Raw genomic sequence first — 56,902 nt, 5'->3', positions numbered from 1 at the left:
GAGCTTCTTCAGCACGTCGCGCACGCGCATGTCGAGCAGGCGCAGTTGCCGGGCAAGGTCGTTGCCGTCGCGTGCCTCGAAAGCCTCGCGAATGTAGCCGGCGAGGCGCTCGAGGTGGCGCAGGTAGGCTTCGATCTCCAGGCACAGGCCCAGGCGGTGCTCCTGGCGCAGGTAGGCGAGGAAGTCGTGGATCTGCGCGTTCAGCTCGAAGCGGTTGGGGCTCTTGGCCACCGGGACGAGGATGTCCAGGCGGACCCACTGGTCGAGCAGGGCGGTGATGTCCACCGGGGTACTGTCGGGCAACTGGCTGGTGAGCTGGATACGCAGCTCCACCAGGCTCAGAGTGCCGGCGTCGAAGCGCTCGCACAGCGGTTCGAGCAGCACCCAGTGTTCGGCGAGGGCGCGGAGTACGCGTCGTGGGTCGATCATCGGCTTGGTTGGGCCCGGAATGAACAAAGGGAGCGATTGTACTGCAAAGGTCCCCCCCTGGCCGACAGGGTGACGAAACGCGTCAGTTTGCGACCGCGACAGCGCCCAAGGTGTGCGCTGGTTCACGGAAAATCAGGGCTAACTCACTGAATTTTCTGGCAAGTTTTTTGCCATAGCCTGTTATCAGAGCCGGGATATCGAAAGGCTGATCGCTGCCATGACCTACGACGCCGCACTTGCCAAAGCCCGCTGGGCCGAACTGGAACGCCAGAACGACCTGGACTGGGACCTGGATGCGATCACCGATCGCAACGAAGCCATCGCATTCCTGCAGCGCTTCGAAAATCGCTTGTGCATCTATTCGTCGTACGTCGAGAAGCTCTACAGCAACTACAGCTTCGTGATCCCGGAGAGCCAGGAGGGCGGCATCACCATCCTCCCGGACGAGCAGGCCTGGTTCGATACCTTCCACGACATTCCGGCCGAGGCGGTGGAGCCCACCGGCATCCATATCCTGCCCGGCGAGACGATGGGTTACAGCGGCCTGTACCTGAAGATTCCGGGCGAGCACCGGCTGGTGGCCTCGCGGGAGTTGCCGTTCCAGGATGGCCTGAAGCTGCTGATCAACCGTTACCGCATGCGCGGGGACATCTTCCTGCCGGTGCTGGTGAAGGGTGACCTGCGCGAGTATGAGGCGCGCATGCCCTCGCTGCATCTGCACCGCTTGAACACCGCCAAGCTGCAGGCCCAGTCGCGGCTGAACCTGGATGCCATCAAGGGCGCCATCGCCGAGCATCTGATCGGTCTGTTCCGCCATCACTGAGCTTTCGGGCGCCCGAAGCTGTCACCCGGGTGTGACGATGGGTAACAACCTGGCCCGGACTTTCCTTTCCTCGTCTATCGTTCGAGGTGATTTACTCGACTATGGGTCGGCCCGCCGTGGCGGGTGAATTCCTATAGTGGCATCACGGCGCCGAGTCTCGACCTGTTTTCCGGCTCGCCTCGCCCGATGAATAACAACTAGGCGCTCACTCGACGTGCGCCAGGAAAGGAGAGTGCCATGCATCAGTCCTCCGGTCCGCTCATGCGTGCCCTTGCCTTGCTCTGCGGCGGCCTGCTGGCCTTTTCCGCTCAGGCGCGCATGCAGTCGATGGACGATGATGAGCTGTCCGCCATCTCCGGCCAGGGCGCGATGCTCACCGTCGACGCTTCCACCTACCAGAACTACCAGTACACCCGGCTCAACTTCGGCGCCGACATCAGCCTGCTGACCAACATCGATCAGTTGAGCCTGGGCAACTACAGCCGCACCGGCTCGACCACCGTCTCCGGCCAGCCGGCGGATATCCTGATCAACAACTTCGCCCTGGGCAGGGTCGACAACGCCAACTCTCCCGACGCCAAGGTGGTGCCGTTCCAGATCCAGGATCCGTACGTCGAGTTCGCCTTCCAGACCAACAACGGTGTGCGCCAACTGGTGGGCGCGCGCGTCGGTTTCGGCAAGGCGCAAGGCGATCTGTCCGGCGACATCCTGTCCCTTACCGGCAACCTGCAGGGGCAGATCTATGGGCCGGCGTCCATCGCCTACGACTACTACACCCGCAACGGCTGCCCGAATCTGATCAACTGCCTGGCGCTGGCCGTGGCCGGGGATACGCCGGTGTACGCCGACGTGGTGCTGCTCAAGGCCGGCACGGGCGAGGCCACCATCAACGGCCAACCGATCAACCGCGCCACGCAGATCGGGATCGCCAAGGGCGACTCGCTGCATTCGGACGCTGGCGGCCTGATCGCCGCGCTGATCCCGACCCTGTCGACCACCAACAATTGCCAGGCGCTGGGCCTGACTACCTGCTTCGACCTGACCAACTACAAGACGATCTATATCGGCAAGCCGGGCTCCACCGACATCAATACTGGCGCCCAGGGCATCTTCTTCTCCCTGCAGAACCAGAACGTGCCTTGGCAGGACCTGGCCAATGCCGGCAACTTCGTCAATACCCAGTCCGGCGCCTTCGCCAACTTCCCCAAAGTGGGCTCCGGCGCGGATTCGGTCTATCCGATCCTGATCAACCTCTACGATGCGTTGCGCGGCCTGCCCCGGCAGTCCACCTGCATGGGCGCGCAAGCGTCAGGTTGCTGAGATGAGGAGTGCTGAGATGAGCTGGCGCGCCGCGTTGTTCGCCTGCCTCGCCGGCTGCCTGGTCAGCCTCCCGGCGTTGGGCATGAAGGCCCTGGATGATGAGCAACTGGAAGAAGTCAGTGGCGCCGGCCTGGGCTTCTTCATCGACGGCTTCAGCTACGACCAGGCGACCGCCACCTCGAAGATAACCGGCGTCAAGAACAGCGCCAACCAGGACGTCCAGGTCGATATCACCGGCGCCTACATCAAGGGCGCCGGCAGCCAGCGCGGCACGCTGGACACCAAGGCCTACCTGGGCACGCCCATGCACCCCTTCACCCTCGGGCCGATCAAGTACAAGGCCGGGCTGAACATCCCGGCCAACCAGGAAGCGCTGCAACTGATGACGCCGACCTGGACCGACCCGATCAACGACACCCACAAGTTCGGCCTGTGGTCGTACTACCAGGGCTGCCTGTATGGCGACGCCGGTTGCACCAACCCGGCCCAGGCGACCAACAAAGTCAATGCCGAGCTGAGCGCGCTGAAGACCCAGCGCGACACGCTGCTCACCACGTATTCGAACAACATGGTAACGCTCAAGAGCGGCATCGACGCCGACATGGTGGTGGTCAACCAGCGGGAGACCCAGGTCGATGCGGCCCAGGCGGTGCAGAAGACCAACTACAACACCATGAACACTCGTTACACCTCGGCGCCTGCCCAGGTCTGCGGGCTCTGGTGCGTGGACCGCCCGGCGCTGGGGACGAAGTACGACTGCGGCATCCTCGCCGCCTGCAACAACAACACCGCGGTGAAGAACTACAACGCCTCGGTGGACACCTACAACACCAGCACCAGCGACCTCACGGCTGCCCAGCAGAACCTCAGCGCCGCCTGGAACGTCAGCCGCAACGGCGTAACCCTGAGCCAGCGCGCCAGCGACTACGACAAGTTCGTCCAGCTCTGCGGCGCCCAAGGCGGCAGCGCCACCACCTGCGTCAGCGGCACCATTACGCGCACCGAGAAGAACGTCTCCACGGTGCAACTGGTGGCCGGCGCCATGCAGAGCTCCTCCGGCACCCGCATCCAGGGACTGGATATCGGCATTGCCACCAAGTTCACCCTGCCCAGTACGGCCTACAACAGCAACGGATCGGCTGGCGCAACCACCTCGCGTACGGACTTCTTCTCCATCGCCCTGGAGAACTTCACTCTCAACGGCTCCTACCTCAACCTGTGGGGAGACGCCGCCGGGCTCAAGGCCTCCATGAGCCTGCAGATGTATGCTGACAAACTGATCATCGCCGGCTGCGAGAACTGCGCCGACAGCAACAAGGTGGTGGCCAAGAATGTCTACTTCGACCTCAACCTGGGCGACGCCAATTACCAGCCGGCAACGCTCTCCGTGGCCAGCAACGGTGACCTGGTGCTCAGTGCGCCGGGCGTTACCTGGGCCAACCACGAGGCCTTCTACCAGAACGTTCAGAAGAGCAATATCAGCATCGGAAACCTGAACATCAGCGGCACCGATGTCGGTTCCCAGGCCATTCGCGGCCTGCGTATCGACTACTTGAATGTCCGCACCGTGAACCTGCCGCGCTAGCGCAAGAGGAGACTCGCCGTGAACAGCGCACGACTTCCGCTTCTGGCAACGCTGCTGCTGGCCGCCACCACAGCCCACAGCGAGATGCGCGGCCTGGACGACAGCGAAATGGCCGATGTCAGCGGCCAGGACGGCGTCAGCCTGAGTGTCAACTTCAATCTTGCCGCCAACACCGCCGATACCCGCTGCACCGGTGGCTGCGGTGCGCGCCTGGCGATCCAGCCGCTCAACAGCACCGGCTATATCGTGCTGGACAACATCAAGGGCACCTTCAGTTTCGACGGCATGTCCATCGACATGGTGACCATCAACAATGGCTTCAACGGTGACGGCGCGCTGTTCAACCGCCAGGCCATGAAGATCGGCCTGACCAACGCCAGCGCCACCAACCTGCAGTTCACCCTGGGCGGCGCCAACCAGGGCAAGGTTTCCGGCAGTGGCCTGCAGCAGACCAACCTGCTCACCTACCAGGCTACCGGCGCGGTCAAGCTCACCGGCAACGTCTACGTCTTCGGCACTCCGTAAGCGAAACGCACGGGCTCTCCGCCCGCCGGCCTTTCCCCCCAGCGCGTTTCACGCGACAATCCCGCCTCGTCGTGTCGGCCTGCTCGCGCAGGCACCACCCACAGGTAAACGCCCCTTGATTGAAGAAGCCCGTCGCCGCGCCTACCTTGGCGCCATGCAGGTCGCCAGTTGGCTGCCGCGCGTGGTGCTGCCGTTCGCCGCTCCGTCGCGCCCGGAGTTGCTGGAAACGCCTGCGCCCGTCGTAGCCGAGCCGATTGCTCCTGCGTCCGTTGCGGTGGCTCGCGAGGCCGTCGCCCCGGTTGCCGCCCCCGCGCCTGCTGCACCGGCAATGCCTGCAGAACCCGGCTCGATCGCTGCGCGCCTGCTGCCCAAGGTCGGCGCTGCGGCCAAGCCGGCTGGCGCGGTCAAGGCCGAAGATCCGGCCGAGGCGGAAGCCGAACCGGCTGTCCGCGCGCCGATCGCGCCGCCGCCACGCTTCGCCCTGCAACTGCTGCGTGCCGGCGAATGCACCGTGCTGGTCGAACTGCCCACCGGCGAGCCGCTGGCCAGCCGCGACCCGGCCTACCTGCTGCTCAAGGACCTGCTGCGCGCCGCCGGCCTGCCGGACAGCCCGCAACTGATGGGCGAGCCGGTACGCTGGCCGCTGTTCTCACGCGGCAATATGGACCAGGGCCCGCAAGCCGCCCGCGAGTTCGTCCAGGGTTTCGTCGCCGCGCGGCTGGAGGAGGGCGCCCCGTGTTCCTGCCTGTGGCTGGTCGGCATGCCCGCCGTGCGCTTCGCCGGCGAGGGCGATGAAGAGTCCTTGCTGCGCGAGCTGCAGGTCGAAGGCCTGGGCGTAGCCTGGGCACTGCCGGGCCTGGAGCGCCTGGCCGAAGAACCCACTTTGAAAGCCGACCTCTGGCGCGCCATGCGCCGAGTGCGGCAACGCTGGATGAGTCAGGCACCTGCATGAGCGACGCTGTTTCTTTCCGCCCGATGACCGAGGCGGACCTCGATGCCGTACTCAAGATCGAATACGCCGCCTTCAGCCACCCCTGGACGCGCGGCACCTTCGCCGATGGGCTGAAAAGCTATGAATGCTGGGTGATGTTCGAAGGTTCCCAGCAGGTCGGCCACGGCGTGATCCAGCTGATCCTCGATGAAGCGCACCTGCTCAACATCACCGTCAAGCCGGAGAGCCAGGGCCGCGGCCTGGGGCTGGCGCTGCTGGAGCACCTGATGAAGCGCGCCCACGAGCGGGGCGGAGTGGAATGCTTTCTCGAAGTCCGCGCCTCCAATGGCCCTGCCTATCGCCTTTACGAGCGCTACGGCTTCAATGAAATCGGTCGTCGCCGCGATTACTACCCGGCAGTCGGCGGCCGTGAAGACGCGCTGGTGATGGCCTGCACGCTGGTCGACTGAGCGCCCACCACGCGGGCTTCTTTGCACTGACCAGGACGCAGGATGGGGGGCGCGAAGCGACACTTATCAATCGGTGCGCCTGTGGCATGGGTATCGCTCTGCGCCACCCATCCTACGAGAACTTCCCTGACTCCCCGCGACCCCGCACGCCGGAATCCAGGAGTGCCTGGGAGCGGACTCTGTCCGCGATCATCTCCCCGCCGCACTGTTCGTTCCGACCCGTCCAGATCACTTCCATTCCGGGATAGCCCAAGCTAGAGCCCTCGACATTTCATCCCCCGCAAAGCCTGGAAATTTCCCACGATTCGGGTTTCTCCGAGGGCGATTCCTGGCTTACGCTTAAGCCCAATAACAACAAGAACATAGGGTCGCAGACATGAATCGCAGCGATGTGATCGTGGTGGGCGCCGGTATTTCGGGGCTGACCGCAGCCTGGCGTCTGGCGCAAGCCGGGCAACGGGTCAAAGTGATCGAAGCGAACAAGCGCGTCGGTGGGCGCACCCTCAACCATCGCTTCGCCAGCGGCGAGGTGGTCGAGGTGGGCGGCCAGTGGGTCGGCCCTACCCAGGAACGCATCCTTTCCCTGCTGGCCGAACTCGGCCTGTCGACCTATCCGCAATGGAACCAGGGCGACAACCTCACTCTCTTCGGGAATCGCCTGCGGCCCTATCGCGGCGCTATTCCGAAGCTTCCTCCCCATGTTCTGCTCGATGTCCTTCAGGCTCATGTACGCCTGGACCGCATGGCACGGGAAATCCCCCTGAGCGACCCCAGCCTGCACCCCAAGGCCGAGCTCTGGGACAGCCTCACCTTCGCCGAATGGCTGCGGCGCAACGTGCGCACGGCCACCGGGCGCAAGGTCTTCGAGCTGATGAGCGGCGCCGTGCTTGCCGCCAGCCCCCATGACCTCTCGTTCCTCCATGTGCTGTTCTACATCCACAGCGGCACCAACCTGGATACCCTGCTGGGCGTCGAGGGCGGCGCCCAACAGGACCGCATCCACGGAGGCTCCCAGCGGATCAGCGAAACACTCGCCGAGCGTATCGCAGACGTCATCACCGGCGAGCCGGTGCGCACCGTGCGGCAGAACGGCAGCAGCGTCGAGCTGATCACCGACCGCGGTACGCACCAGGCCGCCCGTGTCATCTTCGCCGTGCCGCCCACCCAACTGCTGCGGATCACCCAGGAGCCGCTGCTGCCCAGCTGGCGCGACCAGTTGCTGCAACGCCTGCCGCAGGGCTCGGTGATCAAGTGCATGGCGCTCTATGACACCCCGTTCTGGCGCGACAAGGGCCTCTCCGGCCAGGCCACTAGCGAGATCGGCCCGGTCCGCCTGACCTTCGACAATAGCGTCCCCGACTCCGGACGCGGCGTGCTGCTGGGCTTTATCGAAGGCGACGAAGCGCGCCAGTGGAACGCCCGGCTTGCTGACGAGCGCCGCGGCCAGGTGCTGGAGTGCTTCGCCCGCTACTTCGGCGAGCAGGCGCTCCAGCCGAAGGATTACGTGGACAAATCCTGGGCCGAGGAACCCTTCGCCCGGGGCTGTTATGCCGCCCTGTTCCCGCCGGGACTGTGGAGCAGCGGCGCGGCGCGCCTGCGCGAACCCTACGGGCGTTTGCACTTCGCCGGCACAGAAACGGCGACGCGCTGGATGGGATATCTCGACGGAGCCGTAGAGGCCGGGGAGCGTGCGGCGCGGGAAGTGCTGGGCGCGCGGGAAGATCACGGGGAGGAAGACTATGTGCGACACCTTGGTATTGCGTAGCGGCGGGGCCACCTGGTTCGCCAAGAACAGCGACCGCGAGCCTGCCGAAACGCAACGCCTGGTCCGCCTGCCTGCTGTGAGCGGCGACAGCGCGGCCAAGGTGCGCACCACCTATCTGGATATCCCCCAGACCTCCCATCGCCATGGCGTCATCCTCAGCCAGCCGGCCTGGCTGTGGGGCGCCGAGATGGGCGTCAACGACAAGGGCGTGGCCATCGGCAACGAAGCCGTGTTCACCAGACTGACTCAGCGCGACGGCGAAGCCCTGCTCGGCATGGACCTGCTGCGCCTTGGGCTGGAGCGCGGCAGCAGCGCCCGCGAGGCGTTGTCGGTGATCACCGGACTGCTGGAGCGCCATGGGCAGGGAGGCCCTGCCGGCTATCGTAACAAGCGCATGCGCTACGACAACAGCTACCTGATCGCCGACCGCGACGAAGCCTGGGTGCTGGAAACCGCCGGGCGCCTGTGGGCGGCGAAGAAGGTCGAGCGCTGGGCGATCTCCAATGCCCTGAGCCTCGGCCACGAGTACGATCTCGCCAGCCCTGACCTGGAAACCCAGGCGCGCCGCTTCGGCTGCTGGAATGGCCGCGGCGATTTCCACTTCGCCCGCGCCTTTGATGGCCGCGTGCTGCCCTGGGTTGCCGGTGCCCACCAGCGCCGCCAGCTCAACGAAGACTTTCTCGCCCACTGCCCGGCGAAGGTCGACTGGCTGGCGCTGGTCGTCGCTCTGCGCAGCCACGGTCACCGCGGGCATCGCTTCGACCTGCACGACAACCGGCAGATCTGCCTGCACGCCGGCAGCTTCTGGCGCCCCTCGCAGACCACCGCCAGCCTCATCGCCCGGCTCGACGGTGAATCTCCGCGCCTGGCCGCCACCGGCACCTCTGCACCCTGCCTGTCCATGTTCCAGCCGCTGGGTTTCGAAGAGCGCGCCGGGGAAGGTCTGCTCAGTCTCGAAACCGACGCCGTGGAGGACTCGCTGTGGTGGCGCTTCGAGACTGTGCACCAGCGCGCCCTGGCCGATCCCGGTTTCGCCGATGCCTTGCGCGCCGGCCACGGCTGGCTGGAAACCGAGTTGCTCAGTGCCCTGGATCGGCGCACGCTGGACTGGCCGCGCCTCGCCGCCGAAGGTCAGGCCTGGCATGACGCCTGGTACCAGCTGGCGCTGCAGCAGGCGCCGCGTCCACCGCGCTGGTGGCGGCTCAACGCCGTGCACTGATGCCGCTTGTCAGTCACGCCCGCGCTGCGTAAGGTGCCGCCAGCCAATGATGAGGAGCCGGACATGAGCGATCTGCAGGAACTGTTCGACAACAACGCCCGCTGGGCCGAAGCCATCAAGGAGGAGGACCCCGAGTTCTTCGCCAAACTGGCCCGCCAGCAGACTCCCGAATACCTGTGGATCGGCTGCTCCGATGCACGCGTGCCGTCGAACCAGATCGTCGGCCTGCTGCCGGGCGACCTGTTCGTCCATCGCAACGTCGCCAACGTCGTGCTGCACACCGACCTCAACTGCCTGTCGGTCATCCAGTTCGCCGTCGACGTGCTCAAGGTCAAGCACATCCTGGTCACCGGTCACTATGGTTGCGGCGGCGTGCGCGCCGCGCTGCAGCACACCCAGCTCGGCCTGATCGACGGCTGGCTGCGCACCATCCGCGACCTCGCCTACGAATACCGCGACCACCTCGGCCAGTTCGAGAAGGAAGAAGAGCGCGTCGACCGTCTCTGCGAGCTCAACGTCATCCAGCAGGTGGCCAACGTCAGCCACACCAGCATCGTCCAGAACGCCTGGCACCGTGGCCAGAAGCTCTCCGTGCACGGCTGCATCTACGGGATCAAGGACGGCATCTGGAAGGACCTCAACGTCACCGTCAGCGGCCTCGACCAACTGCCGCCGCAATACCGCCTGCGCCCGCTCGGCCAGTCTTGAGCCGACGTCTTTGCGTCATCCCCGGTGACGGCATCGGCCGCGAGGTCGTGCCCGTCGCCATGGAAGTCCTGCACCGCCTGCTGCCCGATCTGCAGATAGAAGAGGCCGAAGCCGGCTGGGACTGCTTCCAGCGCCACGGCACTTCGGTGCCCGACACTACCTATGACCGCCTGCGCGCCTGCGGCGCCGGATTGTTCGGCGCCGTTTCCTCGCCCAGCCACAAGGTCGAAGGCTACCGCAGCGCCATCCTCAGCCTGCGCCAGACGCTGGCGCTGAACCTCAACCTGCGCCCCGTACGCTCGCGCCCAGTCGTCTCGCCGCGCGCAGGCATCGACTTGCTGGTCCTGCGGGAGAACAGCGAAGGCCTCTACAGCGGCCGTGAGCACTGGGAGGCGGAAGGCGTCGCCATCGCCGAACGAGTCATCAGCCGCACCGCCTGCGAACGCCTCGCCGCTGGCGCCGCGGAGCTTGCTCGCCTGCGCCACGCACGGCGCATCACCCTCGTGCACAAGGCCAACGTCCTGCCGCTCACCTGCGGCCTATTCCGCGATGCCTGCCGCGACCGGTTGGCCGAAGATGGCTGGAGCGACCTACTCGACGAACGCCTGGTCGATGTAGCCGCCCTGCAACTGGTCGAACGCCCGGAGTCTTTCGACCTCATCGTCACCACCAACCTCTTCGGCGACATCCTCTCCGACCTCGCCAGCCACTGGGGCGGCGGCCTGGGCCTTGCACCTTCGCTCAATCTTGGCGCCGGCATCGCCCTGGCCGAACCCGTCCACGGCAGCGCCCCGGACATCACCGGCACTGGCCGCGCCAACCCGCTCGCGGCCATCCTCAGTGTCGGCATGTTGCTGCGACATTACTGGCAGTTACCGGAACTGGCTGATCGCATCGATGACGCGGTGGATGCATTCCTGCGGGAGGAGGGGAGGGTGGACTTCGGGATCGAAACGACGCGGGTGATTGGGCAGGGTGTGTTGGAGCGGTTGGGCTGATTGAGCGATCTTGCCGGTCGCGGTGACCCTCGCTGACTATCGGCCCGAACTACGCTGAAAGCACCACTCTCCTGAGGTGCGCAGCATGTGCGGACGCTACGTCAGTCCTGAAGAGGCCGCCATCGAGCGCTACTGGCACATCGGTGCGCGCACACCGCCGCGCTGGTTGGAGGCCTGCTACAACGTCGCCCCGACCATGACCGTCCCCATCCTGCGCCACAACGAAAGCGGCCAACTCGAACTGCTGCCTGCCCGCTGGGGCCTGATCCCCAACTGGTGGAAGGACTCTACTCCACCACGCTTCTCCTTCAACGCCCGCAGCGAAGAAGCTGCAGGCAAACGCCTCTGGCGGCACGCCCTGCGCAGCACTCGCTGCCTGATGCCCGCGTTGGGCTGGTATGAGTGGAACGAGAAGGAAAATCTGCGCAACCCGGCGGGCCGGCAAGTCCACCAGCCTTACTTCATCCACAGCGACACCGACCCCATCATCGCCATCGCGGGCCTCTGGTCCCTGTGGATGAGCCCCAATGGCGAACCGGTCCTCTCCTGCGCCCTACTCACCAAATCCGCTGCGCCGAGCATCGAAAACATCCACCATCGCATGCCTGTGGTGCTGGCGCCGGAAAGCTTCGAGGAATGGCTGTCTACTGCCACCCGTATCGAGGCGGTGGACGACCTGATTCGTCACGCGCGGGAGGACTTTGCGGGACGCCGGGTTTCGTTGCGGGTAAATGACACGCGGAATGATGGGGATGGCTTGCTGGCCGAAGCTGAGTAGTCGGGGAAAGAATGACTTTTCGCAGACAAAGAAAAAGGGGTTTAGCTTTCGCTAAACCCCTTCTTTTATATGGTGGCTACACCGGGACTTGAACCTGGGACATCAGCATTATGAATGCTGCGCTCTAACCGACTGAGCTATGTAGCCGAGTGGCGCGCATTTTCCGCAGATCGAGAGGGGGTGTCAACCCCTTTTCTTGAATATTGTTCTGTTCTATCAATCGTTTAGCCGGTCGTGCGGGATTTTCGCGATGAGCGGCAGGGCGGGGCAGCCATAAGAAAAAGCCCCGGCTTATGGCCGGGGCTTTTTCGTGTTTGGCTGGCGCTTAGACGTTGAACAGCGATTGTGGCTGCAACTCATTGAATGAACAGTTCACCATGCTGCTCCATTAAAAAAACATACTCATTTTTGTACTCAAGAAACTCAGCATTGAGTATGTTCAACCGTGATCTGGCGCCGTTGCGGCGGCTCGGATTCAGCTTTCCAGACGCCAGCGACAGGCATCAATGGTGGATTTTATCTGTTGCGCCAACATCTGCCTAATCGGAGCACGCTCAAATCGCTCACCCAATGAGCTTGCCTGCAGCAACATCCGTTCGATGACCTCTTCCGCCCATTTCCTTGGGACGCCACCTTCCTCCGCCAGACGCAATAAATGCCGGCGTTCGATGGCAGCACCTTCGCCGCAAACGTCCAGGTGATGCTGGCCCATCGGGCCTTCGCTGAAGGTCAGGTCGAATGCCGGAGCCAGACGCCAGCGCCGGTCAGGCCCGAGACGCCACGCGAAATTCTTGGGATGGTCGTCACGGTTGTGGAAAAGCACATTGAAGACGGCTCGTGCGTAGGCTTTCTCCACTTCGCGCTCGTCGCGCGTCAGAAAACGGGTAGCCCGCAGGAAGGCGGTATAGTCGGTGGCACCGGGCAGGCGAAAATCCACTTGCAACAATCCAGCCAGACTGTGCACCGGGACGCGTTGCCCTCCCTCCCGGTCGAAGCGCGCGACGCCGAAGGCGGCCAGTTCGGGGCCAAGGTCGAACCAACGACTTTCGGGCACATCCAGTCCGCAATCCCGAGCCAACTCGGCATAGAGCTGCTCGATGACGCAGACCTCCTTGTGTTCGTTCTGCGCCGGGAACTTGACCAGCCAGGGGCTGCCGGGCGCATCCAGACGGGTGCTGACCTGCCCGGTCATTGCGTCGTACTGCACCAAGGCCTTGGGCCTGGCCCCTTGCGGTGAGCCGCCGGTGAGCGCGAGCTCGCGCAGGGCTGCCCCCGCCTCACCCGCGAGCGCGAGACGGCTTTGCTCGGCCAGCGCCAGCAAGGACCAGTCGGGCTCGTGGGCGCCGGCGTCGCTTGCCGGAACGAAGCGCAACGCGCCCATCGCGCGCTCACCAATGAAGGCCAGGCGGTCCAGTGGCCCGGGATGGCGCAAGCCGTGTTGACGGAACAGGCGATCCATCAGCAGCAAACCCCAGCCGTCAGGCAGACTGTCGGCTATTAGGCCCGGAAGGCGATGCAAATGGGTCGGAAAACCACCGTAGGCATCCGCACGCAGCTTGAGGTGCAAGGGCGACAGTTCCAAGCCCTGAGACAGAGCTTCGGGAGAATATTCGAAGAGCAGGGATTGACCGTCATCGGCCAGGCGTCCCAACGGCCAGTCTTCTCCCCAGCCGCAATAATGCACGGTAAGCAGCTTCATGATGTTCTCTTACGCGGCGCACGCTGGCGGCGGCTGACAAGGTCCACCTGCTCCATCTGGGCGATGGATTGCCGTTTGAGCACGAAGAGATCGTCCAGCGCCTCCAGCAAGCCAAGTGCCTGCGCGACACGGACCAGCGTTTCCAGCGAGCACTGACCGTCGCTTTCGAGTTTGCGCAACGCCCCCAAGGACAGTCCGGCCATTTGCGCCAGTTCACGCTGCGTAAGCGATTGGGCAAGCCGCTGCTCGCGCAGACGAACACCCAGCGCGTGCAGGATCTCAGCGGGAGTCGAGAGATGAAAAGTCACTTTTATGACCCTTAACGCGTAAAAAATTGCGTAAGTACCATTTTAGTGGACTTTACTTATTCTTGAAAGCAGATGGCTGCGATAGCTGCCGCGAGCGACTAGGCAGTGACCATCGTAACGTTACGATACCGTAGCGCTACGATGTTACGGTGCAGGCTCCTGTCCAGCCGCCGGCGCCTCCAGCAGTACTGAAGGCTCCACCCCCAGCGCCTCGGCCAGCTTGAAGATGTTGAGCAATGCGATGTTGCGCTGACCACGCTCAACACCCCCCAGATAGCTGCGTGCCAAGCCACTTTCCAGTGCTAGGCGTTCTTGCGACCACCCTCTGGTCTTTCTGATTTCTATCAGCTTCAGGCCGAAGCGTAGTCGGGGATCAAGGGCCATATTTCTCTCTTCTTTAAAGAGAAATGACTCTATGAGTACCCCCTCTATAGGGCTACGCCCGATAAGTACCCGCACTATAAGTGACAATTGAATGCAGTCCCCATAAAATGGCCTCTATGAGTAACAAAATGGGGGAAATGACGTATGGCAAGCGTCTGGAAGACTGCGGGGATGGGAGCGGCGGCGGCGCTGGCAGTTCCGGCGGCTGGGCTTTCAGGTCTTGCTGCCGCTGGTTTTACGCTGATTCTTGTACTGGCGATGGTCGGCGTGGGGCCTGCGCGCCTGTCACAGACATCGCTGTGGGGGCTGTTGACCAGTGAGCTGATGCTCTATCTGCTGATTTCGCTGGCGATCTTCATGCTGTCCTTCCGCTTTCTGGCGCGCTTGCAGGCCCGCTGTCAGGCACTTGTAGCCAAGCTCAACGCTCAGCAGGGGCTGTCATTCGATGCTGGACATCTCTTGGGCTACCCCGCGCCGGCCTTTCTAGTGTTTGACCGGCAGCATCGCAAACTGGCTGTCTGCTCAATCGTGGATGAAGCCTGGCGTATCCACGACTTCTCCTGGCTGCTTGGGTGGCGGATGACCTGGCGCGAGGTAGAGAGCATGGAGATGAACGGCGGTAGCCGTCAGGTCAACGCCAGCGGCATGAGCGTGCCGACCTTCGAGCGCACGGTGCGCGCCAAGGACTTCGCCATCGAGCTGCAAACCGCCGACCCGCAACGACCGCTGCTCAGTTTCCCCATGAGCCGTCGGGCGGCGGAAACCTGGTGTGCCCGGCTCAATGCCATCTTCAACGGATAAGCTCGCGAGGAACTGCGATGAAACACTACCGGAGCTTGCTGCTTCTGCCTTTTGTATTGACGGGCTGCGCCACAACCGACATGCAGGGGGCGTTGGATTCCCTGAACGGACTGGGACAATCCATTGGAACCAGTCTGGCGCAAGCGGCTACGCCCGCAAGCGCGGCAACCCGCAACAGCTTGCTGGGCACTCCACTGCATAACGCCTTGCGCCACAATCTTTCTACCGACGGTCGCGCCCCGGAGTGGCCCAAGGTGGTGATCAGCAATCTGCAAATTCCGGCTGATCAGATGACGCTGACCCGCAGCCTCACGCTCAAAGCCAGTGATTGCATTCGCTTTGACGCAGTGCTCTGGCACGACGCCAAGCGCTCAGAGCGCTTCAGCAATCTGTCGCTTTGCGCGCCGGAGCTGCCGAAACAGTCGAACAACTTCGTGTTGACCTGGAAGAGCTTTTCCATCTCCGGCAAAACCAGCGGCCAGGTTCGCGGTGACGGGCCAATCCCCCCGTACAGTAAGCTGCCAAGCGACCCGGCGATGGAGCGCTGGCTGATGAATCAGTTCGGCCTTTACTATGTCGGTTCGCTGCTGACCCTGGTCGGCTATGACCCCAACTTCACGGTCGATGATCGCCGCTTCTGGATCAGGAATATCAAGGGATGAACGCACTGCTACTGGCCGCCATGCCGGTGGTGCTGATGGATGGCAATACGACAGACATCGACCGCTGGTTGCGGATCGAGCCGGCCATTGTCGCCGCCGTGGAATGCCGCCAAGCCTTGCCGATGCGCGTGCTGGAGGGCATTGCGCCCAATGCTCCCGGCAGTTGGGCGCTGACGCCGGCACGCAGCTTCACAGTGTTCGGGTTGCCGGTGACGCGTATCGAGCTGTTCATCGACCCGGATGGTGAATTGGGTGCGAGCTATACCGCAGTGATCGAAAAGCGCAGCTTGGAACAGGTGCGCAAGCAACTGAAGCTTGCCAGCCAGCGCGGGCGCATCGGCCAGCTCTCGGCAGATCAGCACAGCGCAGAGGTTCAAGTGACTTGCACGGTCGCCGCAACGGAGCAAGGGTGAGCATTCAGCGCATCCTCTCCGGCGGCCAGACCGGCGTAGACCGGGCGGCGCTGGATTTCGCCATTGCCCGGCAGATTCCGCACGGCGGCTGGTGCCCGGCAGGCCGACGGGCCGCTGATGGCGTACTGGATGCTCGCTACCAGTTGCTGGAGACCGAATCCATCGGCTATCGCCAGCGCACCAAACGCAATGTGCTGGATGCGGATGCCACACTGATCCTTTACCGGGACAGGCTCGAAGGTGGCAGCTTGCTCACTCGCGATCTGGCGACGGGACACGGCAAGCCGCTGCTACTGTGCGATTTGCATGCCCCTACAGAAGAGCTGTTGGTGGCATGGCAAGACTGGTTGGTTAGCCATCCCATCGCTATTCTCAACATTGCTGGCCCGAGTGAAGCACGCAACCCCGGTATTTACCTGCAGGCGAGCGCGCTACTGGAGCTTTTCTGGAGTACGGAACATGAACCGATCTGATGCCCGTTGCGCGACACCTTATATTTACTCGGGTGAGTTGCAGATCCGTCCCGAAGTGGATGCCGCGCTGGCTGCGCTGAAAGACAAACCCTACACCGCCATCCCCAGCTGGAAAAACGACGGAACCTGGGAGCTGTGGACGGTGGAAGGCGACGGCGAAACCCAGCCCTGCATTATCAGCGGCCCATCGACAACCTATGCCAGTGAGGCCGATGCGCTGGCTGCCGGTGCGGCCTGGATCGCCAACCTCAATTCCATCCCTCGCTGACAAAGCCAACGCAACGGCGGCTGATCTCGACCAGCGGCCTGATGTCTTGCACCTGGACGACTCCTCGGTCATCACGAGCCGCTGCGCCCAAGGCCCGCTGCAGAACCAGACGCACACTGCGCGGCGGCAAGGCTTGTAGACGGGACAGGACATCATCATCCAGTCGCTCGGCAAAGGCAGTGCCCCAGCTCGCCTCGTCGCGCAGACGGTTGTAAATTGACTGCGCAATGCTTCTGACCTGCTCCGGCCTGGGCGGTTGAATGTGCAACACCGTCAGCCGTGAGCGCAGCGGCCCCGGAATGGCATCCAGCTCATTCGCGGTAGCCATCCAATTCACATGACTGGCGTCGATGGCAAAGTCGCGGATCGACAGGTCGATGAAATCCCGCGCACTGCGCGGTTCCAGCAAGGTATAGAGCGCCGCCAGCGGATCGTATTGCGGTCGCCCGTTGCTGGCCTTATCCAGCTCATCGAGCACCACCACCGGGTTGGCCAGTGGCTGGTAAGCCAGCAGCTCAAAGAGCTGGCCTGGCTCGGAATTGCTCCAGAACGATTCGGAACCTGCGAGCGGCGAACTTGATTGCGTACTTGCCATGTCGAAGACCCGGAACGGCAACACGAGCTGATCGGCCAACCAGCGTGCCGCCTCGGTTTTGCCGATGCCCGCCGGGCCGACCAGCAACACGGCAGGCCAGGACGCGCGGCCATCGCCCAGGCTGGAGAGGGCAAAGTGATCATGTAGCAGCTCGGCCAGTTCATGGAAGTTTGGAAAAGCCAGCGAGAACTCATCCAGCAGGGCTTTCCAGTTCGGGGGCAGAAGGCCCAGTTGGCGGCTACCATGGCCCGCCCGCTTGATCCGCTCCGCCATCGCCTGCGCGCGCTTGAACTTGTCATCGCCTTTCGGTCGGTGGCGATCCACGAACGCCTCCAGCCCGGCTTCATCGACAAAGACGATGCTCGGCAAGGTCGCTGATTTAGCGGTTTCTGTCGGCTGCTCCTGAACCTGCTCCGGTTTGGCTTCACTCGGGACGGGCTCATCCTCAACCGCCATGGTGGCGCGTACATCTTCGGTCGTCACCTTACCCAGATCGTGCACCACCTGCTGTACTCCCTGTTCGACGATGAGCAGGCGGCTGCGTCGCACCTCTTCGGCAAACAATCCTTGGATGCCGTCGTGTTGCGGACAGCGTTGCGGACGGATGCCGTCCCCGACAACCTGTACACCGCAAACGGCACATTTTTGCAGCGAAAGGTGCTTGGTCTGGGCAATCAGATCGAACACTGCTGCTGCACGTTCGCTGTGGCGTCGTGGCGGCTGGTAATGAATGACCAGGCGATCCCGGTTGCAGCTCACGGACAGCGAACCCTTGCGTGCGAGCACAGCGGGTGGCAGCAGGTATTCCACCTGGGCAAACAGATGTGCCACCACGGCCAGATGCCCTGGCGCGGGTTCGACGATCTGCCGGGCAAGCCAGGGATGCTGCGCCTTGAGTGCAGCAATGGCTGCTTCGTATTCCCGCAGGCGCAACGGACGGGCTTGCTTTGGCTTACGCATGATGGCCTCCCAAATAATCTAACTATAAATTACTATAACGGCGGCTTGCGCGAATCGCCAAACTCCGCACTCTCGTCTTGTCGGCCAATAAGTCTTATAGTGATTTACAGTGAATTCACAGAGCCCGACATGCCAACCCTTGCCAACGAACAATTGCCAGCCTTTGCCGCCGCCTTGATACGACTGCGCGGGGAAACGCTGGGGCGGATCGCTGAAGCCACCGGCATCCGCACCGCTAACCTCTCGGTCTGGCTACGTGGCAAGGAGCAGGTGATCTCCGCCAAACGACTCGTCGGCCTGTTGCACCACCTCGGTGTGGAAGGCGGGCGCCTGCGTACCGACGTGTTGCACCAGTGGCAGGATCGTGGGGCACTGGATGACAGCAAGCTCGTGCTAGGCAAGCTGCTGGCCGACAAGCAGTCGGTGTGGTTGTTTCAGGATGAGCAGCCGGGGCTTATCAAGACCCGCTTTCTGTTGGCTGGCGATGTGCTGATCCGCATGGAGATCGAGCCGGGCGTCGATCAGGCCCTTGATCTGGCGACAGTCGTCAGGGTGGATCGTGTCATCACTACGCCTACGGCATTGGCCGGGGTGCCAATCGACTCGTTGGCATCTGCGCGCAACGTCCTCTTGGCACTAGCGGAGCAGACCGCAGCGGACGTGGGTGACAAAGAACTGCTGGAAGGGCTGATGTTCCGTCTGACCGAAACATTAGGCAGTAATGTCACTTCAGCGCAGGGCTGGCAACAACTGGAGCAGGCGCTGAGGCGGTCCCTAGAGGCTGGCCTGGCCCCAGGTGACATTGCGAGCTTACTCAAAGGGCACCTACAGAACAGATAGCCAGACCGCTTCCTGTTCGAGCGCCCGTCCGGATTGGCGCATCTGTTCGGTTAACGGGCCTAGATAATCAGGTAACTGCGGAACAGCACTGGTGAACTCCCGAAGCGTATCCTGCCATAGCCGCTGGCTACCATAGCGTGCCAGTTTGCTTTGCCAGTCGGGCATCAGCCAGCATTCGCAAGTGTCGCCAAGCTGTGCAAAGAGTCGCGCGAAATTGGCCAGCCCCACGCCGTCATAGTCCGGGAACAGTACGACACGGCTTGCACGCGGGCGCTGCCCCAGCCAGGCGAGAAGCCGGCCATCAAGCTGTCCGCCGTAGTACAGCAGGGTGGCTTGCGTTCCTACTGGCAGCCAATCCGTGCGGTCAAACAGCGCCTGGTTCTCCACCAGCCAGAGCGGCTGCCCGCTTTGCCAGGTGTCGCCAGTTTCAATGCGCAGGCTGGTAGCCCCGAAGTGGTGCGTGAGCTGGCTGAGTGGCAGTTCGCTCCCGTGTTCGCCTTGCCGCCAGAGAACCTTTTCGCCAACGGCCTTGAGCAAGGGGTAGTAGCACTCATGCTGATGATTGCGCGCTTTGCTGTCGCGCGCGTGGGCGATGTGTTGCGCCCGCAGCGGCAGGTCGTCCGTGGCCAGCATCCCGACCTGGGGGGAGAGTGCGCTCAGATGAATATCGAATAGTCGCGGATCGCTGACACGGTAAACATCACCGCGCCCCTGACGCTGGCAGATTACCGCTCCTGTCTGCCGGGCAAAGCGATCCAGAGCGCTGCGCTGAGCGGCGGTGAAATGGCTGGCCGGCAGGGTTTGTTGGCCATGCAGCTTGAGCAAGGCTGCGCGCAGGGTTCGATCCATCCTTAGGTATCCAGCGGTTCAATGACCTGCCAGCTATGGCGGCTGATCTGGTTGCTGCCGTTGCGCGTGTGAATCGGCACGCAGTAGCGCACGGTCGTCAGCGGCGCGGGCGAGGCAAAAATCAACGAGAAGCCGAACTCCGCCGCCGTGTCGATCAGGCTGCGCTGATTGCGGGCGTCCAGGGCCAGTGCCTCGTCCAGATAGCAGATGCCCTGGATGGGGCGACGCTGATCCTGCATCAGATGCAGCATCGCCAGCCCCGTCACCAGTTTGGCCATCAGTACGGTGCCATTGGAAGCGGCACTGTCGAGGTCATCGAAGGCTTCCGGCTCGCGATCTGCCTTGCCGACCCAGAAGCGCAGGCGAAACAGGTCGGCCACGCGCAGGCCGTGGCGGGCATTGCCCTCTTCGATCAGCAGGGTCTTGGCGCGATTGATCTGCTCGTCGTCAAGGACGCTCTGCTGGTTGAACAGCTCGAAGGTTTCGCCGCTGTCCACGGTGGCAGCGGTATTGATCAGTAGCTCGATGGCCTCCACCAGCAGGGTTTCGTCCTCGGGTTCGATCTTGAACACGGCCAGGTCGGAGAGTTGTCGGCCGCTGATCTTGCGGTTGAACTCGCGCATCCGGCGCTTGAAGGCAAACAGGCCGTCACGCAGCTCGCGCAGGCAGGCGGCCACATTCACCACCGCCGAGCGTACCTTCTTTTCCAGTGCTTCGGCTTCCTGCGGCAGGTGATGGGCGAATTCAACGAGACGAACAATCTCGTTTTCCGGTTCGCCGACAAACTGATACTTGGTCAATCCGCCGCTATGGATTTCACCCAGCAGATGGCGGATCTGCTCATCCAGCTCCAGCAACTGGCGGCAGTCAGTCAGATAAGTCTGCAGCCGTTCGGCCAGTTGTTCCGGCGCAAACTCGGGCTGGGCCAGCCAGGAGTGGTGTGGCAACTCGGCCAGCCAGGTGAAGGGGCCTTCGTGGTCGATGCGCTGATGACGGCGTTGCTCGATCTGCCGGTGTTGCTGCTGGGGAGCCCGCAGAACTCGGAAAAAATCGTACGCTAAGGTTTTCCGAGCTGCCGCAGCGGCCTGAATTTCCCGTCTTCCAGCTTGCGGCTTTGCCGCCAAACGTAATCGCCGGTCAGGTTGATGTGCTCCCAGCCCAATGGCGAAAGGTATTGCAGTAACTCAGGATTAACTGGCTTGCCTGCCTCTTCTCGGGCCTGGGTCGCGCGCTCCAAGTACACGGTGTTCCACAACACGATGGCGGCCGTCACCAGGTTGAGGCCGCTGGCCCGGTAGCGCTGCTGCTCGAAACTCCGATCCCTGATCTCGCCGAGGCGGTTGAAGAACACCGCCCTGGCCAGGGAGTTACGCGCCTCGCCCTTGTTCAATCCGGCATGCACGCGGCGACGCAGTTCCACGCTTTGCAGCCAATCGAGGATGAACAGCGTGCGCTCGATCCGACCCAGCTCGCGCAGAGCCACGGCCAGGCCGTTCTGGCGCGGGTAGCTGCCAAGCTTGCGCAGCATCAGCGATGCGGTGACGGTGCCCTGCTTGATCGACGCGGCCAGCCGCAGAATCTCGTCCCAGTGAGCGCAGACGTGCTTGATGTTCAGGGTTCCGCCGAGCATTGGACGCAGCGTCGGGTAGTCTTGGACGCTATTGGGCACATACAACTTGGTTTCACCGAGGTCGCGGATGCGCGGCGCGAAGCGGAAGCCCAGCAGGTGCATCAGGGCGAAGACGTGATCGGTGAAGCCAGCGGTGTCGGTGTAGTGCTCCTCGATCCGCAGATCGGACTCGTGGTACAGCAGACCGTCGAGCACGTAGGTGGAATCACGCACGCCTACATTCACCACGCGGGTGCTGAACGGCGCGTACTGGTCAGAGATGTGGGTGTAGAACAGCCGTCCTGGCTCGCTACCGTACTTCGGGTTGACGTGGCCGGTGCTCTCGCCTTTACCGCCGGCACGGAAACGCTGGCCATCGGAGGATGAGGTGGTGCCGTCACCCCAGTTGGCGGCGAAGGCATGCCGGAACTGGCTGTTGACCAGCTCGGCCAGGGCCGTCGAGTAGGTTTCGTCACGGATGTGCCAGGCTTGCAACCAGGACAGCTTGGCGTAGGTCATGCCCGGACTCGACTCGGCCATTTTGGTCAGGCCGAGGTTGATGGCATCGCCCAGGATCGCCGTTAGCAGTAGCGTCCGGTCTTTCGCCTGTGCGCCATCCTTCAGGTGCGTGAAGTGGCGGGTGAAGCCCGTCCATTCATCCACATCCATCAGCAGCTCGGTGATCTTGATGCGCGGCAGTAGCTGGCTGGTCTGGTCGATCAGCGCCTGCGCGGTGTTGGGCACCGCGGAATCCAGCGGGGTGATTTTTAGCCCGGACTCGGTGAGGATGGCATCGGGTAGTTCGTTGTCCTTTGCCAGTCGGGTGACAGTGGCCAGCTGCTCGTCCAGCAGCTGCAAACGCTCTTCCAGGTACTGGTCGCTGTTCGGGTTGATCGCGAGTGGCAGCGCCTGTTCCCGCTTGAGTGCGGCGAATTTCTCGGGAGGCAGTAGGTAGTCATCGAAGTCGCGGAACTGCCGCGAGCCTTTGACCCAGATGTCGCCGGAGCGCAGCGCGTTCTTCAACTCGGACAAGGCGCAGATTTCGTAGAAGCGCCGGTCGATGCCTTCCGGGGTGATCACCAGCGGTTTCCAGCGCGGCTTGATGAAGGCGGTCGGTGCGTCGGAGGGCACCTTGCGCAGATTATCGGCATTCATCTCGCGTAGGGTCTGAACGGCATCCAGCACGGCTTGCGCTGCCGTCGCGGCTCGGAGCTGAAGCACCTCCAGAAAGGCTGGGGTGTAGCGGCGTAGCGTAGCGAAGTTCTCGCTGACCAGGTGCAGGTGGTCGAAGGCTTCCGGCCGGGCCAGCAGCTCGGCCTCAGTGACACTCTGGGTGAACTCGTCCCAGGGAATGACCGCCTCGATGGCGGCGAACGGATCGTCACCGGACTCTTTAGCGTCCAGCAGGGCCTGGCCGATCTTCGAGTACAGGCGCACCTTGTCATTGATCGCTTTGCCCTGCTTCTGGAACTGCTGCTGATGCTTGTGTTTCGCGCCACTGAACAGCTTGACCAGGATGCGGTCGTGCAGATCAACCAGTTCATCGATCACGGTCGCGGTGCTTTCCAGTACCACGGCGACCAGCGTGGCATAGCGCCTCTCCGGTTCGAACTTGCCGAGGTCTTGTGGCGTCATCTGCCCGCCCTCGCGGGCGAGCTTCAGCAATCGGTTCTGGTGGATGTGCCGGCCGAGGCTGTCGGGAAGGCCCACCAGTTGGAAAATCTTCAGCCGCTCGATGTGCTCGATCATGTGCCGCGAGTTCGGCTTCAGCGGTGATTGCCGCAACCAGGTCAACCAAGTGCTGTTGCTGCCGGCCTTAATGGTGAGCAGTTCGTCGAGCTTGGCGTGATGCGATGGGTTCAACGGCTCGATCAGGGCGCGATAGACCCGCCGATTGGCGCGTGCAATGGCCTCCGAACACGCCCGGTCAATAACGCTCAGCGTCGGCAGGATGCGCCGCTTCTGGCGCAAGCTCTCCAGCGCCTGCCCGGCCAGCAGCAAGCCCTTGTCGGTCTGCTGGGCCAGCTCGGTCAACTCGCGCACCAGGGCGCGGAAGTCCGACAGACCGAACGGGGCCAGTTGCAGGTAGGTGCGCAGTTCCAGAGCGTGCTCGCGGCGGGTCACGTCGCGCTCACCGTACTTCGCCCAACTCGCGGGGTCGGCTTGGACTTGCTTGGCCACCCACTGGATCACGGGCTCGGGTAGCGCCGTGTCGTTGCCCAGCGCATAACCAGGGTAGCGCAGCAGGCAGAGCTGCACGGCGAAGCCGAGGCGGTTGCTGTGTATTCCAGTGATGCTGACACCCAGTTCCAGCGATTGTGACCCGTCCATGCTGGAGATTCCGCCCCACCCATTCCAGTGGTTGTGATCCACTCCGCTGATGATTCTGACCCGCCCCTAAAGCCGGTAGGTACACCGCAAGCGCTTGCGGTCTCCTTTGCTCTGGATCAATATGTAGAGAGTCATTCATATCTGAATATATCTCTACCAAATGAAGCTGCTAGCACTGATCCTTTCCTTGCCCACCGAGAATGCCACTGCTCGGCAACGGGCTTGGCGCTCGCTGAAAGCCTCCGGGGCGGCAGTGCTGCGTGATGGTGTCTATCTGATGCCTGAGCGCGAGGACTGTCGCGCCACCCTGGATGGTTTGGCCTCAGATGTACGGGACGCTGGTGGGGCAGCCCATGTGCTGCGCGTCGAAGAGCCTGAGGGAGCGAACTTTACCGACCTGTTTGATCGCGGCGAAGACTATGCGGCCGTGCTGGGTGAAGTCGTACAAGTGCGGAATGTGCTGACTGCCGATACCGTGCAGGACACGCTCAAGCAGGTACGCAAGCTCCGCAAAGCTTTCGCCAGCCTGGTCGAAATCGACTTTTTCCCTGATGAGGCACAACAGCAAACGGATAAAGCCTTGCAGGAGCTGGAGCTAGCCTGCGCCCGGGCCCTGTCCCCGGATGAGCCGCACGCCATGGCCGGTGTCATCGCGCGGCTGCATTCATCCGACTACCAGGAGCGCACCTGGGCGACCCGCCAGCGGCCATGGGTGGATCGCTTGGCCAGTGCCTGGCTAATCCGCCGTTTTATCGACCCACAGGCCAGGATTCTGTGGCTGGCCAGTCCCGGGGATTGTCCGGCCGATGCGCTGGGTTTCGACTTCGACGGCGCGACCTTCAGTCATGTCGGCAGTCGCGTCACCTTCGAGGTGTTGGCGGCAAGCTTCGGCCTGGAGCAGCCCGCTATCGCACGGCTGGGTTTACTTGTGCATTACCTCGACGTGGGCGGCGTGCAGCCGCCCGAGGCCGCCGGTATCGAGAGCGTGCTAGCCGGACTGCGCGAAACCCTGACTCAAGACGATCAATTGCTGACCGCCGCTTCCGCCATTTTTGACGGATTGCTGGCCAGTTTCGACAAAGGAGTACCCTCGACGTGACGCAAACAGCCGCGCAGAACGCGGAAACACTGACGCAAGCACCGCAGCCGGTCAGCTTCTGGCAGGCCTTCGCTTTCTGGCTGAAGCTTGGCTTCATCAGTTTCGGTGGCCCGGCCGGGCAGATTTCGATCATGCACCAGGAGCTGGTAGAGCGCCGGCGCTGGATCTCCGAACGGCGTTTTCTGCATGCCCTGAACTACTGCATGCTGTTGCCCGGCCCGGAGGCACAGCAGTTGGCCACCTATATCGGCTGGCTGATGCACCGTACCTGGGGCGGGGTGATTGCCGGGGTAGTGTTCGTACTGCCCTCGCTATTCATCCTGATCGCGCTGTCGTGGGTCTATATCGCCTTCGGCGAAGTGCCGGTGGTGGCTGGGTTGTTCTACGGGATTAAACCCGCAGTGACCGCCATCGTGGTGCAGGCCGCCCACCGCATCGGCTCCCGTGCATTGAAGAACAACTGGTTGTGGGCGATTGCCGCCGCCTCCTTCGTCGCCATTTTCGCGTTGAACCTACCGTTCCCGCTGATCGTGTTGGGTGCCGCCGTGATCGGCTATTTCGGCGGGCGATTTGCCCCGCAGAAATTCAGTGTCGGTGGCGGCCACGGTGCGGCCAAGCAATCCTTCGGCTCTGCGCTGATCGATGACGACACCCCGACACCGGAACATGCGCGCTTTCGCTGGCCGCGCCTGCTCGTGCTGGCCGTCATTGGTGCGGCACTGTGGGCCTTGCCCATGGGCTTGTTGACCGCCCTGTTCGGTTGGGAAGGCACGTTGACCCAGATGGGCTGGTTCTTCACCAAGGCCGCGTTGCTGACCTTTGGCGGTGCCTATGCAGTGCTGCCCTATGTCTACCAAGGTGCAGTCGGCCACTACGGCTGGCTGAGCCCGACGCAGATGATCGATGGCTTGGCCTTGGGCGAGACCACGCCGGGGCCGCTGATCATGGTGGTGGCCTTTGTCGGTTTCGTCGGTGGGTATGTGCAACAGGTATTCGGTGCCGATCAGGCCTTCCTGGCTGGAGCCGTGGCGGCCAGCCTGGTCACTTGGTTCACCTTCTTACCGTCCTTCCTTTTCATTCTCGCAGGCGGCCCGTTGGTGGAGTCGACTCACAACGAACTTAAGTTCACCGCACCGCTGACGGCCATCACCGCCGCCGTGGTCGGGGTGATCCTCAACCTGGCACTGTTCTTCGGTTACCACGTGCTCTGGCCGCAAGGCTTCAACGGTCATTTCGATTGGCCATCGGCGCTGATCGCGTTGGCAGCGGCCATCGCTTTGTTCCGCTTCAAGCGCGGCGTCATCCAGGTGCTGGCGGCCTGTGCGCTGGTAGGTCTGGCTGTGCACCTGCTGCAAAACTGAGAGGTGGGAAATGAGCCGAATCTCGATATGCGAACTGGCGGAATGGCAGGCAGCAGATCGGATGTTCACTCTGTTGGATGTGCGTCGCACCAGCGTGCGACTTGCCGATGCCACAGAAATCCCCGGTGCACACTGGCGCGATCCCGAGGAAGTATTCACCTGGAAGGATCAGGTTCCACGGGACAGGCCAGTGATTCTCTATTGCGCCAAGGGGCATGAAATCAGCCAGGGCATCGCCGCCACACTGGAGGCCATGGGTCTGGATGCGCGCTACTTGATCGATGGTTTTTCTGGCTGGCACAGCGCTCGCCAGCCCACCCGGAGCCTATCCCGATAGGCAGGAGGTGCTGCATGAAGTGGATCACCCGCGAACGCCCGAAGATCGACCGGATCGCCTGCCCTTGGCTGATCGCCCGTTTTATCGATACAGCGCCGGAGTTTCTCTACGTGCCGAGTGGCGATGTGCTGCGCCGGGCGCGAGAGGAAGGCGCTACGCCTTATGACATCCCCGGTGTCGAACTCACTCATGAAGGCGAATTGTGCAGCTTCGATGCGTTCTTGAAGAAGTACCAACTGGACGAGCCGGCCTTGCAGCAACTGGCGCAGATAGTGCGTGGTGCCGATACCTCAAGGCTCAATCTCACGCCTCAGTCGGCGGGGCTGTATGCCATCTCGCTGGGATTGTCGAAGAACTTCAGCGACGACCATGAAATGCTACGTCATGGCCTCATCATGTACGACGCCCTGTATGCCTGGTGCAAGGACTGCCAGGGCGAATCGCATAACTGGCCGCCACAGATGTGAGGCGACTGCCAGTCACTGCCAAGCTCCACGATAACGTTGCAGGCTGTAGGGTGGCCGTGCATCTCCGTGATGGTGATGCACGGCACTTACTCAGAGGATATACGCAATGCTTTTACCGGGTGCAGAAGCGCTGGGAATGACGCAACGCCAATGCCTGGATTTGCTGGAAAGCGCCGAGGACACTCTCGACTTCCTGACGTCCAGCCTGACCTACCTGATTCATGCGGAGAGCCAGCAGGCGCAGCCAGATATGGCCCTGATCGCAGAGTGGGAAGCCTTGGATCAGGAAATATTCGACGTGCAGTATTCGCTGCCGGGCTCGGACGTGAAGGTCTATCAGCAGGTCATTGAGAATTATGGTCAGCGCAACCGCGAGCTACGCCCGGTTGTTGATCGGTACATGGCGAAGTAGCTGACGGCTGTACAGGACGCCCTGCACCAGGGCGTTTGCCTCCCCATTGTCCCCGCACGTCTTCTCGGCATCGGTGCCAGCCCTCGGCTCGTATGAGCATTGGCCAAATCAGCAGCGGATGCTCATGCAGGTGCTGATTAATCAGTCGGTAAGTCTGGTGGGCCTTGGGCGGTAGGCCATCAGGGCTGTGCAGTAGATCAAGCAGCATGCTCACGGCATTCCCATCGCTGAGTTCCTGCTGCCGCTCACCGAGCAATTGCCACAACAGCGGGCGACGCTCAGTCAGCCAGGCCGCAATGCCCTGTTCGGGGAACAGCACCACGGGAGTGAAGAGCCCTTCATGGAACTCCGTCACTTCTTTGGTCAGGATGCGATTTACCGCCTTATCGAACCGCTCTCTTTGGCGAACGCCTGACTTGTAGCGTGCCGCCGCAGCTTGCGTTCCGACCTCATCCTGGAGCGGAACATGGGGAGAGTGGTGTGCACAGAGCTTTCGTCCTGGTAATGGCTGCCGCCAACACAACGTGCAAAAGCTGAACGGATCAACTCGCTGGCCATTTTCCAAGCGCAGATGACTCTGCACGGGAATCTTCAGTTGAGTACACATGCTGAGAAAGTAGGTGACCTCAATAACAGTCGGGAACGTGTACTCCCTTGGCGGCCAGGTCGTGAAGTGATGAATAAGCTCTACGGCCTTCATTACTTCAAACAGATGTGGATTGTTGCTCTTGCCAACACAGCATCCCAGATCCGCATAAATTCCCCAGATGCCATTCCAGGTCGCTATGCGTTGCCCATAAAGCACATGGCAATGCTCAGGCGGAATCAGAGGCTGTAGATACTGCCTGATCAGTCGCAGCGCGATTGCCGGCGTAACAGCCATGTCAGCAGCGTGCAGCCTGATTGCCCAGAGGGCAACCGCCACATCCTCGTATACGAAAGAGTCGAAAAATTCATCGTCTAGGTAGAGCGGCAAAATCAAGTGTCCAGTCTGGCTAGTAGTTGGGCATCCACCAACTGCCTAGCATGCGCTATCGGGATATTGCAGTGCAGGCAAGGGGATGACGGTGGAGACGATGACACTCATGGAGGTGAGCCAGATTCTCAGGATTTCTGAGCATACGGCGCGCAACCGACTGAGCATGGGCTTGCCGATGCCACCGTCGTTCCGCGTCGGCCGCCGCCGATTGTTCCTCAAGCAGGAGGTCGAGCGCTGGCTGGCCGCGCAGGCTGGTGTATCCGACAGCCACGACCGCTAAAGCCCAGAAAACTACAGGACATCACGCTATCGATTAGGTCATGCGGGCAACAAAAACTGTGGACGCAAAAAAGGCCCGGAGCAGCAACTCCGAGCCTTTTTCTAGATGACATAAGCACCTTCAACGCTTGTGAATTCTCAGCGTCCCTCTATCGGCTGTCAAGGCCGAGGGGCAGGTACTGCCTGCCATTCAGCGCCCCGCCCACGGGGCACGAAGGAGTATGGATGAGAGTCAGGATTGAACCGCGCCTGCTGCGCGAGGCCGTGCGCCTGCACTATGGCACACGTCTATCGACACGCGAAATTGCTCATAGCACTGGGCTTTCGCGCAACAGTCTCAAGCGTTTGTGCCGCCACCTGGAAAGCATTGTCCTCGATGTGGATCAGCTTGCTGAATGGAGCGACGAGCAGCTTTATGAGCGTTTGGGTATCAAGCCATTCAACGGCTTTCGCCTGAAGGCCTGCCCCGATTGGAACTGGGTGCATGCGGAAATGCGCAACCCCAGCGTCACCCTGGAACTGCTATGGCGTGAATGGCGGGCCACCGAGCCAGACGGCATCGCCTATTCGCAGTTCACGGCCAGCTATCGCAGCTTTGTGCAGCAACAACCATTGGCAATGCGTCAGCTGCATCAACCTGGCGACAAGCTGTTCTTGGACTTCTCCGGCAAGACCATGCCGATATACCTGGACGGCCAATCGGAACCTCGCCTGGCACAAATCTTTGTCGGCGTGCTGGGCTACTCCAGCTACACCTTCGCCTGCGCCGTGTGGAGTCAGCGGATCGAGGACTGGATGCACTGCCATGTGCAGGCCTTCAATTTCTTCGCGGGTGTGCCCCGCCTACTGGTTCCCGACAACCTCAAGGCCGCTGTGATCAAGCATGGTAAGGATGAAGTTCAGCTCAACCTGATCTATCAGCAACTGGCCCACCATTACCAGGCCATTATCCTGCCGGCCCGCCCGCGTAGACCCAAAGATAAAGGCAAAGTGGAGGCCGGGGTGAAGCTGGTTCAACGCTGGCTGCTAGCAGCCCTGCGCCACCGCCGCTTCTTCAGCTTGGCAGAGCTCAATCAGGCGATCCTGGAGTTGCTGCCGGCATTCAATCAACGCCCGTTCAAACGCCAGCCTGGCAGCAGTCGGCACAGCCTATTCGTCGAGGTGGAACAGCCCGCGCTCCAGCCGCTTCCGATCCACGCCTACGAGCATGCCGATTGGCGCTTCAAGGTACGAGTGCGCAGCGACTACCTGGTGGAGTATGACAATCACCACTATTCCGTGCCGAGCCGATTGGTACAGCAGCAAGTGGATGTACGCGCTACGGGCGAGATCGTGGAGGTCTTTCACAATCATCTGCGCGTCAGCAGTCATGCCCGACAGTATGTTTCCGGCATCAGCGTGCAACCGGAGCACAGGCCGCCGAACCACCAGTATTACGCCGACAGTGAGCCCGCTGCATTGCTCGCCTGGGGTGAGCGGGTCGGGCCTGCACTACTGCGCCATCTGCACTATCACCTGACCGAGCGAACCGATGTGGCCAATGGACACAAGGCCGCCAGCGCCTTGCGCAAGGAATCTCGTCTACATGGCGATGCACGTTTGGAGGAGGCCTGTGCCTATGCGCTGACCATCAAGACCTTCGCCCTGAAAAGCCTGCAATCCATCTTGCGCGAGCAGCCCGACAAACGCCCTGGCCTGAAATCCCTACCCAGTTCGACACCCGCTCACGAAAACCTGCGCGGTGCCCATTACTTTGCCGATGAAAAGGAACGTTCGACATGCTGAACCAGCAGACCCAAAGCAAGCTCCAGCAACTGCAACTGTCCGGTATGGCCAAGGCCTACCGCGACCAGCTTGAACAACCACGCATGCAGGAACTGCCTTTTGATGACCGCTTGGGCCTGATGGTGGATCGTGAACTCAGCGAACGCGAGAACCGCAAGCTGTCTCGCTTACTGAAGCAGGCGAAGCTGCGCTATGCCGCGCACCTGGAGGATGTGGATTACCGCAGCAGTCGCGGTCTGGATAAGCAAGTGATCGCAGGTCTGACAGGATGCTCCTGGATTGGTCAGCAACAGAACCTGCTGCTGACCGGAGCCACCGGCACAGGCAAGAGTTGGCTCGCCTGCGCATTTGGCAGCCAGGCGTGCCGACAGGGCTACTCGGTGATCTACAAAAGCGCCTCGAAACTCTATGAAGAGCTGCAAATCGCCATTGGCGACGGCTCCCTGCCCAAGTACCGAACGGCCTTGAGCAAAGTTCATCTGCTGATCCTCGATGACTTCGGGCTGGCACCGGTAGAACCCACGGTGGGGTATACCTTGCTGGATATTGTCGATCAGCGCATGCAGACCGGCTCGCTGATCATCACCAGCCAGTTCCCCACGGAGCACTGGCACAGCATGTTCAACGACGCCACGCTGGCCGAGGCCATCCTGGATCGCATCGTCCACCGCTCGCACCGTATCGGGCTCAAAGGCGAGTCCTTGCGTAAGCAGGCTGCCAAGGCGTGATGATCAACAACGAAGGGGGCGATGCCCTCTTCGTTATTTTCGCGCACGCGAAAATCACCGAGTCAGTGAGGATGCATCTCAAGGTGGCGTAAGCAAGCATGCAGTACGGCCTCATCGGCATGTCTGAAATTCCCCTTTAGCCAGGCCTCCAGGCAAGATACCTCAGTGCCCGTCACTACCGACGCCTGATCCAGTCCCAGAGCCTTGGCAGAAATAGCATCACCGATACGCACGACGAGCTTGGCTTTGCGTTGCATTGCGTCAGCATCGGCGCAGCCGAGATCGGTATAAATATTCTGGCTGCCTTCTTCAATCAATTGCGGCGACCTACGAGAAAGGGGGAGTGGATAGTTTAGCGCTTGAGGGGGGGGTCAGAATCATCAGCATGGTGGATCACAATCACTGGAATGGGTGGATCAGAACCTCCAGCGCGAGCGGATCAGATCCACTGGAATAAAGTGTCAGAACCGCAAGCGCCCACAATCAAGGAGCTGTGCCGTCGTCATGGCTTCTCGGAGGCCAGTTATTACCTCTGGCGTAGCAAGTTCGGCGGGATGAGTGTGTCGGATGCCAAGCGCCTGAAGGAGCTGGAAAGCGAAAACACCCGGCTGAAGAAAATGCTCGCCGAGTCGATGCTGGAGATCGAAGTCACCCGCGAGGCGTTGCGAAAAAAGTGGTGAGCGCACCCTCCCGTCGCGAGCTGGTGCGTCACATGACGGCACGCGGTTTGAGTGAGCGACGAGCGCTTCAGGTGATGCGCATGAGCGCCAGTGCTCTGCGCTACCAACCGAGGCCGGATCGCAACCAGAGCCTGCGCGAGCGCATTGTGGCCCTGGTCCATCGGCATCGCCGCTATGGCGCCGCGATGATCTATTTGAAGCTGCGCCAGGCTGGCGAGGTGGTCAACCACAAGCGTGTGGAGCGCCTGTATGCCGAAGCCCGCTTGCAGGTGAAAAGGCGTAAGCGCAAGAAGATCCCGATTGCAGATCGACAGCCGCTGGGCCGCCCTCGGGCCGCCAACCAGATCTGGTCGATGGACTTTGTATTTGATCGCACGGCTGAAGGGCGTGTCATCAAGAGCCTGACCGTGGTGGATGATGCTACCCATGAGGCTGTCGCCATCGTGCCAGAACGAGCGATTGGCGGGCTTTCGTTGACGCGCATCCTAGATCGCCTGGCCATGTCTCGCGGGCTGCCGAAGGCCATCCGCACAGACAATGGCAAGGAGTTTTGTGGTCGCGCCATGCTGACATGGGCTCATCAGCGAGGTGTACAGCTGTTTCTGATTGAGCCCGGCAAACCCAATCAGAATGCCTACATCGAATCGTTCAACGGGCGCTTTCGTGATGAATGCCTGAACGAACACTGGTTCACCAGTCTGCCGCACGCCAAGGTAGTGATTGAGTCCTGGCGCAGGGAATACAACGAAGAGAGACCGAAGAAAGGGCTGGGTGGGTTAACCCCATTGGCCTATGCCGAGCAACTGGCCTCCAAAGCCGTTACATTGACCCAGGGCTCTAAAGCCAGCTGCTACTGAAGACGGGGAGACGTCGCATGCGCAACATGGCTTTCGGGTCCCTGACCAGGGCCAGTGATCCGCGTGCCATAAGCGCGCTGATTAGCTCAGCTGTTCTAGGGCCATAGTCGTGTCCGCGTACAAACGAGAAGGCTAGTCCTGAAGCAAGAATGGCCTCTCGAGATTTCAGGTGCAGTGGGTGTGCCTTGAGGCTGACAAGGGAAACGCCTTCTTCTATGTGCTGGCTGTAAAACGATCCTGCCTCATTACGTCTAGCACTACGAACAGCCCCGAGCACCACGTCGGCCTCGCCGCGCGCAAACATCAACCAGGCTCTTGCACGCGGCACATCCGTGTAAGCGAATCGGCATCCGCTTCGCCGGCTTACCTCTTCCAGATATTCGATGGACAGTCCGGCGCGGACTCCCTCTCTTTGCCACTGGTCCACACCGAGCTCACTGAACGGAACCAATATTTCCCGCGAGCAAGCTGAATGAGCAAGGTGACTAGCCAGCAGCAGAAACAGGATCCAGAAGACTCGGTACATAGGCCCTCTACATCGGGGCGGGATCCACTACAGGTGCAGGGGTAGTCCACAGTGCTTGGAGAAAATAGATGAATCGGAGATCGCTCAAATGTCCTTCAAGCTGCGCTCCTCCCACCAGTCCCAGGCTTTGAGCGCCTGGCGGGCGACGCGGCCACCGAGGAAGGAAAGGGTGTCGTTCGGCATGGAGATGGATTTTCTGTTCACGATCCAGAAGTCCGTCAGCTCGGTCTTCTGGCCGTTGAGCAGGTCAGCAATGGTGCGCCCATTGAGGTGGGTCAGTGCAACACCGTGACCGAAGCAGCCCCCTGCGTAGATGATGCGCTCGTCATCGACAAAGCTGATTTCAGGAACCATGTCGACGTTGACCGATACAGGTCCACCCCAGCGGTAGTCGATGCGGACATCTTTCAGCTGGGGATAGATCCACTTCAGGTGAGCCTCGCAGTGCTTCCAGCTCATCGCAGACGGCGTCTCAACCAGCGCGCCGGTTTTGTACACGATCGCATCACCACCACCCATGGCGATTCGCCCGTCGACGGTCGGGCGGTAGTAATGCAGCATCTGCCGGTTATCCCCGAACGACTGTCGGTCCTTCCAGCCGATGCTTTCCCACTGCGCGGCGGTGAGCGGCTCTGTGACGATCTGGTAGGTCCACAGCGGGTACTGCCGGGCCTTGAGCGTGCGGCTATCCGGCACCTCGCGCGAGTAAGCATTAGTTGCGATCACGACTTTGTCGGCGACCACGCGGCCTTTTTCAGTCGCGACTGTAATTGCCGTGGCAGCCCTTTCGATGCGAGTGACAGGGCTGGCCTCATAGATTTCCACCCCTGCCGACTCCGCCAGGCGCTTGAGTTCGCGAACCTGTTTGCAGGGGTTGAGATGAGCCGTGTCGGTTTCGTAGATGCCGCCGATGAAACGTTCGGAGTGGAAATCCTGGCGAATCCGGTCTCTGTTCTGCCAGGTCAGATCCCCATCAATGCCCAGATCCTGGAGCAGCTGATAAGTTTTCTTCATGCGGTCCAACTGCTGTTGCGAGTAGCTGATCCTGACCATCCCGGTATGGCAGTAGTCGGATTGAAAACCGTGGGTCTCAATCAGGTTCTGGGTATGCGCTACAGCTTTCTTGAGGTAGTGGTGGGCATCGATCATCTTCTGCTTGCCCCAGCGCAGCAGCACCATCTCAGGCTCTAGGCCAAAGAGCTTGGTGCTGAATCCGGCATTCCGACCGCTGGCGCCGAAACCGATGATGGCGCCTTCCAGCACCACCACGCGCGCATTGGGGTTGTCTTTCTTGAACTGCCAGGCGGTGTTTAGGCCGGTGAATCCGCCCCCAATGATGGCGACATCCGCATTCAGGTTCTGCGTGAGTGCGGCGTTAGGCGAGTAGTGGCCGTAGTCATGTTGCCAGAAGGACTGGTTTTCCAGATGCGAGTCTTTGATAGCGGTCATGCCTTTCATTCTCTTTGTTGGTGGCTATGCCAAGTTGCGGAGCAACAGTGCTGGAGGGTTGCTGGTAATCAGGGCTTGCTGCAGGGGCCTGCAACAAGCCTTAGGTCGCGGGTTAGCGCCCGAGCATCAGCTTAATCAGCCGGTCGAAGAGCGCTCCGTAGGGGGGATACAGGAGCGGAAATGCCGGGCGCGAAAACTGCTTGAAGATCGGGCGCAGCTTGGAGAACTCAAGGAAGCCTTCGTAGCCGTGGTAGTGGCCCATGCCACTGGCACCGACACCGCCAAACGGCAGGTCATGCTGGGCGGCATGCAGCCCGCAGTCGTTGATCCCGACACCGCCGGACTGCGTCAGGGCTACTACCCGTTTCTGTAGCTGGCGTTGATTGGTGAACAGGTAGAGGGCCAACGGCTGATCCCGGTTCTTGATGTAGTCCAGCGCCTCATCCAGGTTGCGATAGGTCTTGATCGGCAGAATCGGGCCGAAGATCTCTTCATGCATGACGCGCATGTCATCGGTAGCTCCTAGCACCAGGACCGGGGCGATCTTGCGGACGGCTTCGTTACCGATGCTGCCGGGCAGCAGATTGATGATTTGAGCGCCCTTGCTTTCGGCGTCGTCGAGATACTCCATCAGCCGCCCATAAGCGCTCTGATCGATGATCGAGGTGTAGTCTTGGGTCAGCAGCGACGGGTAGCGCTGGGGGGTGATGGCGCGGCAGTGCTCTACGAATGCCTCCAGCTGGCTCTCATGGACGAACAGATAGTCCGGTGCCACGCAGGTCTGTCCTGCGTTGACCGTCTTCATCTGCAGAATCCGCGCGGCCGCCGTCTTTAGGTCAAAGTCCTCGGCGACTATCACCGGGGATTTTCCGCCCAGCTCAAGCGTTACTGGTGTCAGATTGTCGGCCGCGGCCCGCATGACCCAGCGCCCGGTTTCGGCCGACCCTGTAAAGATCAGGTGATCGAAGGGAATGCTTGAGAAGACCGAGCCACTGATACCAGGCACGATGGCCAGGGTGTGCTCGTCGAAATTCTGAGCCACAAGGCGCTGTAGCAGTGCACAGAGATGACGAGAGTTCGCGGCCATTTTCACCATGCAGCGATTGCCCGCTGCCAGTGCGCTTGTTACCGGCCCCATCACCAGAAACAGTGGGTAGTTCCAGGGGGCTACGACCCCCACGACGCCCTTGGGCTGGGGAATCACCGAGTTACGGGCACCGAAGAACCAAATAGAGCCGTTGCGGCGTTGCGGCTTCATCCACTTGGACAAGCGCTTGTGGCAGTCGCGGATGCCATCGACCGTCAGGAACAGTTCGAGCAACTTGGTTTCTTGGTGGGCGCGGTTGCCGAAGTCCTGGCTGATGGCTGCACAGATGGCGTCCTGGTTCTCCAGCAGCATCATTTCCAGACGCTTGAGATTCTTGCGGCGAATCTCCAGGCTGGGGATGGGATGTTCGCGATGCGCGGCCCGTTGCAAGGTGAATATACGCACAGCCTCTGCTTCGCTAGTTAAGGCATGGCCAATCTGGGCTGCGGTGTTCATTGCGATGTGTCTCCTGACGCTGGGCAGATGCAGTTGCCCCTGAAGCGCCGCCTCGCGTGCGCTCAGAGATGCAGTGGTGATGTCGGGAGGGTATCGGTGCGGCTGGCGTTGGAATTGTCCGGCAGTGCCAGTCTTTTCAGCAGATCGTGCCAATACGTTCGCGTTGGATCGGCACGGGACGAGGAGAGGGGAGGGACGGCCGTTCCGACACGCCCCAGAAGGATTGGGGGAGGCTTAGGCGGCTGTTTGGCGCTCGGCTTCGAGCACTTCGCTGGCGGCTCGGATGCCGGACTGCATGGCGCCCTCGAAGTAGCCCATCCACTCCGTGGCGGTCTCAGTCCCTGCCCAGTGAATGCGGCCATGCGGCTCGCGAATGGCCTCGCCGTAGGTCGTCATGACTCCCGGTGGCATGTGGGCCCCGTAGCCGCCCTCTGTCCAGGTCTCATGAATCCAGTCGTGGTCCACGTACTCCAGTGGCTGGGCCGCGTCAGCGCCAAAGTAGTGCACAAGATCAGCCATGACGCGCGCTCGGCGGGCATCGGGCCCAATCTCGCTGAGCTCAACGGCATGTTCGCCTTCGATAAGGCCGACGAGTATCCCGACCTCGCCATTGAGCGGCGTTTGATCGAAGACCATGCTAAGCGCGCGATTAGGGCTAATCACCGCACCACTCAGGCCACGAGAGCGCCAGAAGGGTGTGGGATACGCCACATGAATCTTGATCACGCAGCCCATCGGCATGCGCCTGATCAGGCTGGCCCGTTTGGCCGGTAGCGCAGGTTCATAGCTAATGCGGGAAGCAAGTGCCGGGGGCACTGTCATGATTACCCGTCGAGCATGGAACGTGCCCTGGGCACAGAGCACGCGCACGCCCTGGGTGTCCTGCTCGATAGCGTGCACCGGGCAATTGAGTCGTATCTGTTCGGTGAGCAGGTCGGCCATGCGCTTAGGTACTTGCCAGGCGCCGCCGACAAACTTGTCCTGCTGAGCGCCGCCTTTCACTCCGATCATCGTTTCCAGCCCATGACCTTGGCGCAGTACCTCCAGGAAGAAGAGGTAGGACACCTCAGAGGGTTCCGCGCACAGAATGGCCTTGGCGATCAGTTGTATCAGGCCTCTGGCGGCTTTGGTGTGAACCTTTCTGTCGATCCAGGCCTCGAGCGACTCCCTGTCGAGTTCGGCGGCGTTATCAGCCTGCCATGGTGCGAGGTGTCCGAGCCGTCGCAGGTCATGCTGTAAGATCTGATCAGCGATTCCCAGGCTCAGCAACGAGGACCAGGGCAACTTGGGCACCTGCGAACCATAGGACTGGATGCTGTCATCCAGGCTGACCAGGTTGTTGCCCTCGGTATGCTGAGGGTAGATTCCGACACCAAGGCTTTGCGCCTGCTCACGGAACAAGTGGTGATCAGCACCAAGCCATTGGCCGCCAAAGTCGACTGTGTGGCCGGCCACGGTACCGGGCATCGAGCGCCCGCCCACTCGGTTCCTAGCCTCAAGCACCAAGACCTGCTGGCCTGCTTTTTTCAGGTCGAGTGCGGCCCTGAGGCCAGACACGCCCGCTCCGACGATGATGACGTCCCACGATTGTTCGATGCTACTCACGCAGATCCCCTCACAGTGATCATTTGGCTGGGCTGGGGCTGCTGAGAGAAGGTCGCTCGTCAGCCATGGCGCGCAGGTCTCAGGAATGCCAATGGCGATGGGGCTGATGACCTTGGGGCGCCGTCACAGGATCAGCATAGAGCTCCGCGAGCGCGGGAGATTGTCTGGCAGTGCCAGTTCTTCCGGCAGCGGGTGCCAAACCGAGGGGGGTCAGGAAGCCAGGTGGGCCGCGCGATACTGCTGGGGCGATTGTCCGGTCCAGCGTCGGAAGGCTCGGGTGAAGGAGGCCGATTCTGAATAGCCCACCAGTAGAGAGATTTCCGTCATGGAGTAGTTCGATTCCTTCATGTACGAGAGGGCGAGCTCTCGACGGACATCTTCAATCAGCGTTGAGAATTCGATTCCATGCTCTTTCAGCCGACGCTGGAGCGTACGCCGGGTCAGGTTCAACTGATCGCATATTTCGTCGATAGAAGGGGCCCCGCTGCTCATTTCGGCGGCGACTATCCGGGTGATTTGCGGCAGTAGTTCATCCGTAACGGTGCGTACTTGGCGCTCTTTTTCCAGATAAGGCTCAAGGGCTTTGTACAGCCGCTCGTTACCGTGAGCCACTGGCAGTTGCAAAGTCTCTATGGGGAGGCAGATTCGATTGGCCGGTTGATTGAAGTGGATCGGGCATTGGAACAGCAGTTTATGCGCCGATATGTCCGCAGGCTTGCTATGTGCGAAGTCAACGCGAGTGGGGCGGATGGTGCTAGCGGTGATCAAGTTAAGCTGCCGCAAGATGGCGGCAATGGCGAACTCCGAGTCCTGGCGTTTGGAGATGACGGTGGGATAGGTAACACCGTATTCAATACAGATCGTTCGACTATCGAACTCCAGCTTTATATTCGATTCTTGGGCGAAGACGATGATGAATTGCTGAAGTGTCAGCAGTGCTTTTTCAACCGTTGTCGCGCAGTGTATGGCATGGCCGAGTGCGCCGATGTCGTCTGGCTCGGACTGCATGCCGAGCTCAAGCCCAACATTGGGATTGACCTTTCCCGCAGCTTCCCATAGAGCTAGATATTGCTCGACGGGTATCTCTATGTCTGCGCGCTCTAAGACGCGAGAGTCGACGTCAAGCATGGATAGATAGGGGGCAAACACTTCCTTGAATCTGCGGAAGAAGTTTTCGGAAACCACTGTGCGGCCGGATTTCATTGTGCTGCAGCCTTTACTTCTATCCCTTTCCTGGCCTAGTGCCCGCTGTCAGGGGCGGCTCGGTCGGTGATTGTTCTTATGCTGAAGACTTACCCCTGAGGGTAATCGCCTTCCACATCTTACTCTCGATTGGATGACTCGGCATGCATCGCTCAGTTGAGTGCTGCTTATGCCTAGGTGCGTGGCAAGCAAGAGGCGGGCCATTGCTGGTAATCAATCCATAGGGCATCGGGGCCATCGGCTGCGCTACCGCTGACCTGCTGTGTTGGCAGTCGACTGCTGACCGATCAAGATGCGGGCCGCGTACGGACTCTCTTCCCTCATCGTTCCGCTCCTACCTCCAAGCCTGTGCTCAGGCCCGATTGGCATCAGATATCAATGACTCTGGCATGCGCGGGCAATCCGTCTTGAGTGGCATTGAATACTTTTCCAGCCAGGTGAGTCGGAACGCTTCGGGCTGGATTTTTGATCAGCCCGCTTTTCCCATCCGATCCCGATCACCTACTCGAACAACAAGAAAATCAACGAGAGGTAGGCAAATGGCCGTCAATAAGGTTCACGCCTGGAGTGGCGCTCAATTATCTGCACCTAGCAGCAAGTGCAACGCATCCGAACGGTTAGCAACACCTGCATCGCTTCGACGCCATCGGCCCTTGGCACCTACTCAAGACAGATCCGCTATTCCCCGGCTTTTCTAGGCCACATCGAACTGCTTCCCAATAACCACAAAAAAGCTCCCTCCAGGAGAAGTTCATGAAAAACCTCCAGTTTTCACTTTTGGGTGGTGCGCTGTTGGCGCTCCTTGGTACCAGTCACTTGCAGGCGGCAACCTCGCCTGACCTGAGTAAGCTCGGGAGTGAGCTAACCCCGATTGGGGCAGAGAAGGCCGGTAATGCCGATGGGAGCATCCCCGCCTGGAGTGGCGGCTTGATTCAAGCCCCTGCTGGATGGTCGCGAGGGAAAGGAGATCCATATGCCAGTGAAAAGCCGCTGTACTCTATCGACGCGAGCAATGTGGCCAAGTACCAGAATTCTTTGCCGGAAGGGCAGGTCGCGCTGATCAAGACCTATCCGGGTTACCGCCTGGATGTCTATCCCACGCACCGCAGCTGTGCGATTCCTTCCGAAGTGGCTGAGCGCTCCAAGGCGTATGCCGGCCAGGCGCGTATTGGCAGCGATGGCTGGCGCCTGGAGCAGGCTGTCGGCGCCGCTGTGCCATTCCCGGTACCGCAGAGTGGCATCGAGGTGATGTGGAACTACAAGCTGCGCTACATGGCCAAGGGGCGGCGTGCGCAGGTCTCGATCCTGCTTCGTGAGAAGGGGGGCGCGCTGACCGAGGTTCGGCAATGGGCGCATGAGTACTATCCCTATAACGATGCTGCTGTGAGGGACCCGAGCGATACCGGCGGAATCGAGGCCAAGCTGCTCTATGACGTACTGTCACCTTCTTCCCGGGCGGGCGAGATGTATCTGGTGCACTCCTTCCTGGATAAGGCGCAGAGCTCGTGGATCTACTTCCCCGGACAGCGTCGTGTTCGTCTGGCTCCTTCCTTCGCCTACGACAATCCGATTGCCGGCTCGGACAACCTGTACTTCGTCGACCAGATCAACATGTTCACCGGCGCTCTGGATCGTTACGACTTCAAGCTGGTCGGCAAGAAGGAAATGCTGGTGCCGTACAACTCGTACAAGCTGGTCGACAAGTCCAACAAGTATGAGCAACTGATCGGCCAGGACTACCTGAATCGCGACGTGCAGCGCTACGAGAAGCACCGCGTGTGGGTGGTCGAGGCAACCGTCAAGGCCGACAAGCGCCACTCCTTCGCCAAGCGGGTGTTCTTCTTCGACGAAGATAGCTGGAGCCTGCTGCATGTCGATATGTACGACGCCAAGGGCAATCTCTGGCGCGTGCAGGAGGGCAGCCTGTGGGCCGATCCCGAGATCCAGGCCTGCACAAGCTTCGAGTACGTCAGCTACGACCTGATCGCCCGCCGTTACATCGCCGACGGCTTCACTCAGGAAGGCCTGTCGCTCGATCTCGGCGCAGGGCTGCAAGGGCGTGTGAGCGACAAGATGTTCAACTCCAACGAGCTGCGCCGTCGCGGCGAGCGTTGACCGGTCCGGAGCACAACAATATGAAAAAGCAAAAAACATGCGGCGCGGCTGCGCTGCAGGCAAAGCCGTGCCTGCATAACCCTCTGGCGTTGTCGATCGCGCTTGCATCTGGCCTGCTCTGGACTCAGCCGAGCTACGCCGTTCTGTTCGGCAGTGAGGAAGGGATATCCGGCAGCTTCGACTCCACGCTGTCATATGGTTTCGCCACCCGTTTGCAGTCTCCCGACTGTCATTTACTCGGTGGTGACAGTGGTGGGTGCAATCCCGGCACCAACAACGAGCTTGGTCGGTACTACAACCTGTCGCGTGGCAACGGCTATGCGAACGCCGATATCAACTACAGCAATGCCGATGACGGCAACCTGAACTACGACAAACACGATGTGTTTTCTCACGTGCTCAAGGGAACTCATGAACTAAGTCTGCGCTTCGGTGATGGCTGGAGTGCTCTGGGTCGGGTGGCTTGGGCCAAAGACTTCAAGATGGACAACGTGCGCACCACGGAACTGGACGACCAGGCCGAGCGCGATGCCACCGAGCGCTTCGATCTGCTCGACCTGTGGGTAGCGAAAAGCTTTGATATCGGCGAGATGCCCGCCAAGGTCAAAGTGGGCAACCAGGTAATCAGCTGGGGCGCCGAGATCTTCGTGCCCGGCGGCATCAACCAGATCAACGCCCTCAGCCTGCCCAAGTACCACACGCCTGGAACCCAGCTGAAGGAGGTGTTCATCCCGGCACCGATGGCCTCCTTCAATATCGGGCTGACCGAGACGCTGAGCCTGGAGGGGTATTACCAGTTCAAGTGGAATGCCTACTCGCTCGATCCGGTGGGAACCTACTTCTCCTCGGCGGATATAGCGGGAGAGGGGCGTCGCCCGATCTACTACCCGACGAACTACGTGAACAATATCTATGGCCCGCTGCTCGGACTCACTTGCGCCGATCTGACGCCAACCGGTCAGTGCGGTGCCCCCGGTATCAGTGGTCTGAGCGATGCCGATCTGGTGGCTTTTGGTCTGGCGATTCCCTACGCCGGCGAGCGTGAGGCGAAGAACAGCGGCCAGTATGGCGTGGCACTGCGCTGGACCGCGGAGAGCATCGGCACCGACTTTGGCCTCTTCTACCAGCGCTACCACGACAAGACACCTTTCGTGGGCTACACCGCGCGGAGCAATCCGAACAACCTGGTGGTGGACAACTATTTCATCAACTACGGCGAAGACAAGGATCTGTTCGGTCTCTCCATGAGCACCATGGTGGGCCCGGTAGCTGTTGCGGGCGAGCTGTCCTATCGTCCCGATGACAGTGTCGGTATCGACCCCACCGTTCCCTTCGGTAGTGGGCTCACCGGTAGCTACAACAAGTACAGCGTGTTCGATACCGGAGTGAACAAGGGCTTTGTCGAAGAGGAAAAGTGGCAGGCGGACATCAATGCCATCTACACCTTCTCGGCCAGCGATCCGCTTGGCTTTATCCCCAGCGCACTGGGGGCCTCCCAGGGCTTCATCATGGCCGAAGCAGTGGTAACCCATTACCCGGGACTGGATACCAGCGGCAAGGTGCCTTACTTCCTGCCCGATTACTCGGTACCAAACAAAACGTCCTGGGGCTATGTGGCCGAGATCGGGATGAACTATCCCAACCTCTTCGACAGCGGCGTTACCGTCACTCCGCAGCTGGACTTCAGTCACGACGTCAACGGCACCACGCCGAATGCGATGCCGTTTGTCGAAGGTCGCAAGTCGCTGACCACCTCTCTGCTGTTCAACTACCGTGACCGCTGGAAGGGCGGCCTGCAGTGGGTGCAGTACTGGGGCGGTGGCGACAACAACCTGATGGCTGATCGCGACTTCCTCAGCGGCAATATTTCCTACTCGTTCTAATCCAGCCCAAGTTCGCTGGCGGCAAACCGTGCGCGCTCTTGCGCGGCTTGCCGTTGGCGACACTCGTTGTATCGAGGCATTCCATGTTGGTTTTCCTGGTGTCGGCGCTCGAGCGCTTTTTCTTTCGCCATCGTCTGGCGACTCTTGGCCTGCTGGCCGTCATTACCCTGATCATGGGCGGCTTTGCGTCACGCCTGGAAATGTCGGCCGGCTTCGACAAGCAGCTTCCGCAACAGCACGCTTTCATCAAGACCTTCAACCAGTACCGCGATGTGCTGTTCGGTGCCAACCGCGTCATCGTGGTGCTGCATGCCAAGCAGGGCGATATCTGGAACAAGCAGGCGATGACCCGTCTGTACGACCTGACTCAGACCTTGTTCTTCATGCCGGGGATCGACCGGCGCAGCGTGACCTCGCTGTGGACGCCGAATACCCGTGCGGTGCAGATCACCGAGGAGGGCATGAAGGCCGAGGACGTGGTAGGTGGTGATGTCACGGTAGGCACTTTGGACGACCAAGCCATAGCTGGCATTCGTGAGCGCACCATCATCGGTGGCTTCGTCGGCAGCCTGGTCGCCAACGATCATTCCGGTGCCATGGTGGTAGCGGAGTTGGCTGATCCGGATCCGCAAACCGGCAAGCGCCTGAACTATCTGGAGTTCAGCCAGCGTCTGGAAGACGAGGTGCGCAGCAAATACGCAGACTCCAACTACGACGTGCAGATCATTGGTTTCGCCAAGCAGATGGGGGATATCGGTGCCGGTGCCAAGAGCGTGGTGGAGTTCTTTGGCCTGGCTTTCGTACTCACCGCGCTGGCGGTTTATTGGTATACCCGCTCCTGGCGGCTGACCTTCCTACCATTGTTCTGCTCGCTGGTCTCGGTGGTCTGGCAGTTCGGCACCGTCACTCTGCTGGGCTTCGGCCTCGATCCTCTGGCGATTCTGGTGCCCTTCCTGGTGTTCGCCATCGGCGTGTCTCATGGGGTACAGCAGGTCAATTTCATCTCCAAGGAAGTTTGCACCGGGGTAGATGGCATGACCGCCTCGCGGCGCAGCTTCACCGGCCTGTTCATCCCCGGCACGCTGGCACTGATCACGGCTTTCGTCGGTTTCGCCACCCTGGTGCTGGTGCCCATCCCGATGATCCGCGAGCTGGCCATTACCGCTTCGGTGGGGGTGGCCTACAAGATCATTACCAACCTGATCATGCTGCCGGTGCTGGCCAGTTATTTCAGCTTCGACAAGGCCTATGTGGCGCGTGTCGAAAGGCTGCGAGCCAGGCGTGATGGCGCCATGGTCAGCCTTGGGCGTATCGCCGAGCCGCGAAATGCGGCCATCGGCACGTTGCTGTGCCTAGCGCTGATGGCGTTGGCGGTATGGCAGAGCCAGGGGCGCCATGTAGGGCATGTGCTGCCAGGGGCGCCGGAGCTGCATGCAGACTCTCAGTACAACAGGGATGTGCAGAGTGTGGTCAACCACTTTGCCCTGGGCCTGGACCTGTTCACCGTGGCGGTGGAAACCCCTGCAGGCGGCTGCTACCGCAACGATGTGATGGCCTATGTCGACCGCCTGACTTGGTATCTTGGCAATGTGCCCGGTGTGCTCTCGGCGCAGTCCCTGCCGGCGCTGACCAAGCTTTCGGCCTCCGGCGTCAACGAAGGCAACCCCAAGTGGGCAGCGCTGCCGCTGGATGAGCTGTCGCTAGGCGAAGCGGTTCGCCAGGTGCCCGAGGCCCTGCGCCTGTACAACGCAGACTGCACACTGCTGCCGATCAACCTCTATCTCACCGACCACAAGGCCAGCACCCTGAAACAGGTAGTGCAGGCGGTCGAGGATTATCGGGCCGAACATAAGTTGGAGGGGGTGACGGTACGTCTGGCCAGCGGCAATGCCGGCGTACAAGCAGCCACGAATGAGATTGTGGAGACCTCAGAGCTGCCGATGATGCTCTACGTCTACCTGACCATCGTGCTGCTGGTGTTTCTGGTGTACCGCGACTGGCGCGCCATGATCGCCTGCTGCCTGCCGCTGACCCTGGCGACCTTCCTCGGCTACTGGTTCATGAAGGAGCTGGATATCGGCCTGACTGTGGCCACCCTGCCGGTGATGGTGCTTGCCGTGGGCATCGGCGTGGATTACGCCTTCTACATCTACAACCGCTTGCAGATGCATCTCGCCGCAGGGCAGCACATCGTCAGCGCGTTCCAGCAAGCCTTGCGCGAGGTTGGGGTGGCTACGGTATTCACCGCCTTGACGCTGTCCGTCGGCGTCGCCACCTGGTCATTCTCGGCGCTGAAGTTCCAGGCCGACATGGGCCTGCTGCTCACCTTCATGTTCATGGCCAACATGATCATGGCCATCACCCTGTTGCCAGCGCTGGCCGTGGTACTGGAAATCCTGATTCCGCGGCGGGGGCCGGTGCGTGCTCCCCTGATCGCGCACTGATAGAGGAGCATGCATGATGTTCGCGATTCGTTTTCTGCAGTTCCCGCTGGTGGCCCTGGCATTGGCTGTGACCGGTAATGTGTGGGCTGCTGACGCGCAGGCTCCGGCTATCGCCCTGGAGAGCGCACAGCATGCGCCACTGGTCGCGGTGAGCCAGGTGGGCCGGCGTCTGGTCGCCGTGGGTGACCATGGCATTGTCGTGTTGTCCGATGATGGCGAGACCTGGCGCCAGGCCAGCAGCGTGCCGGTGGACGGCTTGCTCACTGCCCTGAGCTTTATCGATGAGCGGCAGGGCTGGGCGGTTGGCCATGGCGGGGTGTTGCTGCATACCGAAGACGGGGGTGAAACCTGGGCTCTGCAGCAACTCCTGGAGGAGCAGCCGGTATTGCTTTCGGTGTGGTTCGAGAATGCCCAGCACGGCATCGTCGTTGGGGCATACGGATACGCCGCGCAGACTCAGGATGGCGGGCAGAGCTGGCAGCGACTGAGCGTGGGTGCCGATGGTGACGACTATCACCTCAACCATATCTTCGCCACCCGTGATGGCAGCCTGTTAATCGCCGCTGAGGCGGGGAACGCCTATCGCTCTGCTGATCGCGGTGCCAGCTGGCAATCACTCGACACCGGCGTCAGCGGCTCTCTGTGGAGTGGTGTCGGGCTGCGTGATGGTCGAGCGCTGCTGGTCGGCATGAGCGGGCGGGTGCTGCTCGGCGACAGTTCTGGCAAACGCTGGCGCGAACTGAGCAGCGGTACGGTCGAGGCGATCACCGATGTCGCTCAACTGGCCGATGGCCGCGTCGCGCTGGTCGGCAATGGGGGGCTGGTAGCGCTCTCGGATACAAAGGTGGAGCGCTTCAACGCATCTCAGCGTGAGGACCGCCTGAACATCTCCGCATTGGCGCCGCTCACTGAAGGACATCTGCTGCTGTTTGGGGCGGCAGGGGTAATACCTCAATAGTCCGCATCGCGTCGGTCACCCTTGTCATGGCCCTTGTCGGAGGGCGATGACGAATAGCACCGACGCCATCCCTTCGACAGTACGCGCATCCGCAGTTTGTTTGCTCGTTGAGATACTCGACGAACTCTTAAGGGGCGCGTGTCTTCTTGCATGGCTGGAGTGCATCGATGCGTACCTTGTTCGCCAGGTTGTCATTGCGATTCAAGCTGGTGCTGTTCAACGGCCTGCTGCTGGCGTTGATCACTGTGTTGCCGCTGACCGAAAACTGACCCAGTAGAGGCTGTTCTGCCGATCGAAAACTGACCCAGGTGCTCAACTGCTCCTGCTCAATTTATGAGCAGGAGAACACAGGGTGATCAGTATGGAAATGATGGGCAAAATTCGGCGGATGTATTTCCGCGACAAGCTGTCGTTGCATGAGATAGCCAAGCGCACCGGATTGGCGCGCAACACCATTCGCAAGTGGGTCAGAGCGCCGGAAGCCAAGCAGCCGGTGTACCTGCGCCGGGCCATTTTCAACAAGCTGAGTCCGTTTCACGGCACGCTGGAGCAGGCGCTTAAAGCCGACTCGCTGCGTCCCAAGCAACAACGGCGCAGTGCCAAGGCGCTGCTGGCACAAATCAAAGCCGAGGGTTATGACGGTGGCTACAGCCAGCTCACCGCGTTTGTCCGTGCCTGGCGCGGGGATCAGGGCAAGGCAGCGCACGCCTTTGTGCCGTTGACCTTTGCCCTTGGCGAGGCGTTTCAGTTTGACTGGAGCGAGGAAGGCTTGCTGATCGGCGGCATTTACCGGCGCATGCAGGTGTCGCACCTGAAGCTGTGCGCGAGCCGTGCCTTCTGGCTGGTGGCTTATCCGAGCCAAGGTCACGAGATGCTGTTCGACGCGCATACGCGCTCGTTCAGCGCCTTAGGCGGCGTGCCACGCCGAGGCATTTACGACAACATGAAGACGGCCGTCGACAAGGTCAACAAGGGCAAAGGCCGCACGGTGAATGCGCGCTTCGCGGTGATGTGCGCGCACTACCTGTTCGATCCGGATTTCTGCAACGTTGCCTCAGGTTGGGAAAAGGGCATCGTCGAAAAGAACGTGCAGGACAGTCGCAGGCGTATCTGGCTGGACGCCCAAGACCGTCAATTCCACTCCTTCGAGGAACTCAATGCCTGGCTCGGGCAGCGCTGCCGCGCACTCTGGAGCGAGCTTCCGCACCCGCAATACAGCGGGCTGAGCGTGGCTGAGGTGTTGGAGTTGGAGCGGGCCGAAATGATGCCCATGCCCGCGCCCTTCGACGGTTACGTCGAGCGTGCGGCGCGGGTTTCCAGCACCTGCCTGGTCAGCATGGGACGAAACCGCTACTCGGTACCCTGTGAGTACGCCGGCAAGTGGCTCAGTTGCCGCCTGTATCCGACGCGGATCGAGGTGGTAGCTGATGACGTATTGATTGCCAGCCACGCGCGCTTGCTGGATCGCGACCAGGTCAACTATGACTGGCAGCACTACATCCCGCTGATCGAGCGCAAGCCGGGCGCACTGCGCAATGGCGCTCCTTTTGCGGATCTACCAACACCACTGCGGCAACTCAAACACGGCCTGACACGTCATGCCGGCGGTGACCGGATCATGGCGCAAGTCCTGGCTGCCGTACCCGTCGCCGGACTCGATGCCGTATTGGTGGCCGTTGAACTGGTACTCGAAGCCGGCACCCTGAGCGCCGAACACGTCTTGAATGTCGTGGCGCGGCTGACAGCGACCGAGCCACCGCCCTCCGTCGAGACTCACTTGCAGCTCAAGGAAGCGCCTGTCGCGAACACGGCGCGCTACGACCGTTTACGCGGCAGCGTCGAGGAGATCCGTCATGCGTGATCTCATGGCAGAACTCAAAGAGCTGCGCCTGCACGGCATGGCCAATGCTTGGGCGGACTTGACGGCGCAGGGTGAGTCGGCCCTAGCCTCCTCGAAATGGTTGCTCGAACACCTGCTGCAACAGGAGCATGCGGATCGCGCCATGCGCTCGGTGAGCCATCAAATGAACATGGCCAAGCTGCCCATGCACCGTGACCTGGCTGGCTTCGACTTCAGCGCCTCCAGCGCCGACGCACGGCTGATCAGGGAACTGGCCAGCCTGGCCTTCACCGACACGGCACAGAACGTGGTACTCATCGGCGGGCCGGGCACCGGCAAGACCCACCTGGCCACCGCGCTAGCCGTGTCCGGCATCACTCTGCACGGCAAGCGCGTGCGCTTCTACTCCACGGTTGACCTGGTCAATCTGCTGGAGCGCGAGAAGCATGACGGTAAAGCCGGGCGCATCGCCCAAGCACTGCTGCGCATGGACTTGGTCATCCTCGATGAGCTGGGTTACTTGCCATTCAGTCAGGCTGGCGGTGCTCTGCTTTTTCACCTGCTGTCCAAGCTGTACGAGCACACCAGCGTCGTGATCACGACCAACCTGAGCTTCGCAGAATGGTCGCGCGTGCTCGGCGACGCCAAGATGACCACCGCCCTGCTGGATCGGCTTACGCACCACTGCCACATCGTCGAAACGGGCAACGAGTCCTACCGCCTGCAACACAGCAGCTTGGCGGCTCAGGCAAAGATCAAATCACGGGAGCGAAAACGCAAGGACGATCAGAAGCCGGTGGACGACGAACCGTTTTGATTTTAGGGAAAGGATGGCCTGCTGCATGACGACATGTGGCAGGTCTTCAGTCGCCACTTGGGGCGATCGAAAGGAAGGGATTTTAAAGCAGCTGCGCTGATAGACTTATCCACAGTTGCTGATATAGAAATCAGCAATCCGCCCTGGGTCAAATTTCAATCGGCAGGGTGGGTCAATTTTCCATCAGCACCAACATCCCAGGGCGTTCAATGCCGTCGTCTAGCTGCCATACCGTCCTTGCCGAAAGCTTCTTCCGTCGCAACGCAGAGTTGTTTCGCCCGCACCTCGCTGCTGTCGGACTGCGCGAGCAGATTCTCAGCGCACCGGAATCAGAAATTCCAGTGACAAAGTACGTCGCCCTCTGGGAGGTGCTTGGTAGCGAGGTTTCACCGACCATTGGCCTGGAGGTGGCCATGCGCACTGAGAGCAGTGAGCTCGGTGCCTATGGCCATGCCATACGCTGTGCCCCTTCCATGCAATTGGTACTGCGGAGCCTGAGCCGCTTCATGGTGGTGTTGACCCAGGCCACGCAACTGGACTTCGAGGACAACGGCAAGCGGATTAGCCTGGCCTATCGGGTCACCGACGCGTCCATCGTGCAGCGTCGCCAGGATGCGGAATTCACCATTTGCACCATCCTCAACCTGCTTCGTGAGGTGACCCGGAATCCGCAGCTGTCACCTGTTCGAGTGGATTTCGAGCATCGGGCCCCCAGCGACCTGGCCTCCCACCGCGAGGTATTTGGGTGTCCCATTCGCTTCGAGCAGCCGGACAATCGGCTGTACTTCTCACGCGAGTTGCTGGACATGCCAATCCGCACCGCCGATCAGCGCCTGTTCCAGGCCCTCGAGCCCTTCCTTGAACAGCAGCGGCAAAGCCGGGCGGCGTCGACAGACGTGCTCAGCCAGGTCGCCCACCACATTGCCAGCAGCCTGAGCAGTGGCTGTGCCAGCCTGGAGCAGGTGGCCAGCGACCTGAAGATTGGCGTTCGTACATTGCAGAGGCGTTTGGCCGAGCAGAACGTCGAGTTCAGCCAGTTGGTGGAGGATGTGCGCCGCTCCCTGGCCGAGAGCTATGTGATGCAATCCGACTACAGCCTGACGGAGATCGCACTGCTGCTCGGTTACTCCGAAGCCAGTTCCTTCTGCCGAGCCTTCCGCCGCTGGACCCAACTGACTCCCCAGCAGTTCCGCCAACGCGGCCGATCCTGAATCGAGCCGCCCACCTTCCGAGCGGATTGTCATCCGCTGCCAACGATTTTGTCATGAGCTGCCAAGCCTGCGCCTGGGGGCGTCGCATAGCTTATCCCCGCAGATGGGCGTGACTTCAGGCTGACGTACATCGCTCAGCTGGCAGCTTCTTGCGCCCTTCACTTCAAGAACAATGACAAATGAGGTGTGGGTCGATGGCCGATGAAAAAGACGACGCCAAGGGCGTCAGTCGTCGTGGTTTCCTGCGTGGCGCCGGGGCTGGCGCGGTTGTGGTGGCAGGCGCAGGGGTCATGGCAAATGCCATGGGCGCTGAACAGAAAGGCTGCAAGACCGCGGGTTGCGATTACGACGTGGTGGTGATCGGCGGCGGCTTCGCCGGTGTCACCGCCGCCCGTGACTGTCGCAAGAATGGCTACAAGACGCTGGTGCTGGAGGCGCGCAATCGCCTTGGCGGTCGCACCTTCAGCACCGAGTTCGCCGGCCACAAGGTGGAGCTGGGCGGAACCTGGATTCACTGGACCCAGCCCTTCGTCTGGGCCGAGACCCAGCGCTATGGCCTGAAGGTCATCGAATCCCCGGAACGCGCTGAATCGTCACTGGAAACCATGGTGATCCTGGCGGAAGGCAAGCGGACGCAACTTGCTGGCGAAGAGCTGCTGCCGGTGCTGCAAGCGTTCGATACCTACTTCGCGGACGCTCGCGACATCTGGGAACGTCCCTACGACTCCCGCTTCCGCTGGAACAAGCTCATGGCGCAGGACAGCCTGAGTGCCCGTGATCGCCTCGACCAGTTGAAGCTCAACCCTGTGCATCGCGCTGCCGTGGACTCGTATCTGGTGGGTATGTCCCATTGCCCCTCTGACCAGGTTTCCTACAACGAGATGGCACGTTGGTGGGCCCTGCCGGGTTACAACCTGTCGGTCCTCAACGACTCGCTCACTCGCTACACCTTCAAGGACGGCACCATCAGCTTGATCAACGCGATGATCGAAGACGGCAAGCCCGAAGTGCGGCTGTCTACGCCGGTGAAGAAGGTCGAGGACAAGGGCGACCACGTGGTCGTCACCACCCAGAAGGGTGAGCGCATTGTGGCGGGCAGCGTGGTCCTGGCGCTGCCGATGAACGTGCTGCCCAACATCGAGTTCTCTCCGGCGCTGGACCCCAAGCTGATCGAGGCCGCTCACGAACGGCACGCCGGCACCGGAGTCAAGGCGGTCATCAAGGTCAAGGGCAAGGTCGGTGGGGAAGGCAAGCTGTATGGTCTGGCCGACTCGGATCATCCCCTCAATGTGGTGTTCACCTACGCCAAGGCCGAGGACCACACGCTGTTCATCGGCTTTGGCGACGATCCCGCCAAGCTCGACGTCCTGGATCGGGACGCCGTGCAGCAGGTCATGCAGTCCTTCTTCCCGGAAATGGAAGTGGAAGACTGCTTCGGTTACGACTGGAACCTCGACCCCTACAGCCGGGGAACCTGGGCCAGCTACCGACCCGGCTGGTACGGCAAGTATGCCGATCACTTCGGCAAGGCTCCGGGTAGCCGCATGTTCTTCGCCCAGGGCGACCACGGCGAGGGTTGGCGCGGATTCATCGACGGCGCCATCGGCGGGGGCGGCAAGGCGGCCCTGCTCGTCAAGGAGCTGCTGGGATGAAGCAGCTTGGTTTCCTTCTCGCCCTTGGCCTCTGCGCCATCTCCGGCACGGCCGCGGCGGCTTGCGATGCCGCGGCCGGCCAAAAGCTGTTCGAGTCCAAGTGCACCGCCTGCCATTCGCTGGCGGAGCACAAGGTCGGTCCGCGTCTGCATGACGTGTATGGCCGCAAGGTCGGTACGGCGCAGGGCTTTGGCTACACGCCGACCCTGGAGCAGGCCGGCTTCACCTGGAACGCGGAAAAGCTCGATGCCTTCCTGAGCGGCCCGATGAATTTCCTGCCGGGTACCGCGATGGCGTTTGGCGGCCTGCGCAAGCAGGACGATCGGCAAAACATCATCTGCTTCCTCGAACAGCAGAACAGGAGCTAGTCATGAACATCACTCTCTTCACTCGCCCCAAGAGCGTGCTGACTGTCGGTCTGGCCCTGCTGCTGGCTTTCGACCCCAACCTGATCTTCCAGTGGACGGGATTGGTGCTGGGTGACGCCGGCACGTTGCTGGGCCGCATTCTGGGCCTGGTCTACCTGGGGATCGCCATCGAGCTGTGGTTCGTCCGCAGCAACTCAGACCTGCCGGCGCGCAACGCGCTGCTTCTGACCGCAGTCGACTGTTCCGTCGTGGCCTTGCTGGTCCAGGTGCAACTGGCCGGGCTGATGAATGTGCTCGGTTGGGGGCTGATTGCCGTGTACCTCGGCTCCGGCCTGGGATTCCTCTGGTGCGCCATGCAAGTCGCCAGGAATGGCGCCGTACGCGAAAGCCTTTCCTGATCCAAGCGATTTGCACTTTTTTGATATCACCGGATTCCAGCCCCTTCGTACCTTCTGCCCTGCTCGTCGCCACCGGCGCACGGGGCAGACTCATCCTCAGCACAACAAGAATCTCCTGTAGGAGAAGGGGTTTGGGGAGCAATGGAACCAAAAACCAACGTAAGCCCTACCAACGCTTTTCGGTGTCTTCTTCCCAGGCGCCCATCTCGACAAAACAGTTGCGCATGTCGGCCTCCTGGCTGATCTCGGTCAGCAGGTCATGCACGCTCTTGTCCAGCTCATCGTCGCTCCGATACGGAATGGTCAACTCATAGTGGCCGGCATCCAGCCGCTTCATGCCATAGGGCTCCAGGCAGTAGCGCTCAATGTTCTCCGTGGCCCGCTTCCGGCCGCGCACGAACTTGCTGTTATTCACCACCGCGAGGCGCAGGGTGACGGTGGCCACCCGCTCGGCGGCGGGCGGCTCTGCCGGCGACGCGGCCGAAGGCTGCTGGTCGCGTGACCTGGCGCTCTTCTGGTACGCGCCGATCTCGACACCACGGTGGCGCAGGTAGCTGTACAGCGTGCTCTTGGAGATGTGCAGCTTCTCGCCGATCGCGCTGACGCTCAGGCGACCTTCGCGGTAGAGGGTTTCGGCCGCCATGGCGGTGGCCTCAGCCTTGGCTGGCAGGCCCTTGGGACGGCCACCGATCCGGCCACGCGCCCGTGCGGCCGACAGACCCGCCTGAGTCCGCTCGCGGATCAGCTCGCGCTCGAACTCCGCCAGCGAGGCGAACAGGTTGAACACCAGGCGGCCTTGGGCGTGGGTGGTGTCGATGGGGTCATTCAGGCTCTGTAAGCCGACCTTGCGCTCTGCCAGCTCGCCGACCAACTCGACCAGGTGCTTGAGGGAACGCCCAAGGCGATCCAGCTTCCAGATCACCACGGCATCACCCGGCCGCACGTTGGCCAGCAGTTTGTCCAACTCCGGCCGGGCGCTTTTCGCGCCGCTGGCGATGTCTTGGTAGATGCGTTCGCACCCGGCCTGTTTCAGGGCATCGACTTGTAGGTCGGCTTTCTGATCCCGAGTGCTCACTCGCGCATAACCGATCTTCATCAAAAGTACTGTTTACTCGACTACGTTAGTAATAGTTGAACTTTGATTAAGCGTACCAGTTATTTGAACCGTAGCGCGGGGAGCTTAACGAACCGAGCCATTCCTCGATAGAGTTCGGCAAAACCTTCGTTTTGTCGAACCATTGCATCGCCCTTTGTGATTGGCGTATAAACACACAAACACCTATTAGCGGAGAACGCTATGAATACCATTCGCTGGAATGTCGCCGTCTCGGCCGACACCGACCAGTCGCTTCGGATGTTTCTGGCCAGCCAGGGCGGCGGCCGTAAGGGCGACCTGTCGCGCTTCATCGAAGAAGCGGTACGGGCACACATCCTGGAGCTGAGCGCTGAGCAGGCCAAGGCCGCTAACGCCCATCTGAGTGAGGCAGAATTGACCAACGCGGTTGACGAAGCGCTCGACTGGGCACGTAAGCGCTGATGCGGGTCGTGTTGGATACCAACATCCTGTTCAGCGCCCTGATCTCGCCACATGGCGCGCCCGATGCGATCTACCGTGCCTGGCGGGCGGCGCGTTTCGAGGTGGTGACCTCGCGGATGCAACTCGATGAAATTCGTCGAGCCAGCCGCTATCCCAAGCTTCAGGCCATCCTACAGCCCGCCAAGGTGGGCGCCATGATCAATAACCTGCAACGGGCTGTGGTACTGGAGCGCCTGACCATCGAGGTCGAAGCCGATGATCCGGATGACTCGTTTTTGCTGGCCATGGCCTTGGCGGGCGATGCGGACTACCTGGTAACCGGTGATCGCCGCGCCGGCCTGCTGCAACGCGGGCACATCGAACGCACGCGGATCGTCACGCCCGCCGTGTTCTGCGTCGAGGTGCTGTGATCAATGCCGGTCGGTTTTCTGACTCAAGAGCAACGCGACGGTTTTGGCCGCTATGTTGATTCGCCCAGCCGTGAAGAGCTGGAACGTTACTTCCACCTGAGCGATGAAGACCGTGAAGCCATCCAGGTGCTGCGGGGTAACCATAACCGTCTGGGTTATGCCGTTCTGCTGACCACCGTCCGCTTCGTTGGCGTTCTGCCGGACAAGCCCGCCGCCGTGCCGGTGGAAGTCCTGCAGGTGCTTTGCCGACAACTGGCGATTCCAGACCCCGACTGCCTCCAGCGCTATAGCGATCATCGCCGCTGGATACATGCCACCGATATTCAGAACCGCTTTGGCTATCGTCATTTCACCGATCCGGGCATCGGCTTTCGCTTGAGCCGCTGGCTGTATGCCCTCTGCTGGACGGGCACCGACCGGCCGGGAGTGCTGTTTGAGCGAGCCACCTCGTGGCTGTTCACACAGAAAGTCCTCCTGCCTGGTGTGTCTCAACTAGAGCGCTTTATCGCCCAGTTGCGCAGTCGGGTCGAAGAACGCCTCTGGTTTACGCTGGGCCGCAGCGTGACTGAGGAACAGCGATTGCAACTGCAAGACTTGCTGACGGTGGCCGAAGGCAACCGCAGCTCCCGGCTGGATCAATTGCGCTCCGGCCCGGTCATGGTCAGTGGCCCCGCGTTGATTCGGGCACTGCGCCGGCTCGATGACGTGCGCGGCATCGGCATCACCTTGCCGGCGGCGGCGCACATCCCTCCCAGCCGTATCGCCGCCCTGGCCCGCTTCGCCAACACGGCCAAGGTCACCGCGATTAATCGGCTGCCGGCGTCGCGGCGGATGGCGACACTGGTGGCCTTCGCACTCTGCCTGGAGGCGACTGCGCACGACGACGCACTGGAAGTCCTGGAGGCCTTGCTGCGCGACCTGTTCAGCAACGCGGAGAAGGCCGACAAGAAAGCCCGCATGCGCAGCCTGAAAGACCTGGATCGGTCGGCCGCGACGCTCGCCGCCGCGTGCAAGGTCGTGCTGGACAGCTCGATCAGCGATGACAACGTGCGCGCCCGGCTGTTCAACGACCTGCCGAGGACCACCCTGGAAAAGGCCCTGGAAGAGGTCAACGCGCTGATCCGCCCGGTAGATGACGTCTATTTTCTTGCATTGGAAGCGCGCTACCGCAGCGTGCGCCGCTTCCTGCCCGACCTGCTCAAGCACATCCGCTTCGGCTTCAGCCCGGCCGGCAAGGGCGTGGCGGCTAGTCTGGAGTGGCTGCAACTGAACCTGCCGCGCCGGAAGCCAGAGGATGACGCGCCGCAGGAGATCGTGGCCAAGGCTTGGCAGAAGCACATCACCCGCGAAGATGGCTCCCTCGACATGGGTGCCTATGTGTTCTGCACGCTCGATGCGCTGCGCACGGCCCTGCGCCGCCGCGATGTCTTCGTCTCGCCCAGTTGGCGCTATGCCGACCCGCGCCTTGGCCTGCTCGACGGTGCCGAATGGCTGGCGGCGCGACCGATCATCTGCCGGTCACTGGGCCTGACCATCGACGCCAAAACCACCCTGGACGCCTTGTCCGTCGAGCTGGATGCAACCTGGCTGGCAGTAGCCGCGCGCCTGCCCGACAACCCGGCGATTCAACTGAGCGAGAACACCGAGGGCAAGACCGAACTGTCGCTCGGGGCGCTGGACAAGCTGGACGAGCCCTGCTCGTTGCTGCAACTGCGGGCGGCCGTGTCTGACCTGATGCCGCGTGTCGATCTGCCGGAAATCCTCTTGGAAATCGCCGCCCGCACTGGCTTTTCCGAGGCCTTCACCCATGTCTCCGAACGCAATGCACGCGCCGACAACCTGGTCACCAGCCTCTGCGCGGTGCTGTTGGGCGGGGCCTGCAACACCGGCCTGGAGCCCTTGATCCGCACCGACAACCCGGCGCTGCGCCGTGACCGGCTGTCCTGGGTCAGCCAGAATTATATCCGCGACGACACCCTGTCAGCGGCTAACGCCATCCTGGTCGGAGCGCAAAGCCAACTGGAACTGGCCCAAGTCTGGGGTGGCGGCGAGGTCGCCTCCGCCGATGGCATGCGCTTCGTCGTACCGGTGCGCACCGTGCATGCCGGCCCCAATCCGAAGTAGGGGAGCCCGCAGAACTCGGAAAAAATCGTACGCTAAGGTTTTCCGAGCTGCCGCAGCGGCCTGAATTTCCCGTCTTCCAGCTTGCGGCTTTG

The 56,902-nt window shown here is 61.4% G+C and carries 52 protein-coding genes, 1 tRNA gene and 3 pseudogenes (1 of these 56 cut by a window edge); 40 read left to right on the top strand and 16 right to left on the bottom strand.

What is annotated here, in order from left to right:
* On the bottom strand, positions 1-429 hold the 5' end (the start) of the coding sequence (gene mksB, locus A9513_RS00275; RefSeq protein WP_024766610.1) for an Mks condensin complex protein MksB. 849 nt of this gene lie to the left of the window's left edge; only the first 429 of its 1,278 coding nucleotides appear in the window; its start codon is at positions 427-429; its stop codon lies off the left edge, out of view.
* 217 nt (positions 430-646) lie between these two features.
* On the opposite strand from mksB, the gene A9513_RS00270 reads away from it, so the two are divergent.
* From A9513_RS00270 to A9513_RS00220, 11 genes are all read left to right on the top strand, one after another.
* Positions 647-1,252, top strand: a complete 606-nt coding sequence (locus A9513_RS00270; RefSeq protein WP_037011960.1) for a hypothetical protein — start codon at positions 647-649, stop codon at positions 1,250-1,252.
* A gap of 237 nt (positions 1,253-1,489) precedes the next feature.
* The gene (locus A9513_RS00265) at positions 1,490-2,572 is read left to right on the top strand and encodes a hypothetical protein (protein ID WP_065327298.1); all 1,083 of its coding nucleotides are present in this window, start codon (positions 1,490-1,492) and stop codon (positions 2,570-2,572) included.
* A 16-nt stretch (positions 2,573-2,588) separates the two neighbouring features.
* Positions 2,589-4,157, top strand: coding sequence for a hypothetical protein (locus A9513_RS00260; RefSeq protein ID WP_024766612.1), 1,569 nt, complete (start codon positions 2,589-2,591; stop codon positions 4,155-4,157).
* An 18-nt stretch (positions 4,158-4,175) separates the two neighbouring features.
* Positions 4,176-4,682, top strand: coding sequence for a DUF6160 family protein (locus A9513_RS00255; protein WP_024766613.1), 507 nt, complete (start codon positions 4,176-4,178; stop codon positions 4,680-4,682).
* Between the two features lie 115 nt (positions 4,683-4,797).
* On the top strand, positions 4,798-5,634 hold the full coding sequence (locus A9513_RS00250; protein WP_024766614.1) for a hypothetical protein: 837 nt from the start codon (positions 4,798-4,800) through the stop codon (positions 5,632-5,634).
* Positions 5,631-6,083 (top strand): ribosomal protein S18-alanine N-acetyltransferase, encoded by a 453-nt coding sequence (rimI, locus tag A9513_RS00245; protein ID WP_024766615.1) that lies wholly within the window; start codon positions 5,631-5,633, stop codon positions 6,081-6,083. The genes A9513_RS00250 and rimI overlap by 4 nt, the downstream gene beginning before the upstream one ends.
* A gap of 376 nt (positions 6,084-6,459) precedes the next feature.
* Positions 6,460-7,848 carry a flavin monoamine oxidase family protein gene (locus tag A9513_RS00240; RefSeq protein WP_065327297.1) on the top strand — a complete coding sequence of 463 codons (1,389 nt, stop codon included), beginning with the start codon at positions 6,460-6,462 and terminating at the stop codon, positions 7,846-7,848.
* On the top strand, positions 7,823-9,067 hold the full coding sequence (locus A9513_RS00235; RefSeq protein ID WP_065327296.1) for a C69 family dipeptidase: 1,245 nt from the start codon (positions 7,823-7,825) through the stop codon (positions 9,065-9,067). The genes A9513_RS00240 and A9513_RS00235 overlap by 26 nt, the downstream gene beginning before the upstream one ends.
* 63 nt (positions 9,068-9,130) lie before the next feature.
* A complete protein-coding gene (can, locus tag A9513_RS00230) occupies positions 9,131-9,775 on the top strand; it encodes a carbonate dehydratase (RefSeq protein WP_024766618.1) in 645 nt (214 codons plus the stop codon).
* Positions 9,772-10,773 (top strand): isocitrate/isopropylmalate dehydrogenase family protein, encoded by a 1,002-nt coding sequence (locus A9513_RS00225; protein ID WP_065327295.1) that lies wholly within the window; start codon positions 9,772-9,774, stop codon positions 10,771-10,773. Before can ends, A9513_RS00225 begins: the two co-directional genes overlap by 4 nt.
* A gap of 85 nt (positions 10,774-10,858) precedes the next feature.
* On the top strand, positions 10,859-11,551 hold the full coding sequence (locus A9513_RS00220) for an SOS response-associated peptidase (RefSeq protein WP_065327294.1): 693 nt from the start codon (positions 10,859-10,861) through the stop codon (positions 11,549-11,551).
* A gap of 70 nt (positions 11,552-11,621) precedes the next feature.
* Here the strand turns inward: A9513_RS00220 and A9513_RS00215 are convergent.
* The 4 genes from A9513_RS00215 to A9513_RS00200 all read right to left on the bottom strand — a co-directional run bounded on the left by A9513_RS00215 (position 11,622) and on the right by A9513_RS00200 (position 13,942).
* Positions 11,622-11,698, bottom strand: a tRNA-Met gene (locus A9513_RS00215).
* A gap of 328 nt (positions 11,699-12,026) precedes the next feature.
* Positions 12,027-13,250 carry a type II toxin-antitoxin system HipA family toxin gene (locus tag A9513_RS00210; RefSeq protein ID WP_065327293.1) on the bottom strand — a complete coding sequence of 408 codons (1,224 nt, stop codon included), beginning with the start codon at positions 13,248-13,250 and terminating at the stop codon, positions 12,027-12,029.
* Positions 13,247-13,558, bottom strand: coding sequence for a helix-turn-helix domain-containing protein (locus A9513_RS00205; protein WP_017936956.1), 312 nt, complete (start codon positions 13,556-13,558; stop codon positions 13,247-13,249). The genes A9513_RS00210 and A9513_RS00205 overlap by 4 nt, the downstream gene beginning before the upstream one ends.
* A gap of 144 nt (positions 13,559-13,702) precedes the next feature.
* On the bottom strand, positions 13,703-13,942 hold the full coding sequence (locus A9513_RS00200; RefSeq protein WP_011806687.1) for a helix-turn-helix domain-containing protein: 240 nt from the start codon (positions 13,940-13,942) through the stop codon (positions 13,703-13,705).
* A 144-nt stretch (positions 13,943-14,086) separates the two neighbouring features.
* Here A9513_RS00200 and A9513_RS00195 point away from each other — a divergent pair, with 144 nt between their 5' ends.
* Genes A9513_RS00195 through A9513_RS00175 form a run of 5 tightly spaced genes read left to right on the top strand, consistent with a single transcriptional unit; the run spans position 14,087 to position 16,559 of the window.
* Positions 14,087-14,743 (top strand): hypothetical protein, encoded by a 657-nt coding sequence (locus A9513_RS00195; protein WP_065327292.1) that lies wholly within the window; start codon positions 14,087-14,089, stop codon positions 14,741-14,743.
* Positions 14,744-14,760: 17 nt separating this feature from the next.
* Entirely contained in the window at positions 14,761-15,405 is a 645-nt protein-coding gene (locus tag A9513_RS00190; protein WP_065327291.1) for a hypothetical protein, read from the top strand.
* Positions 15,402-15,818: a hypothetical protein gene (locus A9513_RS00185; RefSeq protein ID WP_065327290.1), complete on the top strand. Its 417-nt coding sequence runs from the start codon at positions 15,402-15,404 to the stop codon at positions 15,816-15,818. Before A9513_RS00190 ends, A9513_RS00185 begins: the two co-directional genes overlap by 4 nt.
* A complete protein-coding gene (locus A9513_RS00180) occupies positions 15,815-16,291 on the top strand; it encodes a putative molybdenum carrier protein (RefSeq protein WP_065327289.1) in 477 nt (158 codons plus the stop codon). Before A9513_RS00185 ends, A9513_RS00180 begins: the two co-directional genes overlap by 4 nt.
* Positions 16,278-16,559 carry a hypothetical protein gene (locus A9513_RS00175; RefSeq protein WP_065327288.1) on the top strand — a complete coding sequence of 94 codons (282 nt, stop codon included), beginning with the start codon at positions 16,278-16,280 and terminating at the stop codon, positions 16,557-16,559. The genes A9513_RS00180 and A9513_RS00175 overlap by 14 nt, the downstream gene beginning before the upstream one ends.
* Here the strand turns inward: A9513_RS00175 and A9513_RS00170 are convergent.
* Complete coding sequence (locus A9513_RS00170; protein ID WP_065327287.1) at positions 16,540-18,114, bottom strand: AAA family ATPase; 1,575 nt, start codon at positions 18,112-18,114, stop codon at positions 16,540-16,542. The genes A9513_RS00175 and A9513_RS00170 overlap by 20 nt on opposite strands.
* A gap of 129 nt (positions 18,115-18,243) precedes the next feature.
* Between A9513_RS00170 and A9513_RS00165 the strand changes: the two genes are divergently transcribed.
* Entirely contained in the window at positions 18,244-18,954 is a 711-nt protein-coding gene (locus A9513_RS00165) for a hypothetical protein (RefSeq protein ID WP_065327286.1), read from the top strand.
* On the opposite strand, the gene A9513_RS00160 is transcribed toward A9513_RS00165, so the two are convergent.
* Both A9513_RS00160 and A9513_RS00155 read right to left on the bottom strand, forming a co-directional pair.
* The gene (locus A9513_RS00160; protein ID WP_057392454.1) at positions 18,940-19,803 is read right to left on the bottom strand and encodes a hypothetical protein; all 864 of its coding nucleotides are present in this window, start codon (positions 19,801-19,803) and stop codon (positions 18,940-18,942) included. The two genes, A9513_RS00165 and A9513_RS00160, sit on opposite strands and share 15 nt — an antisense overlap.
* A gap of 2 nt (positions 19,804-19,805) precedes the next feature.
* Positions 19,806-20,603 carry a hypothetical protein gene (locus A9513_RS00155; RefSeq protein ID WP_240967372.1) on the bottom strand — a complete coding sequence of 266 codons (798 nt, stop codon included), beginning with the start codon at positions 20,601-20,603 and terminating at the stop codon, positions 19,806-19,808.
* Positions 20,604-20,612: 9 nt separating this feature from the next.
* Between A9513_RS00155 and A9513_RS36365 the strand changes: the two genes are divergently transcribed.
* Positions 20,613-20,864: a hypothetical protein gene (locus A9513_RS36365; RefSeq protein WP_240967373.1), complete on the top strand. Its 252-nt coding sequence runs from the start codon at positions 20,613-20,615 to the stop codon at positions 20,862-20,864.
* Here A9513_RS36365 and A9513_RS00150 read toward each other — a convergent pair.
* Positions 20,861-23,692: pseudogene (locus A9513_RS00150) on the bottom strand (Tn3-like element ISPa40 family transposase); the annotation flags it as partial. The gene A9513_RS36365 and the pseudogene A9513_RS00150 sit on opposite strands and share 4 nt — an antisense overlap.
* Positions 23,693-23,903: 211 nt before the next feature.
* Here A9513_RS00150 and A9513_RS00145 point away from each other — a divergent pair.
* From A9513_RS00145 to A9513_RS00125, 5 genes are all read left to right on the top strand, one after another.
* Positions 23,904-24,842 (top strand): chromate resistance protein ChrB domain-containing protein, encoded by a 939-nt coding sequence (locus A9513_RS00145; RefSeq protein ID WP_023100535.1) that lies wholly within the window; start codon positions 23,904-23,906, stop codon positions 24,840-24,842.
* A gap of 29 nt (positions 24,843-24,871) precedes the next feature.
* On the top strand, positions 24,872-26,203 hold the full coding sequence (chrA, locus tag A9513_RS00140; protein WP_205896557.1) for a chromate efflux transporter: 1,332 nt from the start codon (positions 24,872-24,874) through the stop codon (positions 26,201-26,203).
* A 10-nt stretch (positions 26,204-26,213) separates the two neighbouring features.
* Positions 26,214-26,540: a rhodanese-like domain-containing protein gene (locus tag A9513_RS00135; RefSeq protein ID WP_023100537.1), complete on the top strand. Its 327-nt coding sequence runs from the start codon at positions 26,214-26,216 to the stop codon at positions 26,538-26,540.
* Positions 26,541-26,554: 14 nt separating this feature from the next.
* Positions 26,555-27,007 carry a chromate resistance protein ChrB domain-containing protein gene (locus A9513_RS00130; RefSeq protein WP_023100538.1) on the top strand — a complete coding sequence of 151 codons (453 nt, stop codon included), beginning with the start codon at positions 26,555-26,557 and terminating at the stop codon, positions 27,005-27,007.
* 106 nt (positions 27,008-27,113) lie between these two features.
* Positions 27,114-27,419: a hypothetical protein gene (locus tag A9513_RS00125; RefSeq protein ID WP_023100539.1), complete on the top strand. Its 306-nt coding sequence runs from the start codon at positions 27,114-27,116 to the stop codon at positions 27,417-27,419.
* Here the strand turns inward: A9513_RS00125 and A9513_RS35350 are convergent.
* On the bottom strand, positions 27,352-28,401 hold the full coding sequence (locus A9513_RS35350) for a hypothetical protein (RefSeq protein ID WP_124014491.1): 1,050 nt from the start codon (positions 28,399-28,401) through the stop codon (positions 27,352-27,354). The genes A9513_RS00125 and A9513_RS35350 overlap by 68 nt on opposite strands.
* 94 nt (positions 28,402-28,495) lie before the next feature.
* On the opposite strand from A9513_RS35350, the gene A9513_RS00120 reads away from it, so the two are divergent.
* The 3 genes from A9513_RS00120 (at position 28,496) to istB (A9513_RS00110) (ending at position 31,190) form a co-directional block, all read left to right on the top strand.
* A complete protein-coding gene (locus A9513_RS00120) occupies positions 28,496-28,678 on the top strand; it encodes a helix-turn-helix domain-containing protein (RefSeq protein ID WP_196714534.1) in 183 nt (60 codons plus the stop codon).
* Between the two features lie 224 nt (positions 28,679-28,902).
* On the top strand, positions 28,903-30,462 hold the full coding sequence (gene istA / locus A9513_RS00115; RefSeq protein WP_023100542.1) for an IS21 family transposase: 1,560 nt from the start codon (positions 28,903-28,905) through the stop codon (positions 30,460-30,462).
* Entirely contained in the window at positions 30,456-31,190 is a 735-nt protein-coding gene (istB, locus tag A9513_RS00110; RefSeq protein WP_023100543.1) for an IS21-like element helper ATPase IstB, read from the top strand. The genes istA (A9513_RS00115) and istB (A9513_RS00110) overlap by 7 nt, the downstream gene beginning before the upstream one ends.
* Positions 31,191-31,252: 62 nt before the next feature.
* On the opposite strand, the gene A9513_RS35345 is transcribed toward istB (A9513_RS00110), so the two are convergent.
* Positions 31,253-31,507, bottom strand: coding sequence for an XRE family transcriptional regulator (locus tag A9513_RS35345; RefSeq protein ID WP_074247666.1), 255 nt, complete (start codon positions 31,505-31,507; stop codon positions 31,253-31,255).
* Between the two features lie 165 nt (positions 31,508-31,672).
* Here A9513_RS35345 and A9513_RS00100 point away from each other — a divergent pair.
* A pseudogene (locus tag A9513_RS00100) lies at positions 31,673-32,727 on the top strand (IS3 family transposase); the annotation flags it as partial.
* Positions 32,728-33,337: 610 nt separating this feature from the next.
* Here A9513_RS00100 and A9513_RS00095 read toward each other — a convergent pair.
* The 4 genes from A9513_RS00095 to A9513_RS00080 form a co-directional block, all read right to left on the bottom strand.
* Positions 33,338-34,702: an FAD-binding oxidoreductase gene (locus A9513_RS00095; protein WP_023082866.1), complete on the bottom strand. Its 1,365-nt coding sequence runs from the start codon at positions 34,700-34,702 to the stop codon at positions 33,338-33,340.
* Positions 34,703-34,814: 112 nt separating this feature from the next.
* The gene (locus tag A9513_RS00090; protein ID WP_023082865.1) at positions 34,815-36,245 is read right to left on the bottom strand and encodes a coniferyl aldehyde dehydrogenase; all 1,431 of its coding nucleotides are present in this window, start codon (positions 36,243-36,245) and stop codon (positions 34,815-34,817) included.
* Between the two features lie 234 nt (positions 36,246-36,479).
* Complete coding sequence (locus tag A9513_RS00085) at positions 36,480-37,850, bottom strand: flavin monoamine oxidase family protein (protein ID WP_023082864.1); 1,371 nt, start codon at positions 37,848-37,850, stop codon at positions 36,480-36,482.
* A gap of 210 nt (positions 37,851-38,060) precedes the next feature.
* Entirely contained in the window at positions 38,061-39,053 is a 993-nt protein-coding gene (locus A9513_RS00080; protein WP_023082863.1) for an AraC family transcriptional regulator, read from the bottom strand.
* A 753-nt stretch (positions 39,054-39,806) separates the two neighbouring features.
* On the opposite strand from A9513_RS00080, the gene A9513_RS00075 reads away from it, so the two are divergent.
* The 10 genes from A9513_RS00075 to A9513_RS00030 all read left to right on the top strand — a co-directional run bounded on the left by A9513_RS00075 (position 39,807) and on the right by A9513_RS00030 (position 52,739).
* Positions 39,807-41,168, top strand: a complete 1,362-nt coding sequence (locus tag A9513_RS00075; protein ID WP_023082862.1) for a DUF1329 domain-containing protein — start codon at positions 39,807-39,809, stop codon at positions 41,166-41,168.
* A 20-nt stretch (positions 41,169-41,188) separates the two neighbouring features.
* Positions 41,189-43,051 (top strand): DUF1302 domain-containing protein, encoded by a 1,863-nt coding sequence (locus A9513_RS00070; RefSeq protein ID WP_023082861.1) that lies wholly within the window; start codon positions 41,189-41,191, stop codon positions 43,049-43,051.
* Between the two features lie 83 nt (positions 43,052-43,134).
* On the top strand, positions 43,135-45,495 hold the full coding sequence (locus tag A9513_RS00065; protein WP_023082860.1) for an RND family transporter: 2,361 nt from the start codon (positions 43,135-43,137) through the stop codon (positions 45,493-45,495).
* Positions 45,496-45,508: 13 nt separating this feature from the next.
* Positions 45,509-46,453, top strand: coding sequence for a YCF48-related protein (locus tag A9513_RS00060; RefSeq protein ID WP_023082859.1), 945 nt, complete (start codon positions 45,509-45,511; stop codon positions 46,451-46,453).
* Positions 46,454-46,814: 361 nt separating this feature from the next.
* Entirely contained in the window at positions 46,815-48,314 is a 1,500-nt protein-coding gene (gene istA, locus A9513_RS00055) for an IS21 family transposase (protein ID WP_126543471.1), read from the top strand.
* Entirely contained in the window at positions 48,307-49,110 is an 804-nt protein-coding gene (istB, locus tag A9513_RS00050; protein ID WP_003117254.1) for an IS21-like element ISPst3 family helper ATPase IstB, read from the top strand. Before istA (A9513_RS00055) ends, istB (A9513_RS00050) begins: the two co-directional genes overlap by 8 nt.
* 209 nt (positions 49,111-49,319) lie before the next feature.
* Positions 49,320-50,321 carry an AraC family transcriptional regulator gene (locus tag A9513_RS00045; protein ID WP_023082852.1) on the top strand — a complete coding sequence of 334 codons (1,002 nt, stop codon included), beginning with the start codon at positions 49,320-49,322 and terminating at the stop codon, positions 50,319-50,321.
* A gap of 194 nt (positions 50,322-50,515) precedes the next feature.
* A complete protein-coding gene (locus A9513_RS00040; protein ID WP_023082851.1) occupies positions 50,516-51,973 on the top strand; it encodes an NAD(P)/FAD-dependent oxidoreductase in 1,458 nt (485 codons plus the stop codon).
* Positions 51,970-52,341: a cytochrome c family protein gene (locus A9513_RS00035; protein ID WP_023082850.1), complete on the top strand. Its 372-nt coding sequence runs from the start codon at positions 51,970-51,972 to the stop codon at positions 52,339-52,341. The genes A9513_RS00040 and A9513_RS00035 overlap by 4 nt, the downstream gene beginning before the upstream one ends.
* A 2-nt stretch (positions 52,342-52,343) precedes the next feature.
* Entirely contained in the window at positions 52,344-52,739 is a 396-nt protein-coding gene (locus A9513_RS00030; protein WP_023082849.1) for a hypothetical protein, read from the top strand.
* A gap of 166 nt (positions 52,740-52,905) precedes the next feature.
* On the opposite strand, the gene A9513_RS00025 is transcribed toward A9513_RS00030, so the two are convergent.
* Entirely contained in the window at positions 52,906-53,835 is a 930-nt protein-coding gene (locus tag A9513_RS00025; protein WP_003150544.1) for a recombinase family protein, read from the bottom strand.
* A 201-nt stretch (positions 53,836-54,036) separates the two neighbouring features.
* On the opposite strand from A9513_RS00025, the gene A9513_RS00020 reads away from it, so the two are divergent.
* From A9513_RS00020 to A9513_RS00010, 3 genes and pseudogenes are all read left to right on the top strand, one after another.
* Complete coding sequence (locus A9513_RS00020) at positions 54,037-54,276, top strand: ribbon-helix-helix domain-containing protein (protein ID WP_003089107.1); 240 nt, start codon at positions 54,037-54,039, stop codon at positions 54,274-54,276.
* A complete protein-coding gene (locus A9513_RS00015) occupies positions 54,276-54,686 on the top strand; it encodes a putative toxin-antitoxin system toxin component, PIN family (RefSeq protein ID WP_003150546.1) in 411 nt (136 codons plus the stop codon). The genes A9513_RS00020 and A9513_RS00015 overlap by 1 nt, the downstream gene beginning before the upstream one ends.
* 3 nt (positions 54,687-54,689) lie before the next feature.
* Positions 54,690-56,807: pseudogene (locus A9513_RS00010) on the top strand (Tn3 family transposase); the annotation flags it as partial.
* Positions 56,808-56,902 lie beyond the last annotated feature (95 nt).

Source organism: Pseudomonas sp. AU12215, from assembly GCF_001675465.2.
Taxonomy (GTDB): domain Bacteria; phylum Pseudomonadota; class Gammaproteobacteria; order Pseudomonadales; family Pseudomonadaceae; genus Pseudomonas; species Pseudomonas nitroreducens.
Note: the sequence above shows the minus strand (reverse complement) of the source record. Positions and strands in the feature narration are given on the sequence as shown.

Excerpts from the sequence above, each read along its gene's own strand:
- A9513_RS00270 (WP_037011960.1), top strand. The coding sequence starts at position 647 with ATGACCTACGACGCCGCACTTGCCAAAGCCCGCTGGGCCGAACTGGAA.
- A9513_RS00265 (WP_065327298.1), top strand. The coding sequence starts at position 1,490 with ATGCATCAGTCCTCCGGTCCGCTCATGCGTGCCCTTGCCTTGCTCTGC.
- A9513_RS00260 (WP_024766612.1), top strand. The coding sequence starts at position 2,589 with ATGAGCTGGCGCGCCGCGTTGTTCGCCTGCCTCGCCGGCTGCCTGGTC.
- rimI (WP_024766615.1), top strand. The coding sequence starts at position 5,631 with ATGAGCGACGCTGTTTCTTTCCGCCCGATGACCGAGGCGGACCTCGAT.
- A9513_RS00240 (WP_065327297.1), top strand. The coding sequence starts at position 6,460 with ATGAATCGCAGCGATGTGATCGTGGTGGGCGCCGGTATTTCGGGGCTG.
- A9513_RS00235 (WP_065327296.1), top strand. The coding sequence starts at position 7,823 with ATGTGCGACACCTTGGTATTGCGTAGCGGCGGGGCCACCTGGTTCGCC.
- can (WP_024766618.1), top strand. The coding sequence starts at position 9,131 with ATGAGCGATCTGCAGGAACTGTTCGACAACAACGCCCGCTGGGCCGAA.
- A9513_RS00220 (WP_065327294.1), top strand. The coding sequence starts at position 10,859 with ATGTGCGGACGCTACGTCAGTCCTGAAGAGGCCGCCATCGAGCGCTAC.
- A9513_RS00210 (WP_065327293.1), bottom strand. The coding sequence starts at position 13,250 with ATGAAGCTGCTTACCGTGCATTATTGCGGCTGGGGAGAAGACTGGCCG.
- A9513_RS00200 (WP_011806687.1), bottom strand. The coding sequence starts at position 13,942 with ATGGCCCTTGATCCCCGACTACGCTTCGGCCTGAAGCTGATAGAAATC.
- A9513_RS00195 (WP_065327292.1), top strand. The coding sequence starts at position 14,087 with ATGGCAAGCGTCTGGAAGACTGCGGGGATGGGAGCGGCGGCGGCGCTG.
- A9513_RS00190 (WP_065327291.1), top strand. The coding sequence starts at position 14,761 with ATGAAACACTACCGGAGCTTGCTGCTTCTGCCTTTTGTATTGACGGGC.
- A9513_RS00185 (WP_065327290.1), top strand. The coding sequence starts at position 15,402 with ATGAACGCACTGCTACTGGCCGCCATGCCGGTGGTGCTGATGGATGGC.
- A9513_RS00175 (WP_065327288.1), top strand. The coding sequence starts at position 16,278 with ATGAACCGATCTGATGCCCGTTGCGCGACACCTTATATTTACTCGGGT.
- A9513_RS00170 (WP_065327287.1), bottom strand. The coding sequence starts at position 18,114 with ATGCGTAAGCCAAAGCAAGCCCGTCCGTTGCGCCTGCGGGAATACGAA.
- A9513_RS00165 (WP_065327286.1), top strand. The coding sequence starts at position 18,244 with ATGCCAACCCTTGCCAACGAACAATTGCCAGCCTTTGCCGCCGCCTTG.
- A9513_RS00160 (WP_057392454.1), bottom strand. The coding sequence starts at position 19,803 with ATGGATCGAACCCTGCGCGCAGCCTTGCTCAAGCTGCATGGCCAACAA.
- A9513_RS36365 (WP_240967373.1), top strand. The coding sequence starts at position 20,613 with ATGGATTTCACCCAGCAGATGGCGGATCTGCTCATCCAGCTCCAGCAA.
- A9513_RS00145 (WP_023100535.1), top strand. The coding sequence starts at position 23,904 with ATGAAGCTGCTAGCACTGATCCTTTCCTTGCCCACCGAGAATGCCACT.
- A9513_RS00135 (WP_023100537.1), top strand. The coding sequence starts at position 26,214 with ATGAGCCGAATCTCGATATGCGAACTGGCGGAATGGCAGGCAGCAGAT.
- A9513_RS00130 (WP_023100538.1), top strand. The coding sequence starts at position 26,555 with ATGAAGTGGATCACCCGCGAACGCCCGAAGATCGACCGGATCGCCTGC.
- A9513_RS00125 (WP_023100539.1), top strand. The coding sequence starts at position 27,114 with ATGCTTTTACCGGGTGCAGAAGCGCTGGGAATGACGCAACGCCAATGC.
- A9513_RS00120 (WP_196714534.1), top strand. The coding sequence starts at position 28,496 with ATGACACTCATGGAGGTGAGCCAGATTCTCAGGATTTCTGAGCATACG.
- istA (WP_023100542.1), top strand. The coding sequence starts at position 28,903 with ATGAGAGTCAGGATTGAACCGCGCCTGCTGCGCGAGGCCGTGCGCCTG.
- istB (WP_023100543.1), top strand. The coding sequence starts at position 30,456 with ATGCTGAACCAGCAGACCCAAAGCAAGCTCCAGCAACTGCAACTGTCC.
- A9513_RS00095 (WP_023082866.1), bottom strand. The coding sequence starts at position 34,702 with ATGACCGCTATCAAAGACTCGCATCTGGAAAACCAGTCCTTCTGGCAA.
- A9513_RS00090 (WP_023082865.1), bottom strand. The coding sequence starts at position 36,245 with ATGAACACCGCAGCCCAGATTGGCCATGCCTTAACTAGCGAAGCAGAG.
- A9513_RS00080 (WP_023082863.1), bottom strand. The coding sequence starts at position 39,053 with ATGAAATCCGGCCGCACAGTGGTTTCCGAAAACTTCTTCCGCAGATTC.
- A9513_RS00075 (WP_023082862.1), top strand. The coding sequence starts at position 39,807 with ATGAAAAACCTCCAGTTTTCACTTTTGGGTGGTGCGCTGTTGGCGCTC.
- A9513_RS00070 (WP_023082861.1), top strand. The coding sequence starts at position 41,189 with ATGAAAAAGCAAAAAACATGCGGCGCGGCTGCGCTGCAGGCAAAGCCG.
- A9513_RS00065 (WP_023082860.1), top strand. The coding sequence starts at position 43,135 with ATGTTGGTTTTCCTGGTGTCGGCGCTCGAGCGCTTTTTCTTTCGCCAT.
- A9513_RS00060 (WP_023082859.1), top strand. The coding sequence starts at position 45,509 with ATGATGTTCGCGATTCGTTTTCTGCAGTTCCCGCTGGTGGCCCTGGCA.
- istA (WP_126543471.1), top strand. The coding sequence starts at position 46,815 with ATGGAAATGATGGGCAAAATTCGGCGGATGTATTTCCGCGACAAGCTG.
- istB (WP_003117254.1), top strand. The coding sequence starts at position 48,307 with ATGCGTGATCTCATGGCAGAACTCAAAGAGCTGCGCCTGCACGGCATG.
- A9513_RS00045 (WP_023082852.1), top strand. The coding sequence starts at position 49,320 with ATGCCGTCGTCTAGCTGCCATACCGTCCTTGCCGAAAGCTTCTTCCGT.
- A9513_RS00040 (WP_023082851.1), top strand. The coding sequence starts at position 50,516 with ATGGCCGATGAAAAAGACGACGCCAAGGGCGTCAGTCGTCGTGGTTTC.
- A9513_RS00035 (WP_023082850.1), top strand. The coding sequence starts at position 51,970 with ATGAAGCAGCTTGGTTTCCTTCTCGCCCTTGGCCTCTGCGCCATCTCC.
- A9513_RS00030 (WP_023082849.1), top strand. The coding sequence starts at position 52,344 with ATGAACATCACTCTCTTCACTCGCCCCAAGAGCGTGCTGACTGTCGGT.
- A9513_RS00025 (WP_003150544.1), bottom strand. The coding sequence starts at position 53,835 with ATGAAGATCGGTTATGCGCGAGTGAGCACTCGGGATCAGAAAGCCGAC.
- A9513_RS00020 (WP_003089107.1), top strand. The coding sequence starts at position 54,037 with ATGAATACCATTCGCTGGAATGTCGCCGTCTCGGCCGACACCGACCAG.
- A9513_RS00015 (WP_003150546.1), top strand. The coding sequence starts at position 54,276 with ATGCGGGTCGTGTTGGATACCAACATCCTGTTCAGCGCCCTGATCTCG.